The organism is Paraburkholderia dipogonis (assembly GCF_046027395.1).
Classification (GTDB): domain Bacteria; phylum Pseudomonadota; class Gammaproteobacteria; order Burkholderiales; family Burkholderiaceae; genus Paraburkholderia; species Paraburkholderia dipogonis_A.
Window position 1 is genome coordinate 1 of sequence record NZ_JAQQEG010000029.1, and the last position, 57,206, is coordinate 57,206.

Below are 57,206 nucleotides of genomic sequence, written 5' to 3' on the forward strand. Positions count from 1 at the left end.
CGTACAAAAGGAAAAAAAGCCCCCGCGGCGGGGGGGGGCCGGCCCCCCCCGCTTTCCGTGCCGGCCCTGTCGTTCCGACTATCTACAGCGATGAGGGGCACGGATGGACTGGCTATTGGCTTGCAAGGCGCTGATTCTGGGCGTCGTCGAGGGTTTGACGGAATTTTTGCCCGTGTCGAGCACCGGGCATTTGATCGTCGCGGGAAGTCTGTTGAACTTTACCGATGAGCACGCGAAAACCTTCGATGTCGTGATCCAGCTCGGCGCGATTCTCGCCGTGTGCTGGGAATTTCGCCGCCGCATCGGCAGTGTGGTGTCAGGCTTGCCGAGCCGGCCCGATGCGCGCCGTTTTACGCTGAATGTGATCATCGCCACGATTCCGGCGATCGTGCTCGGCCTGCTGTTCGAAAAATCCATCAAGGCGGCGCTGTTCTCGCCGGTGCCGGTCGCGTTCGCGCTGGTGGCGGGCGGCGTCGTGATCCTGTGGGCGGAAGCGCGTCAGCGCGCGCGCGGCGAGCCAGCGGCGCGTGTGCAGAGCGTGGACGACCTGAGTGCGCTTGACGCATTGAAGGTCGGCCTCGCGCAATGTTTCGCGCTGATTCCGGGCATGTCGCGCTCGGGCTCGACGATCATCGGCGGGATGCTGTTCGGTCTCGACCGGCGCGTCGCCACGGAGTTTTCCTTCTTCCTCGCGATTCCGATCATTTTCGGCGCGACCGCTTACGAGCTGTACAAAGACTGGCATGTACTGTCCGTCGACGCGTTCGGCACCTTCGCGGTCGGTTTCGTGGCGGCCTTCGTCAGTGCTTTTGCCTGCGTGCGCTGGCTGTTGCGCTACATCGCCGCGCACGATTTCACCGCGTTTGCGTGGTATCGCATCGGCTTTGGGCTGCTGATCCTGCTGGTTGGTTATAGCGGGGCGTTGAGTTGGACGGAGTGAGCGTTTCGGTTTCGCGCAATCCATGAGAAAAGGTCCGCAGATGCGGACCTTTTTCTTATTGGCGGATAAATCTCTGTGCGCGGTTTTATACAGCGCCGCGTTTGCGGAAGACCAGATCCCACACGCCGTGTCCGAGCCGCAACCCACGGCGCTCGAACTTCGTCACCGGACGGTACTCCGGACGCGGCGCATAGCCGTCGGCGGTATTTTCCAGCGACGGATCGGCGCCCAGCACTTCGAGCATCTGTTCGGCGTAGTTCTGCCAGTCCGTCGCGCAATGCAGGTACGCCCCCGGCTTCAGGCGCGATACCAGCAGCGCGACAAACTTTGGCTGGATCAGCCGGCGCTTGTGGTGGCGCGCCTTGTGCCACGGGTCCGGAAAGAAGATGTGCACGCCGTCGAGGCTGTCCGGCGCAATCATCTGTTCGAGCACTTCGACCGCGTCATGCTGAATGATGCGGATGTTCGCCACGTTCTGTTCGCCCATCAGTTTTAGCAGTGCGCCGACGCCCGGCTCATGCACCTCGACGCCGAGGAAATCGTCGCCGGGACGGTGCGAGGCGATTTCCGCAGTGGTCGCTCCCATGCCGAAGCCGATTTCCAGCACGCGTGGCGCCTCGCGCCCGAATACGCTGTTCCAGTCGGGCTGCTGCGGAGCGAAAGGCACCACGAAGCGCGGACCGAGTTCGTCCATGGCACGGCGCTGGCCCGTCGAGACGCGGCCGGCGCGCGTGACGAAGCTGCGGATGCGGCGCCGATGCGGGGTTTCTTCTTGCGGCGCGTCGTCGCCGGCGGGTGGGTGTTCGGCTTCGCTGGAGGGCGTCGGGAGTTCGTCCGGCAGGCCGGCGTCGTTTGGATCGTGGATCATCTTCGATGCTGCTACAAGGGTGAGGGCTTTCGCGGCAAGCCTCGCGTGCTGCACGGGCCTGTCGGTGCTCGCCCGGCATGGGCGCAAGCACTGACTGGCACGGCTGGTGAGCGCATGGCTTACGGGTCGCTGCGCCGGGCTGCCGCTATGACAAAAAAGCCGCCTTCATGGAGGCGGCTCGTGCTGGATTCTGCTGAAGGCGTCAGCAGGAAAGTGGAGCGGGCGTTGCAAGTGCGCGTAAGGTAGCACACCCGAAAAGGGCGCGTCCAGATGGACTAGGGACGGCGGGAGTATGGATGCGGCCGGATATATTACATTTAAATAACGCAGGTGCCCGCACAATTGATTTAATCGTTTTGTAAGGTATTTTCCTGAGGCGATTATCTGGGCGAGTAACGATCATCAGTGATTATGCGCATCGTTGCCGGAGGCCTTACTGTCGTTTCAACTACCGGTGGCGCGCACTTCGTTATGAGATGCCATTTGCGGCGGCGTCGCTACTCGACATTTTTCTCTACCAGTTTGCGCAAGCGAATCGATTGCCGGATTTGACGATCAGGAAAAGCTTTTTACGGGTAGGGACGAGAAGAGCAGTAGAGTCAGATCCTTTCGCGAATCTGCCCGGTTGCTCACGAGCTGACTAGAAAGTCCTGGAGCGGGCGATGGGAATCGAACCCACGGCTCTAGCTTGGGAAGCTAGGGTATTACCATTATACGACGCCCGCAGAGCACGCTATTCTACGCGGGTTTCACTCGATTTGGCAAACGTGGACGTTTGCGGCCCATCTGGGCGTGTGGTCGCTGCGGGAAGCGTGTGCGGTGTTTCGCGCCACGACGCGCCGACTCTCTGCACCAAGCCAGTCGTATTCAGCGACTCGTTGCGTGCTCTAGCCCGTTCGGTCGGCTCTCTCCCTCGCGAGTTCGACTGAAGTGGCGTCGTCGTTGTCAGGCGCCGCAGCTGAGTAGACCGAGGCATGCACCGCCCGGTGCCGCGCACGGCAAGGAACTAGCCGATTAAGGCTTCGACTGCCAACCAGGTCGCGGAAATTGAATGCAGCTAGACGCCCATATAAATACAAGGCCAATCAAATAGATACGCTCTGCCTGCTTCGATTTTTAATTCGTTATGCATGATATTTCATCGGAATCGACTGAGCAGGCTCTCGAAAAGTTCGAATAAATATTAAAGCTTGTCGGAATGCCGCCATTTACTTCTTTAGCGTCCTTTCCAAATGCCTGTACGTCCGCACGATTTTCTTTATGATCAAGACAGCGGCCAACACGACGGTCGCCTACGGTCAGCTAACCAAGCAATAAGCGGAAGCAACAAGCGACGCATGGAACAAAGCCGCCGCCTTTTTGATGGGCGGCGGCTTCTGAATGCTCGCTATATGTGCCTTCAGATCACGAAGTAAGTCAGTTGGACGGCCGCGCGGGTGACCACCATCAGCAGCACCTGCACGATCACGAACAGCAGGATCGGCGAGAGGTCGATGCCGCCGAGCTGCGGCACCACGCGGCGCAGCGGATTCAGAAACGGCGCCGTCAGCTGGTACAGGATCGGCATGGCAGGCGAGCGTGGATTGAGCCACGACAGCAGCGCCATCAGGATCGTCAACCAGATGATCAGATTCAGCGCCCACTTGATCAGCGTCAGCACCGCGACGATCAACAGCGTCGGCAACAGCGTGAGCGGATCGGCGCCGGTCAGCACCACCATCAGTACCACATACACGATGGCCGCGAGCAGGGCCGCGACAAGGCTCGCCCAGTCGATCTTGCGCGTGCTAGGCAGGATATGCCGCAGCGGCAGCACGATCCAGTTGGTGACTTGCAGCACCGCGTTCGTGACGGGGTTGTAGGGCGGCATGCGCACGACCTGCAGCCATGCGCGCAGCAACAGGGCCGCGCCGAACAGCGTGAAGACGGTATTGAGCAGAAAACGGGCGATATCGCCAAACATCTCGTGTCCTTATCCTTCGGATGACGGCCGCCGACCGGCCGCAGGGTGCCGGCGCTTTCCGAACGGCGCGCCGGCGGTTTCATTTGAATTTCCCGCGCCTTTGCCGCACTGGGGCGCGTTACGCGTCGTTTGAAGCGGCCGCGCGGTGTTGCGATGTCACGGTTTGCGGGTCGCGCTCAACGGCTCACTGTATTAAAGGCCGTGATCCGTCCCGCTTCCGCGGGGCATCACACGGTAATCTTGATCTCGCTGATCAGAATCTTGCCGTTGCCACCGTCCGTGTAGTTGGGGATGTCGGCCATCAATTGCTCGGAGGCCGGCTTGAAGACTTTGTAGAAATCGTCCGCGCTGTCGAACAGGAAGTGGCCTGCGGCGACATACGGCGGCGGCGTTCCAGGCGGGCCGGCATTGATGCCGACGTCGACCGACCAGCCCTTCAGCGACGGCCCGAACAACTTCGCCGCGAGCGGCATATGCGTGACGCAGTAATAGTCCACGTCGAAGTGGCCGTTTTCCCGATACGGATAGAGGATGCTGACCTTGATCATTGTGCGTTCTCGTCTGTTGGTCCCGATGCGCGGCGCTGGCGGATTGCGCGCGGCGCCGGACGTCACATTATCACGCCTTACTTGACGCTTGCACCTGCCGCGGCCTGATTCAGCGACCGGTTGAGCGATTCTTCCACGACCTCGGAGATGGCGTCGATCGCGGCGGGCGGCGTGGCGCGGCGTTCGGCCAGCCCGACCGCGCGCCGCGACATCAGCCCGTACAGCGCGGCGTGGTCGCCGCCGAGGCCTTCCAGCAACGCCAGCTGCTTCTGCACGACGCCCGTGTCGCCGCGCGATACGGGGCCCGCGAGCGCGTTGGGCAAACCCTTGTCGCGAGCGGTTTCGATGGTGCCGGAAAGCATCGGCAGCAGCGCGCGCAACGCGTCGTCTTCGGCAAAACCCAGCGTGCGCCACAGCGCGACGCATTCGGCGAGGCTGCACAGCGCGAAGCTGGCGGCGTAGTGCGCGGCGGCGTGATAGAGCATGCGACCGCCCGCCGGGATCGACAGCGGATGGCAGCGCAGCGCGACGGCGAGCGCCGTCAACGTGTCTTTCAGTGCGCCGTCGGCCTCGATCGTCACCGAGCAACCGGCGATGCGCTCGAGATCGGCGAGCTCGCCGCTAAAGAGGTACAGTGGATGAAAGCCGCCGATCGAGGCGCCCTGGTCGCGTGCCGGAGCGAGCAATTCGACCGGCGAGGCGCCGCTGCAGTGCACGAGCGCCTTGCCGTGCGCGCCATCCGGGCCGAACCGGAGTGTGTGCGCTGACGTACCGATGCTGTCATCGGGAACAGCTAAAAAGACGATATCGGCGGCATCGACCACCTGTTGTGGGTTCTCGAATGCCGCGCAATGCTCGATTTGACTGGCAAGCCGGCCGGCGGAGGCCGCCGAGCGGCTAGCCACCGCCGTGACCGGATAGCCGGCGCGTGAAAAGCTCAGCGCGAGACAACGCGCGAGCCGGCCCGCACCGATAAAGCCGAGGCGCGGCAGAGAGGACTGGGACATGGTTGCCTGCTCCACACGGAACATTGGGAAAGCAGAAGTATCGCGCATCCGCCACGCCCGCGGCGCGGCTTGGCGTCGGCTTTCCCTTGATCAGTGCGCGCGCGATATGGCGCGCCCGGCCGGTCATCCGGCGGCGCGCGCCCCGCGGGTTTGAAAACTGCTCACAATTCTTCAGAGCCGGTTTGGCAGTTGCTGTTCTGGGTATTTCGTCTCGCAGTCAGATTCGGGAGGTTCACGATGAATATTTTTTCTTACCGAAAGCACTTGCGGTTCCTGACGCATGCGCAGCGCCGTCGCTGGTGGGACCAGAAAAAGCGCCTGACGCCGCGCGTGCGCATCAGCGGCGCCTATGTCCCGCCGAGCGTGTGTCGCGAGTTCGCGTATGTGAAGGTCGGCTGACATAGCGGCCTTCGCAGGTAAGAAATGCCCGGTCTGTCGGCCGGGCATTTTTCATTTTGGGGCTCAATTGATGCCGTCAGGATTGAAGCTAATTTGTAATCAAAGATTACCGCGAAGCGAATGCTTCAAGCCGTAAAGCGGGCATTGCGACTGATTGCTGTGTGTTCGCACACGCGCAATCCCTGAGTTTTCAGCGCATTACGAAGCCGATTGGCCATTTACGGCGTCCGGAGGAATTGACGGCTTTTGCCGCCAATTGCAATTTGCAACAAATGCGAACAGATAGGCGCGGTCTTTTTCGATACATTGAATTCATAGCATGCAGGGCATGCGAAGTCGGCGACCTTGGTGGGCCGCGCTAGGAGAATAAAAGTGAAAAAGATCGTTCCGTTTGTCGTTGCCGCTGCACTCGGCTTGGGACTTGCCGGTGCCGCTCAGGCGCACGTTTCCGTCGGTATCGGTATCGGGGTTCCGATTGCGCCGGCTTACCCGGTTTATGCCGCGCCGCCGCCGGTTTACTACGCACCGCAGCCGGTTTATGCGCCGCCGGTCGTCTATGCGCCGCCGCCTGTCGTGGTGGGCGGGTATTACGGTGGCTATGGGCGTCCTTACTATCACCACGGCTATTACCGCGGTTATTACGGTCACGGCTACTATCGTCGCTAATCGCGGTACGTAGATTTGATTGACGGCGTAACGCCGGCTTGATCGCCGGGTTACGCCGTTTGTATTTTTCTGGCGGTTTTTAACCAGCCAATCCGAGCTTATCGCCGGAATGACGGTTGAATTGGCGCCCGGGTTAGGTAGGAGAGTCGCCATAGACGCTCACTTCGCGGTTGACGTTCCAAACCTCGGTCGAAGCTGGGAGAATGGCTATTTCGCCACCGCTCTGGAGAGTTTCGCCGATGCAAGCGCTTCCCGCTCCCACTTTCGACGACGTACTCGACGCCGCTGCGCGTCTCGACGGCGTCGCCCACCGCACCCCCGTTCTAACCTCGAACACGTTCAACGAGCGCACGGGGGCGTCGGTGTTCTTCAAGTGCGAAAATTTTCAGCGCATGGGCGCTTTCAAGTTCCGCGGCGCGTATAACGCGATCTCGCATTTCGACGCGGAGCAGCGCAAAGCAGGCGTGCTGACGTATTCCTCGGGTAACCATGCCCAGGCGATCGCCTTGTCGGCCCGCCTGGCCGGCATCCACGCGACGATCGTCATGCCGCAGGACGCGCCCGCGGCCAAAGTCGCCGCAACCAAGGGCTACGGCGGTGAAGTGATCACCTACGACCGCTACACGGAGAACCGCGAAGAGATCGGCCGGCGGCTCGCCGAAGAGCGCGGCATGACGCTGATTCCGCCGTATGACCATCCGCATGTGATCGCCGGGCAGGGCACGGCGGTAAAAGAGTTGATCGAGGAAACCGGCCCGCTCGACATGCTGTTCGTGTGCCTCGGTGGCGGTGGACTGATTAGCGGCAGCGCGTTGTCCGCGGCGGCTTTGAGCCCGGCGTGCACGGTGATCGGCATCGAGCCGGAGGCGGGCAACGACGGCCAGCAGTCGCTGGCGCGCGGCGAGATCGTGCATATCGACACACCGCGCACGATCGCCGATGGCGCCGCCTCCACGCATCTGGGCGACTACACGTTCGCGATCATCCGGAAGCTGGTCGCGCAGATCGAAACAGTCAGCGACGCGCAGTTGATCGAGACGATGCGCTTTTTCGCGCAGCGCATGAAAATCGTGGTCGAGCCGACGGGCTGCCTCGCCGCGGCTGCGGTGCTCAACGGCATCGTGCCGGTGAAGGGCAAGCGTGTCGGCGTGGTGGTGAGCGGCGGCAACGTCGATCTGGAAAAACTCGCGCAATATCTCGCCTGATCCATCGCGTGGGCAGGCGCTGCTGCGCTTGCCTGATGCTCAATCGAAAACGGCTCGCCAACGCGAGCCGTTTTCACGTCAGCTTGCCACGTGCGCGGTTTGCACGATCAGATCGCGATACCCGTTGACGATCACGCTATACGAGAAGTACGCAAACAGCAGCGCGGAAAGCACGTGACAGGCGCGCAGCAAACCGGTGCCGGCGCGTTTGCGCCCGTGACTGCCGAGTCCGCAGATGAAGATCGTCCAGCACAGACCGCCGAGAAAAAATCCGCCGAGAAATACCGGCGCGGTTGTCACGCTCGTGGCGCCCGCTTTTGCGATCAGCGCGCCGCCGACCGCGGCGAACCACAGAATCGCGGAAGGCGACGACACCGCCAGCAAGACGCCGCGCAAGAAACCGCGCCACGCGGACAGATGCGGCGCATTCGCGTCCGCCTCGCCGGCCACGGCCGGTGCCGTTGCCGGGACCATTGCTTCACGCGCCATCTTCCAGGTCAGGAAGAGCAGGATTGCCGCGCCGCCGATCCACACCACCCAGCGCACCGACTCGAACTGCAGCAAGGCGGCCATGCCCGCGAGCGCGAGCGCCGCGTAAATCAGATCGCCGATGCACGAACCGAGGCCGAGCCAGAAGCCCGGTTTGAAGCCATGCGAGAGCGTCAGCGAAATCATTGCGACGTTCACGAGTCCGATATCCAGACACAGCGACAGCGACAGAAAAAATCCATCCGACATCATTGAGAAAGCATGCATCCGCGCAACGGCTCCGATAGCTTTGTTATTCAGTCTTGTTGTACGGCTTGCCTCAGAGGCCCAACTCGTTCCACAAGGTGTCGATGCGCTGTTTGACCGCGTCGTCCATCACGATGGGGCGGCCCCATTCGCGATCGGTTTCGCCGGGCCACTTGTTGGTCGCGTCGAGGCCCATCTTCGATCCGAGGCCGGCCACGGGCGAGGCGAAATCCAGATAGTCGATCGGCGTGCGATCCACCAGCACCGTGTCGCGCGCCGGATCGATGCGCGTGGTGATCGCCCAGATCACTTCCTTCCAGTCACGGATATTCACGTCCTCATCGACCACGACGATGAACTTCGTATACATGAACTGCCGCAGGAAGCTCCACACGCCGAACATCACGCGTTTGGCGTGGCCGGGGTAGCTCTTCTTCATCTGCACGATGGCCATCCGGTAGCTGCAGCCTTCGGGCGGCAGATAGAAGTCGGTGATCTCGCTGAACTGCTTTTGCAACAAAGGCACGAATACTTCGTTGAGCGCGACGCCGAGCACGGCGGGCTCGTCGGGCGGTTTGCCGGTGTAGGTGGAGTGATAGATCGCGTCGCGCCGCATGGTGATGCGCTCGACCGTGAAGACGGGGAACCACTCCTGCTCGTTGTAGTAGCCGGTGTGGTCGCCGTACGGGCCTTCCAGCGCATGTTCATAGGCCGCCGACGCGCCCTTGGCCGGACGCGGCGGAGCGCCCGCGGGAGCGGGCGAGGGCGCGCCCTCCTGCGGGTAGATGAAGCCTTCGAGGACGATCTCGGCGCGCGCGGGCACCTGCAAGCCGTCGACGCCCGGCGTGATGCACTTCGCCAGTTCGGTGCGGCCGCCGCGCAGCAGGCCGGCGAACTGGTATTCGGACAGCGTGTCGGGCACCGGCGTGACCGCGCCGAGGATCGTGGCTGGGTCGGCGCCCAGCACGACGGCCACCGGATACGGCTTGCCCGGATTCTGCAGCGCGAACTCGCGAAAATCGAGCGCGCCGCCGCGATGCGCGAGCCATCGCATGATCAGTTTGTTACGTCCGATCAATTGCTGGCGATATATGCCTAAGTTTTGTCGGCTTTTGTTCGGGCCTTTTGTGACGGTCAGGCCCCATGTGATCAGCGGACCGGCATCGCCGGGCCAGCAGGTCTGAATCGGCAGCCTGGCGAGGTCGACGTCGTTGCCTTCCCAGACGATTTCCTGGCAGGGCGGCGCGCTCACCGTCTTGGGCGCCATATCCCACACCGCCTTGGCGAGCGAGAGCAGTTTGCCGGCGTCCTTGAGCCCCTTTGGCGGCTCCGGTTCCTTCAACGCGGAGAGCAGCCGGCCCACGTCGCGCAGCGATTCGAGCGCGGCGCCGTCGCCTTCGCCGGCTTGCGCGTCGATACCCATGCCGAGCGCGACCCGCCGAGGCGTGCCGAACAGGTTGCCGAGCACCGGGAACGCATGCTGTGCCTTGCTCTCGAACAGCAAAGCTGGACCGCTGGCGCGCAACACCCGGTCGCACAACTCGGTCATTTCCAGGACAGGCGAGACGTTTTGTGAGATGCGGCGCAGTTCACCGATCGTCTCGAGACGGCCGACGAAATCGCGCAGGTCTTTGTATTTCATCTGGTGCTGTTCAGTGCCGCGCAAGCGGCGAAAAGGGGGAGGCGCAGCAGGGTTTAACGGCGCCAGAACGATTGTCGATTTTACCTGTGTTGGCAAGCGCACGTAGATCAGCCAAACGGCCTAAGTGAGACGGACGAATCGAGATAGCTCAAAAGGCGCGTGCCGCGCGGTTTTGGACGGACTGAACACTGTTCATTATTACAATTAGTTATACATTTGCCTATCTATAGTGTTGACGATCTATAAAACCCTGCATAGAATCCGTCCACATTGGTTGCAGGGCGTGAACCTTTTTACCACTGCCCCCGGTCCCATCAGACGCAACGCGTCACCGCTTACCGACCCCTGCACGGTATCTAACGGCCTTATTGATGTCCTCGCCAGCGCCAACTGTCGCTGGTTTTTCGCGTGGGAGCCACCGCCCGCATGCTTTTTTGACATGCTGCGGTCCTCTTTCAGGATGGCTCCCCACAAACGGTATTTGCCGTTTTCCCGACGTCGCTGCTGCCCTAACCAGACAGAGCACGCGATGTCTTGATCTGCGAACGTGCGTCACCGCCTCTTCATCCGGCGGGGTCCGCGGATCATGCAACATGGGAGATCTGAATGAACGCCTGGTTATCGTGGCGTCCCGATGAGCGTATCGCGCAAGTTGTGCGTGGTGTGCTGCGTCGCGGGACGCGAATGAGTCATCACCTGTTCAGCATCGTCGGCGGTATCGCCGTTGTGCTGACAGTCGCACTGTGGCTGATGCCGGCCCTGCGCGGCACGCTAGCCGCCAAGTTGATGCCGGTCATCTCCGCCGCAGTGCAAGCCGGTCCCGCCCGTCTGCTGCAGGGCAACCCGCTGCCGGCTTTCGGACCGCCCGCGCGCGCGTCCTCCGACGACTCGCTGACCGCCAACTCGAACGGCCCCGATGTCGTGAGCGGCACGAACAACGGTAGCAACGGCAACGCTGGCGTCACCGCGAGCAACACCAGCTTTGACGGCGCATTCGACACCACCGGCTCGACCGGCATGGGCGTCGCGGCGCTGAACGGCCTCGATCCGCGCACGATGCAAAGCGTCACCGCGCTGGCGCGGCTGATCCCGTCGCAACGTGTATCCGCGGACGCGCGCGACGACCGCGTGCTGATCTCGACCCGCGAGCAGGATCTGGTCGCATCCTATCTGGCACGGCGCTATCGCGTCGCTCAGGAGCCCGTCAGCGAACTCGTGAAGGCCGCGTTCGACACCGGCCGCGAAGTCGGTCTTGATCCGCTGCTGCTGCTGTCCGTGATGGCGATTGAATCGGGCTTCAACCCGTACGCCGAGAGCGGCGTGGGCGCGCAAGGCCTGATGCAGGTGATGTCCAAGGTGCACTCGGACAAATTCCAGTATTTCGGCGGCCAGAGCGCGGCGCTCGAACCCGTCGCGAACATCAAGGTGGGCGCGCTGGTGCTGAAAGACTGCATCGCACGCGGCGGCTCGCTGCCGGGCGGCTTGCGTCTGTACGTCGGCTCGACCTCGCCGGACGACGGTGGCTACGGCGCCAAGGTGATGGCAGAGCGTGGCCGTCTGCGCGACGTGGCGCGTGGCCGCAAGGTGCCGATCAACGCACCGCAGGCGCCGGTTCTGACGGCGTCGACCAATACGGCTGCGGCCGCACCGGCCAGCAACGGCAAGCGCGTGCAGGTGACGCTCGAAGGCAGTCACCAGTTGAGCGCGGCGACATCGGTGAAGACGCCGGTTTCCTCCGAGCAGGACGACGCGAGCGCCAACGCAACCAAGCACGTGGCATCGGCTTCGGAGTTGGGCGCTTGAGGTTGGTAGCGTAAAGCTGAGACGGCTGCTCGATGTTGAAGCAAGCGGCAATAAAAAAAGGACACCCATCAGGAGTGTCCTTTTTTTCGTCTGGCGATTGGGAGTTCGCTGCTTCGCTCAACCCTTGCCGAAGAACTTCGCCAGCCGATCGACCGCTTCTTCCAGCTTCGGATAGGCCGTGGCGTACGACAGCCGGATGTACTCCTTCGGCGCGTGCGTGCCGAAATCCATGCCCGGCACCAGCACCACTCCGGCATCGTGCAGCATGGCCTTGGTGAGCGCCGCGCTGTCGCCGGCCGCGGCATGCGCGACCGTGCGGCAATCGGCGTACACGTAGAACGCGCCGTCGGGCATCACCGGCACCGAGAAACCGAGCGATTCCAGCGCCGGCGCGATGAAGTCGCGACGACGCTTGAACTCCAGGCGGCGCGCTTCATAGATTGCGATCGTTTCCGGCTCGAAGCAGGCGAGCGCCGCGTGCTGGGCGAGCGCGGAGGCGCAGATGAACAGATTTTGCGCGAGTTTTTCGAATGCGCTGACCAGCCCGGGCGGCACCACCAGCCAGCCCAGACGCCAGCCCGTCATGTTGAAGTACTTCGAGAAGCTGTTGACAGTGATCACGTCGTCGCCGAACGAGAGCGCCGACACCGGTTTCGCGTCGTAGCTCAGGCCCTGGTAGATCTCGTCGACGATCGTAAAGCCACCACGCGCCCGCACAGCCTTGACGATGCGCTCCAGTTCAGCCGGTTCGATCGATGTGCCGGTCGGATTCGACGGCGAGGCCAGCAGCACGCCACGGGTGTGCTCGTTCCAGAGGCGCTCGACGTCGGCGGCCGTGAGTTGGAAACGTTCGGCTGGGCCGCTAGGCACCATCACCGGCTTGCCTTCGGCGGCGATCACGAAATGACGGTTGCACGGGTAGCAGGGGTCGGGCATCAGCACTTCATCGTCGCGATCGACCAGCGCCGCGCAAGCCAGCAGCAATGCGGCCGATGCGCCGGCGGTGACGACGATCCGCGCCGGATCCACGCTGACGCCGTAGAAGTCGGCGTAATGCGCCGAGATCGCTTCGCGCAGCGCGTGCAGGCCGAGCGCGCTGGTGTATTGCGTGACGCCGCGGCGTAGCGCGCTCGCGGCCGCCTCGATGACCGGCTCGGGCGCGGTGAAATCGGGTTCGCCGATTCCCATGTGAATGATGTCGCGTCCGTCGCGCTCGAGAAGCGCGGCCTCCTTGGCCAGCTCCATCACATAGAAAGGCTGGATGGCGTCCACACGTGCAGCAAGCCGCACCAAGGGTTCGGTCACGGAGTTCATACGATCAAATCCAGTTCAAAAGCAAAAGCGCGACGACGTTTGGCGCGTGTGTTTACGCGAGAAACGGCGTCCTTGCAAACGGTTCGGTTGCGCCGCCGCGTTCAGCGAGAGGCACACGACAGCGGTCATGCATGCCGCTCATGCGCCTTGCACTCAACGCTTGCGAGCCGCCTGCGTTTCATCTGCGCGCAGTTGTGCCGACAGCTTGTCCAGCACGCCGTTCACGTACTTGTAGCCGTCGGCGCCGCCGAACGTCTTGGCGAGTTCGACCGCTTCGTTGATGACCACGCGATACGGGATATCGACGTGATTCTTCAGTTCAAACGCGGCCACCAGCAGCACGGCGCGTTCGACCGGCGAGAGCTGCTCGATCGGACGGTCGAGACACGGGGCGATTGCCGCGGACAGTGCTTCCGAATCGCGGATCACGCCGTGCAGAATGGCGTCCAGATGTTCGTGGTCGGCCTTGTCGAAGCCTTGCGCGCCGCGCAGTTGCGCGTCGATTTCACCGCCGGGCGAGCCCGACAGCAGCCACTGGTAAAGCCCCTGCGTGGCCAGTTCGCGGGAGCGTCGGCGTGCGCTCTTCATGCCTCTTCCTCTTCTTCGTCTTCTTCCTCGTCGTCGCCGCCGAGTTGTTCGAGCGCGACGGCGAGATTCGCCATTTCGACGGCCACGCGCGCTGCGTCACGACCCTTTTCGGTCATGCGCGCGACGGCCTGTTCGTCGTTTTCGGTGGTCAGCACCGCGTTCGCGACCGGAATGCCGAAGTCGAGGCCGATACGCGTGATGCCCGCGCCGCTTTCGTTCGAGACCAGTTCGAAGTGGTACGTTTCGCCGCGAATCACCGCGCCGAGCGCGATCAGCGCGTCGAATTGCGCGCTTTCGGCGAGCTTTTGCAGTGCCAGCGGAATTTCCAGAGCGCCCGGCACGGTGACCAGCAGCACGTCTTCGCCGGTCACGCCGAGGCGTTCGAGTTCTTCGATGCAGGAGTCCGCGAGGCCGTTGCAAACGGGTTCGTTAAAGCGCGCCTGGACGATGCCGATACGCAGTCCGTCGCCGTCGAGATTCGGTTGGTATTGTCCGATTTCCATGTGAATTCCGTAGTGTTTTGAGTGGGCGCTAAGCGCGTGAATTGTCGGATCAGCCTTGTTGCGGAGCTTGCGTCTTGCCGCCCGGCATCGGCACGAAGCCCGTGACTTCGAGACCGTAGCCCGACATGGTGCCCAGCTTGCGCGGGTTCGACAGCACCTGCATCTTGCCGACACCGAGCTCACGCAGAATCTGCGCGCCGATGCCGTACGTCTTGAAGTCGACCGGGCGGCGTTTGAGCGCGTCGGCTTTTTCCTTCGAGTCGAACGCCTTGAAAACGTCGATCAGATGGTCCTTCGAGTCGCCGCAGTTCAGCAGCACGATCACGCCGCAGTCGCGTGCGGCGATCTCTTTCATGGCCGCGTCCAGCGTCCACGAGTGGGTCGATTCGCCGACTTCCAGCAGATCCAGCACCGACAGCGGCTCATGCACGCGCACCAGCGTGTCCTGATCCGTGCAAGGCGTGCCGCGCACCAGCGCGATATGCGGCTGGCCGCTCGGCTGGTCGAGATACATGACCGCGCGGAACGCGCCGTGCGCGGTCTGCATGGTGCGTTCGCAAATCCGCTCGACGATCGACTCAGTGCGGCTGCGATAGTGGATCAGATCCGCGATCGTGCCGATTTTCAGATCGTGTTCTTTGGCGAATTCCATCAGGTCCGGCAGGCGCGCCATCGTGCCGTCGTCCTTGATGACTTCGCAGATCACCGCAGCCGGCGTGAGGCCCGCCAGCGCGGTGAAGTCACAGCCCGCCTCGGTGTGGCCGGCGCGCACCAGCACGCCGCCGGGCTGGGCCATGATCGGGAACACGTGGCCCGGCTGCACGATGTGCTCGGCCTTGGCGTCCGGCGCCACCGCGGTGGCGATCGTGCGGGCGCGGTCGGCTGCCGAAATGCCGGTCGTGACGCCTTCGGCTGCTTCGATACTGACCGTGAACGCCGTTCCGTACTGCGTGCCGTTGCGGTACGTCATGAGCGGCAGGTTCAGCAGCTTGCAGCGTTCCTGCGTGAGCGTCAGGCAGATCAGGCCACGGCCGTAACGGGCCATGAAATTGATCGCTTCCGGCGTGACGAATTCGGCGGCGATCACGAGGTCGCCCTCGTTTTCGCGGTCTTCTTCGTCGACGAGGATCACCATCCGGCCTGCTTTCAGTTCGGCGATGATCTCTAGAGTGGAGGCGAGCGTCATGTTGGCGAGAGTTTCGAAGAAAGCGCGTATTTTACGCCACGCGCGACGGCAAGTCGCCTCCGCCGAACGGCATAGGCCGTTTGGCCGACTGGCGACGAGCCGTCCGCCGTTGCTATGCTCGTCGAAACGATGGACGCATGAACCGGCTGAAAGCGGCGGAGCGCCGCCGCCGGGCCATGCGTGGCCGGGCTTGCGGCCGTTTATTTCGGCGCGTTCAGCATGCGCTCGACGTAGCGCGCGATCAGATCGATCTCCAGATTCACCTGCGTGCCTTCGCGCAGACGCTTGAGCGCCGTCACTTCGACGGTGTGCGGAATCAGGTTGATCGAGAATTCGCAGCCATCGTCGCGATCTTTAACCGAGTTGACGGTCAAGCTCACGCCGTTGACAGTGATAGAGCCTTTGTACGCCAGATAGCGGCCGATCTCACGCGGCGCCAGCACGCGCAGTTCGTGCGATTCGCCGACCGGCGCGAAGTGCGTGACCGTGCCGAGGCCGTCCACATGGCCGGAGACGATATGGCCGCCAAGCCGGTCGTGCGCGCGCAGCGCTTTCTCGAGATTGACTTCGCCGGTCTCGCCGAGGCCTGCCGTGCAGTTCAGGCTTTCGCGCGAGACGTCGACTTCGAACGAGTGGGCGGTCTTCGCGACCACGGTCATGCAGGCGCCCTGGATTGTGATGCTGTCGCCGAGCTGCACGTCGCCGAGATCGAGGCCACCGGCTTCGACGTTCAGGCGTACGCCCGCGTCGCCGTCCGTGCCGAGCGGCTTGACTGATTCAATGCGGCCCACGGCCGCGACGATTCCTGTGAACATCGTACTAATCCTTGATCATTTCGAAACGGGTTGGGACGCGGGATCGCCGCCGGGTCCGGGCGTGGCCTCGGGCGCGTGCTGGGGCACAAAGCGCGCGAGAATGCGTAGATCCTCGCCGATCCGGTCGATCGCGTGGAAGTTCAGTTTGACGCGGCCTTCGAGCGTTTCGGGCGCGCCCAGATTGAACATGCTCATCGAATCCATGCCGAGCAGGCTCGGCGCGAGATACACGAGCAGTTCGTCGACACAACCTTCGCGCAGCAGCGAGCCGTTCAGCTTATAGCCCGCCTCGACATGCAGTTCGTTGACGTTGCGCTCGCCGAGCACTTTCAGCACCCCGGGCAGATCGACCTTGCCGGCCGGATTCGCCAGTTGGACGATCTCGGCGCCGCGATCGCGCAGCGCATTGGCGCGATCGGTATGACGCTGATCGAGATTGCCGCAAAAGATCAGCGTGGGTGCGCCGGCCAGAATCTGCGCTTCCGGTGGCACGTCGAGCTGGCTGTCGATCAGCACGCGTTGCGGCTGGCGCGGCGTGTCGACGGCGCGCACCGTCATGCGCGGATCGTCTTCCCTGACCGTGCCGATGCCGGTCAGGATCGCCGACGCGCGAGCGCGCCAGGCGTGGCCGTCCGCGCGTGCCGCTTCGCCGGTGATCCATTGGCTGACGCCTGATGGCAAGCCGGTGCGGCCATCCAGCGAGGCCGCCACTTTCATGCGGACCCAAGGGCGGCCGCGCGTCATGCGCGAGACGAAGCCGATATTGAGTTCGTGCGCTTCGAGGGCGAGCAGTCCGCAGCGCACTTCGATGCCGGCGTCGCGCAGCATGGCGAGACCGCGTCCGGATACCTGCGGATTGGGGTCTTCCATCGCCGCGACCACGCGTGCGACCTGGGCTTCGATCAAAGCACTCGCGCACGGCGGCGTGCGGCCGAAGTGGCTGCACGGCTCCAGCGTCACGTAGGCCGTAGCGCCGCGCAGGTCATGGCCGCGCGAGCGCGCGTCTTTCAACGCGCGGATCTCGGCATGATCCTGACCGGCCGGTTGCGTGAAGCCTTCGCCGATCACCTCGCCGTTCTTGACGAGCACGCAGCCGACCCGAGGATTCGGGTCGGTGGTGTACATGCCGCGCTTGGCCAACGCGAGCGCGCGTTCCATATGGACGAAATCGGTTTGCGAAAACATCGGTGTCCGGTCGGGTACGGTGGCTAGGCTGTAATGGGTTTCGGTTTTAGCGATATGTTGTCTCGCCGGCTTCAGGCCGCGAGCGAGGCGAACGCGCCACGCGCGGCGTCGATCGTGGCGTCGACGATTGCGTCGTCGTGAACGATCGAAACGAAGCCCGCTTCATACGCCGACGGCGCGAAGTACACGCCGGCGTCGAGCATCTTGTGAAAGAAAGCGTTGAAACGCGGCACGTCGCTCTTCGTGACTTCGGCGAAGCTGGTCGGGATCGAGGCGGTGAAGTAGAGGCCGAACATGCCGCCGAGCGAATCGGCCGCGAACGGCACTTTGGCTTCACGCGCGACATTCGCGAGACCCTGCGCGAGGCGTGTGGTGCGTGCCGTGAGCGTGTCGTAAAAGCCGGGCGCCTGGATCAGCTGCAGCGTTTTCAGGCCGGCCGCGACCGCGATCGGATTGCCCGAGAGCGTGCCCGCCTGGTAGACGCCGCCGAGCGGCGCGAGGTGAGCCATGATGTCGCGCCGGCCGCCGAAAGCCGCCGCCGGCATGCCGCCGCCGATCACCTTGCCAAGGCACGTCAGATCCGGCGTGATGCCGTAGACCTCTTGAGCACCACCCAGCGCGACGCGGAAGCCGCACATCACTTCGTCGAAAATCAGCACCGAGCCGTACTCCGTGCACAGACGCCGCAACGCTTGCAGGAATTCGGGCGTGGCGCGCACGAGGTTCATGTTGCCGGCCACCGGCTCGACGATCACCGAGGCGATTTCGTTGCCGAACGCCTTGAACGCTTCTTCGAGTTCAGCGACGTTGTTGTACTCGAGCACGGTGGTGTGCTTGGCGATATCCGCCGGTACGCCCGCCGAAGTCGGATTGCCGAAGGTCAGCAGGCCCGAGCCGGCCTTGACCAGCAGACTGTCCGCGTGGCCGTGATAGCAGCCTTCGAACTTGACGATACGGCTGCGGTTCGTGAAGCCGCGCGCGAGACGCAGTGCGCTCATGGTCGCCTCGGTGCCGCTCGACACCATGCGGACCTGCTCGATGGAGGGCACCAGCTTGCAGATTTCTTCGGCGATTTCCACTTCCGATTCGGTCGGCGCGCCGAACGAGAAGCCGTTGCCCAGCACGCGCTGCACGGCTTCGAGAACTTCCGGATGGACGTGGCCGAGGATCATCGGGCCCCATGAGCCGATGTAGTCGATATAGCGCTGACCGTCCGCGTCCCAGAAGTAAGGGCCTTGCGCGCGTTCGATGAAGCGCGGCGTGCCGCCGACCGAGCGGAAGGCGCGCACAGGCGAGTTCACGCCGCCGGGAATGGTGCGTTGCGCGCGTTCGAAGAGGGTTTCGTTTTTGGACATGGCGATGGCTGGAATTGGGGTTGCGCAGCGGCGCAGCTTGCCTGTCGGCGAGCCGTGCGGCGCTGGGATAGGTGGGGAAATTGTACCGGAGTCAGCGTGAACAGGTTTTCCGGATGCGCCTGCGCAGCGGGCCGCTCGCTCAGTTTTTGTGCGTGCGTTTCGCGGCGGCGGTCTTTGTTACCGGCCGGGTCGCCTGTTTCGTGATCCTCTTGCTGTCCTGCGTGGCAACTGATTGGGATGGCGCGTTCGCCACCTGCGTAGTGACCGGATTAGCCGCCACCTTTGCCTTCGTGACGGTGCGACCGTCCGCCGCGCGCTTTTTCGCCGTCGCGTGAGCCGTGACCTTGCTCGAGCGCGTAGGGCCCGTCGGCATATCGAACTTCGGCGGCTTGCGTTTGCCGGTCAGTTCCGCCCAGCGCTTTTCCAATGCGCCTTCGGCCATCGGCTTGATCACGGTGCCCGAACTCTGCGCGTCCCACGTCTGCACGGAGAAAGGATGCGTGCGCAACATCTCGCGGGAAATCACCACGCCTTCGTGGGCATCGACGACCCAGTCGTACACGAAGTCGATGCATAAACGGTAGCCGCGCTTCGTCGCCGGATCGGGGACTTCGTACGGCGCGCGCGTCACATAACCGGAGCCGAAGATGCCCTTCGGTTCCTGTGCGACCCGATGCAGGAAGACGCGGTCACCCGGCAGGATGCTGCGCGCAAATCCGCAGCCCCATACGTCGGCCACCGCGACACCCGCCGCCACGCGTTTGGCCACGTCGGGCAACTCAGGCCACGGCCATTTCTTGGGGCTCCAGATCAACAGGAATGCGGTCATCGCATGGTCGGTACAGGATCGTATGGAAGGGCGCTGCGCACAGCTTCGCGCGTCGCCCGAAGCATTCAGGCGGCAGCTTAACCGATTGGCGGCGTGCTTGCCGCGAGTCGTTGATGCATCATTCGCGTCTTCGCGATCATGGCCGTAGCCCGGCTGTCGCGTTAACCGTCGCGTACAATTGAGGCCGTCAAGTTGCTGTTTTCCCCGTTTCACCTGTTCCGTTGCCGATGACGGCGCGGTGCTTCATCTGGATTCCCATGTCTCACGTCACCAGAAGCCGGCCCGATGGCCGGCTGATTCTGTTGCTCGGTGCGCTTGCCGCATGCGGGCCGATTTCCATCGACATGTATCTGCCGAGCCTGCCGACCATCGCGCAGGCGTTCGCCATCAGCACCGGCGCCGCGCAAACGACGCTCACCAGCTTCATGTTCGGTTTTTCGCTCGGCATGCTGCTGTATGGTCCGCTGTCCGATACCTATGGCCGCCGCCCTGTGTTGCTCGGCGGTATCGTCATGTATGCGCTGGCCAGCGTCGCATGTGCGATGTCGTTTTCGATTGGCTCGCTGGTGACGTTCCGTTTCGTGCAGGCGCTGGGCGCGGGCGCGGCTTCGGTGCTGGCGCGCGCCATTGCACGCGATGCCCACGGGCCGACCGATGCCGCTCGCGTGCTGTCGATGCTCGCCATCGTCACGTCGATCGGGCCATTGCTCGCGCCGCTGCTCGGCGGACAGTTGCTGCTGCTCGGCGGCTGGCGTGTCGTCTTTATCGTGCTGACGCTGTTCGGCACGGTGTGCGCGGTGACCGCGTTTCTCAAGGTGCCGGAAACGTGGCCGCGCGAGAAGCGTGCGCATTCAGCGTTGCTCAAATCGTTCGGCGCGTACGGCAAGTTGCTGCGCGATCCGGTTGCGTGGGGGCACATGCTGTGCGGCGGCATGGCGTTCGCGTCGATGTTTGCTTACATCACCGCGACGCCGTTCGTCTACATCGAGTATTTCCATGTGTCGGCGCAGCATTACGGCTTCCTGTTCGCGCTGAATATCATCGGCATCATGTTTGGCAACTTCATGAATACGCGGCTCGTCGGCCGGCTCGGCTCGCTGCCGATCATTTCCTTTGCTGCAACCGTAAGCTGCATTGCCTCGCTGTTTGTTTGTCTCGTGTCGTTGACCGGGTGGGGCGGTCTGTGGTCGATCGTGTTCGGGTTGTTCTTCGTGGTCAGCGTCGTCGGACTTCTGTCCGCCAACTGCACGACCGATCTGATGCATCGCTATCCGCTGAATGCCGGCGCCGCGGCCGCCGTGTTCGGCGCCGTGCAGCTGGCGCTCGGCGCGTTGTCGAGCCTCGCGGTTGGGCTCTGGCAGGACGGTTCGCCCAAGGGAATGGGCGTGACGGTAGGCGTTGCGGGCTTGCTCTGTTATCTCGGCCGGATTCTGGTTGGCAGGTGGCATGGGACCAAAGCGCCCGTCACTGCCGTTTGAGAACTGATGAGGCGCGAGCCGCGCGGCGTCTACGGAAAACACCAGGTGTTGCGTGCGCGCGACCGTATGTCTCAAATTGCATTGCTATGATGGAGCCACTGTTCCTCGGAGCGGCAATCATGGCGATCAGAGATTTGATGAACGGCGAACGGCAACAAGCTGCTTTCGCTGAAGCGCAGAAGCTGGCAGACAGCGGCGCCTATCACGATTACACAGACATCGAATACGTCTTGCGCTTTGATTACGGTTTGTCTGACGTATCGGCACTGCTCGACAGTCAGTTGATGCATCGCGACCTGAACCGCCGTTGTGCGGATGCGCGCGAGAAACTGGAGATGATTAGCGTGTGATGTGTGCGGCTCGTTCGTGGAAGCGTGTTGATTATGTGAGGCGCTGTGCCCGGAGTGGACAGTGCTAGCGCGTTGCATGATTCCTCGCGTGATCGCTTCATCGCTTCTGCGAAACGCGATGCCGTCGTGCGGATGAGTCGTGCGCAGTGGCATGTCCCGGCGTCGCGTTTGGAGTGATATTCATGGCTGGCAGCCACCACGATCCGCATCTGCCGCATACTGACAATCCCGCTACGCTTTCACAGCCGGGCGGCCACTACAGTCACGTCGCGGTCGCCAATGGTTTCGTGTTCGTCTCGGGGCAATTGCCGATCACGGCGCAAGGCGACAAGCTATCCGAGGCCTCGTTCGAGGTTCAGGCCGAACAGGTGTTGGCCAATGTGCAGGCCGCGCTGGAAAGCGCCGGCAGCAGCGTCGCGCAACTGGTGCAGGTGCGCGTCGACATCGTCGATGTCGAGAACTGGATGAGCTTCAATCAGATCTACGCGCGCTGGGCAGGTGAACCACGGCCGGCGCGAGCCGTCGTGCCGGTTCCGCAATTGCATTACGGTTTCAAGATCGAGGTCGAGGCGACCGCGCTGGTTTAGCTGGTGGCGTTGGCGCCTTGAGTTTTAGCACGCGCTCGGCGCAGTGGACTAAAGGCGTTCAACGCGCCGCGTGAATGCTTTGGCTCAATGAACCACGAGTCCATTGAACTGGGCATTGCTCACACTGGCCGCGATATTCCGCCGACATTGCCGCCCGTTGCTGCGCGGCAGCAGATTGACGTGCCGCAGCATGACCATAAACTCCAACTCAATCACGATGTGCGACTCTTCTGTGCGCGACGACGCTGGTTATCGCTTCAGGAAGAACGTCGTCTGGGTCTCGTGATCGAGATAAGTATTGACATAGCCTGTATAGGAGACCGTCACGATGACGATGCCTGTAACAGCAATTGCCGTCAGCCATTTCCGTAGCGCACTCATGGTGCACTTAGTCCCGTCAATTTCCGCAGTTCTTTTACGAGCGTCAAGCCGACGTTGCCTGGGCAGATCTTGCCCTCGCCCAATTGGCCAGGGAACTCGCGGTGGCCGCCAAGTGTATTAATGTAAAAAAACTCCCGCAAAATGGCTATGAAAGTTTCGAGCGATTGCTTCTGCTTTTCGGGCACCGTGGTCGCTCGTTGAAACCGATGACATCGAAAAGCATACGGACGATCGCGACGCCGTCACGACCTTCGTCCGGGCCCGTGAGGTTCTCTAGCAATACAATGCCGATAACCCCCGTGTTGTAGTTGTGAACGTTCTCTCCCTTGAACCGGATATCCCGACCTTCGAAGACGTTGCCGAAACAGTCGAGCGCATAGTGATATCCGATATCATCACTCGCCGTCGTGCTCCGTCCCATCTGCATGTCCTGGATTTCCTGCATCTGAAGCGCGGCCGGACCACATGCGAAGCTACGTCCGGCATGGTGGACGGCGATCCTTGTGTAGTCCCAGTCGTCGCGCATCCGCTCCGAGCGATTCTTGTGCGCGGCCCAGTCCGGTCGTTCCACAAAGTTCATGCCGTTTTGTCTGACATGGTTGATGATCGCTTGCCGTCGCGCCCCGATTGTCTATCTTGATCGAGACAGCATCGTCTTTGCTTCCGCCAACCATCGTACGAGCGGTGGTCCAATGCTCGATTCTGTAATCTGTTGTCATGGCTCGACTCATTGATCGGGCATCAAGACGCGCTTCGGCGACGAAAAGATGACATGGATGTTGAATGGTTCCTCGCCGTTAGCCTCGATCCTCGCGTAGCCCTGTCCGTCCGTCTTTCCGGATTGCCGTACGCCGTCAATATCGGCGACGAAGTCCCTATTGATTACCGGCTCGCCAGTCACACGATCCCACACCCGGCACCAACGCGTAAGCTTTGCCTCGTCCAGCGCATGCGATGGCAACGCTGTGGCGGCCTCACCGCCTGCACACGCCGAACCGTGGTCCGAGTTGAGAAAATATCCGGGATTGTTGCCAACGATTACTCGGTTCTCTCCGCACGGGCAGAGTACTAAATCACCGTCTGTAACGACGTTGCGCCCCGTGTCGGATAATCCGTTGCCCGTTCCGAATATTCGGTGGGTCCCCTTGCAGTTACCACACGTCGCCACGTCGCGGTCCAGCGCGATCTTTTTCCCGTGGTCGGTGATCCTCGTCGAGGAACCAATGACCAGCCCCAGTCGTTGTCGTCGGGTCGCCGTCCCGTACCGCCGCCTTACGCATGAGCATTCCCTGCGTGCGTGGCCGCACTGGTTGGTAACACATAAGCCGAACCCGACAGCGCTGGAAATCGTTTGCCGTCGGTCAGGCAACTGCATAGCCGGAAACACGCTCTGTCACCCGGAAAAGCGGCGATGTTCGCGCTGTCAACTTTGATGGCGTTGCTGCCGTCGTCGTTGGCGACGCCGTCGCTGCGCTCAGTGCGCCAACCAATAACGTCAAAACGGTACATGGTTCCTTTCTTCCGCTGTTCTGGCATGCATAAGTCTCCTCCGTCAATGCATCCCGTGCGCGAAAAGGATGGCTTCGCCAGATGAGCGCCCCTCCTCAGAGGTTTTGTCAAAAACTCGTCATGAGTTGACGGGCTTTAATCGATCGCGCGGATGGTTCGCCTTTTCCAAACAAAAAAACCGACCTTTTTGAGGTCGGTTTTCAGGCCTGTCTTTCCCGGCTGTCGATTTCTTTGACGGCTTGTCGGGACACGTATTCCCGACCGTTGTTGGGACGGACAATTCAAGGCTGCTGCCGCCGCGAGCTTGCGAAACTCGCCGGGCAGGTCATTCTCGTGCGCGAGATGTGCCCCTGCCAATCTGCAAGCCCGCACGTACTGGTGTTGGAATACGGCTTCCGCGCATTCGTACCGTTCCAGCAAGGAATGGTGGTGTGGCCATTTTTGAGGAGGCGTGAACAAGCCGTCCGTTGCCAACGACACAGGGGACGTGTGAGACGTCGCGATCTACGTCTCAATGATGTAGGCAACCAATGGGTCAGAAAAAGCAAAACCTCGTAAGTGCCTGACTTACGAGGTTTTAATCGTTCTGGCGGAGGCGGACTCCGCCTCCGCCCCTTTATTTATCGGGGAAGCGGGGATTTTTATTGTAAAAGTATCCGAAAAAGTACCCGAATATTGAAGGCATTTCGTTAGATAACCCTTTTGGTGAGCTCGATCGAGCCACTCCGCCTTTTTTCCGCCAGACAACGATATATTACGGGCCGCTCAGTCGAATCTTGAAAAACCACCCCATTGGGAGCGGGGCCTCGTCAAGCGTTCTCGGCTTTTCACGGCGATATTAGCCCCGACAGATGCAAAAAAACATGGAGACATGGAGACAAGTGTAGTTTCCTCCTGAAACCATTATTCGGTAAGGCTTTGGCTGCCTCCGAGTGCGTCTCCAAAACACATATTTTCTTGGAGACACTTTGGAGACAGATGCTAGTCAACCACTGTGCGTCGCCAGCACTGAGACTTGCCTGCAAGAACGACCGGTTCCGCTCTTCGCTCAAATGCCGCTGCTCTGGAACGTTGCGCGCAAAAGACTCCCGCGCCCCGTATTCCACTGCTCCCGTCAGCCGAAGTCACAAGATGTCGTTCCACAACTTCAGCACGGGCGGCAGTCACTCGTTCGGCGGCGAGTCCATCGAACTGGTGCCGTTCGAGAGGATTCGCTACACGGACCGCTTCGACGACTCGAACCTGCCCGGCGAAATGCACGTCACCGTTTCTTTTCGGCAGGTGTCCTGCGGGACGGAGCTCAACATCGTGCAGGAGGGCCTGCCCGAGGTCATTCCTGTCGAGATGTGCTATCTCGGCTGGCAGGAGTCGCTGGTTCAACTGGTGCGACTGCTCGAGCCTGAGATTCCCGACTGAGCACGACGGCGTGCATGCATGCTCTGCTGTCACAGACCGAACCTGAGAGGGTGGCTTTCAGAGCATGCACCGCTCCTTCCAGGCTCGTCGATGCTCGAAGCGGCGTGGCGCTGCGCTGCGCGCTTAAGGATTCTGCTAATTCATTTACCTGCTCAAGTCTGTGCGATACCGCGCACTCTTCGTTTGATATAAAGCGGTAAGCAACCTTTCATAATTTTCATGTGCGACTAAACTGAGTTTCAAATGCCTCACGGCAGAAGTAAAAGAAGCGATGGATCGAGGTCAGGCCGAGAAGTCGATCCTGTCAGGATGTGCATTCACGGCACGCGGTGCCATTTCTCGAAAATGGTTTCCAGGCGTGCCTTATTAAGCATGACGAAGGAAGTCGAGAGGGATTCGACGCGCTTAACGAACAACAATGGGACCCACGGGCGGTGGCGCGACGCATGGTATTCACTTCGCCCGGAGAACGGTCCGGCATCGCATTGCCATCGTTCGCGTGAGTCCGGCTTCCACCCAGAGACATGACCGGGACGACGGCGCCGATATTTCTCGACGTCGGAGTGGGTGTGTGCCGCCTTGTTTTCCCGAAGCCATGCATCGGACCGCCGCTCTCGCGTAACCGACCCGCGCACCTATTCATGCGCCGACTCTGTCACCGGCGCGACAAGGAGCTATCATGCCAGCGCAACTCACTTACCCAGGCGTGTATATCGAGGAGCAGTCGAGCGGCGTGCGTACGATCATGGGCGTGGCCACATCCATCGCCGCGTTTGCGGGCGCCGCGGCGCGTGGGCCCGTCAACAAGCCGATCCACCTCTTCAGCTTTTCCGACTACGAGCGCATCTTCGGAGGCCTCGCCATCGATTCGGAAATGAGCTATGCGGTGCGGCAGTTTTTTCTGAATGGCGGCACCGATGCCTATGCGGTGCGCATCGTGAAGGATGCGAGTATCGCTGAGATTACGCTGAGCAGTGTCGCCGCCGCCAACGTACTCAAGGTCATCGCGCTGGATGCAGGCAGTTCAGGCAATGGCATCCAGGTGCGTGTTGACCACCTGACTTCCAACCCGGGCAGTACTTTTAACATCGCCTTTCTCCGCGACGCGGACGGGGCGGCCGAGACGTATCTTAACGTCTCGATGAACTCCGCCGACGCGCGCTACGTATTGGATCTCGTGAACGGAGTCTCGCAGCTCGTCAAGCTCACAAGGCTCGTGGACAAGGCCACGCTCGATGCGCTCGCACCCGGTGCTTCGGGCAGCGCGCCGCAGGTGGACGTGGGCGCGGTGCTGGACGCCAATCACAACGAGTTTCGCGTGTCAGTGAATGGACTGGCGCCGGTCAAGGTGGTGCTGGCATTGCCGGGCGATATCAACGGCGGCACGCCCTCGCAACGGCTGGATTCACTGTGTGCTGCGATCCAGACCAAGGTTCGCGCTCAGTCGAACGGTCTGGCTGCCTATGCGAACCTGACGTGCGCCCGCCCCCCCAACACGCAGCAGATCGTGCTCACCTCAGGCGTGGGTGGCGAAAGCTCGACCGTGCGTGTCATGTCCGGCCAGAAGAACAACGCGACTGGTGTGCTCAAGCTGGGCGCGGAAGCTGGCGGCATCGACGTGGACGCGGTCGCCGTGATCCGGCCGGCGCCGGTGCCCGAGCACGCAACGCTGACGAGCGATGTGTTTGCCAATGCCGATCTCAACTCCCTGCCTGACGCCACACACAGCGTGTTGCGTATCAGCCTGGACGGTTACGGTCCGGATGTGGTGGATATCGGCGCGACTGGCGCCGCCGGAGCCGGCCTTGTTCCCAAGATGAACGACGTGGCCGCGCGCCTGCAGGCCGCCGTCCGCGCGCTCAAACCCGGTAACCCGAGCTACCGGGATTTCACGTCGACTGTCAGCGGCAAAAGCCTGGTGTTGGCCACCGGTTCGCGCGGCGCTGGCTCCTCGATCTCCGTTACCGCTGCACCGGACAAGAGCATCGCTGACGAGTTTCATCTGCTGACTGGCGCCCTGACCACCCAGCCGAACAACGTGCTGCTAACAGGCGGCGGCGAGACGCCTTACGCCGACGCGGACATGTACCCTGCGTTCATAGGCGACCGCTCGGCGCGCGAGGGCCTTTACGCGCTGGAATCGGTCGATCTCTTCAATATCCTTTGTCTGCCGGGCGTGACAGACACCGGCGTGCTGATGGACGCCGCTGCCTACTGCGAGGAACGCCGTGCCTTTTTCGTGATCGACTCGCCGCCATCGGCCGGGACGCCCGCGCAGATGGTGGCTAGCGTCAGCGGCACCGACCTTCCAAAGTCGGATCATGCCGCCGTCTACTACCCGTGGGTGTATATCGCCGACCCACTGAAAAATGGCAAGCTTCGCCTGACTCCGCCGAGCGGAACGGTGGCGGGTCTCTACGCGCGGACGGACGCGGAACGCGGCGTCTGGAAAGCCCCAGCCGGCACTGACGCCACGCTCGTCGGCGTGCAGGGGAGCGCCTACATGCTGACCAATGGCGAGAACGGCGCGCTGAACCCACTGGGCGCCAACTGCCTGCGCACGTTTCCGGTGTTCGGCGCGGTGTCTTGGGGCGCGCGTACCTTGCGGGGCGCAGACGAGATGACGTCCGAGTACAAGTACGTTCCGGTGCGCCGTCTCGCACTGTTTCTCGAGGAGAGTCTGTACCGCGGCACGCAGTGGGTGGTTTTCGAGCCTAACGATGAACCCTTGTGGGCGCAGATCCGGCTCAATCTCGGCGCCTTCATGAACAGCCTGTTCCGGTTGGGCGCCTTCCAGGGCAAGAGTACGCGCGAAGCCTATCTCGTCAAGTGCGATCGCGAGACTACAACACAGGACGACATCAACCGCGGTGTGGTGAACATCCTGGTCGCCTTCGCGCCGCTCAAGCCTGCCGAATTCGTCGTGATACGTATCCAGCAGCTGGCTGGGCAGATTCAGGTCTAAGGAGCTTCGTCATGGCCCAGTTTACCGTCAACGCGCAGCGCTTCGATCCCTACAAGAACTTCAAGTTTCGCGTCAAATGGGATGGCCGCTATGTGGCCGGCGTCAGCAAGGTGTCGGCGCTAAAGCGCACGACGGAAGTTGTCAAGCACCGCGAGGGCGGCGACCAGAGTTCCAGCCACAAATCGCCCGGTCGAACCGAGTTCGACGCGATCACACTCGAGCGCGGCGTGACGCATGACACCGAGTTCGAGAAATGGGCCAACAAGGTATGGAACTACGGCTCCGGGCTCGGCACCGAGGTCTCGCTGAAGGATTTTCGCAAGGACATCACTATCGAGCTCTACAACGAGTCCGGCCAGCTGGTGATCGCCTACAAGATATTCCGATGCTGGGTCAGTGAGTTTCAGGCCTTGCCGGACCTGGACGCGAACGCCAACGCCGTGGCAATCGCGCGTCTGAAGCTGGAGAACGAAGGCTGGGAACGCGACTACGAAGTCGCCGAGCCGGCCGAGATCAGCTTCACAGAGCCGGGCAACTGAGCGCCGAAGTGAACCTTGGGAACGCTATCCGTGTTTGAAGTGACCTCCGCCGAATGGCTTGACATCATCGAGCGCAGTCGCGCAATGCGGCCGGCACTGCGCGCCTGTCATGTGATTGACAGCGTGCTGGGCAAAGAAGAGGGCGCCGCCGAAGCGCTGCCGCTCGGCCAGCGCGATGCGAGACTGCTCGAGTTGCAGCGCGCGCTTTTTGGCCCACGCCTCGATGCCCTGACGCGGTGTCCTGAATGCGACGAGCAGCTGGAGCTGAACCTGAGCGTGGATGATCTGCGCGTAGATGATCCCGGGACGAACGTGGACGCGGCAGGAGCCGAGCGCTCCGTCGCCATCGACATCAACAGCTACCATCTGCGTTGCCGCCTGCCCAACAGCCGGGACCTGGCGCAAGCCGCGCTCGTCGACGATGTCGAGCTCGCACGCCAGACGCTGTTGCAGTGCTGCCTGCTCGATGCGCGTTTCGGCGATACGGCCGTTGATGCGGGCGAATTGCCAGATGCCGTAGTCGATCAGCTGGGACGGGCGCTCGGTGACGCCGATCCGCAAGCCATCAGCGAGCTTGCGTTGCAGTGTCCCGCCTGCGGACATGCATGGAGTGAGCCGTTCGATATTGCGAATTATTTGCTCGATAGCCTGAGCCACTGGGCGGAACGCTGCCTCGATCAGGTCCATACACTCGCGCGCGCTTACGGATGGAGCGAGGCCCAGATCCTTGCACTCAGCCCCGTACGGCGTGCGTGTTACCTTGGGCGGGTACTGCCGTGAGCGGTGACTTCTTTCGCGTGCTCGCGCGCAGGGCCGTGGCGCCGCCCGCAGTGTGGCCACGATCGCCTTCGCGCTTTGAGGAGGGAGGGGCGAGTGCGGCCATAAACACCCGTGATGAGGATAGCGAAGCGCCGCTAATCAGGTCGCCTGCCGAGGTACCGCCAACGCGGCGCGCTCGCCCCCCAAGTGCCACGACTGACCCGTCTCAGAATCGCGAGATGCACGACTCCGCCGAAATACGCGCGGATGCAGCGCCGCGGGCCGTCTTCGAGAAACGCCTCGTCACGCCGGCCGAAACGCCTGCGCCAGTTGCGCGTGTCCGTTTCCCGGACGAGGCGCACGTGGAGACTTCAAAGCGACGCTTGCGCGAGTCGGCACCGGAAGCCGTCGAGAACGATGTTCGCACTGGCGAGGCGCTTCTTCCTCATGTATCGCATCCGGCGTTTACGACGCCGCCGGCTATTGTCCCGGCGGCGCCGCTGGCGACGGATCACCCCAGCGCAGCTGCGGCGGCTCCGGCGCCGGTCGCGCTGCGCAGCCTCATTGAATCGCGGATTGTCGAAAAGCTGACGCCGGAGCTCGTACGGACGACCGGCACGACGACGCCACGCATTGCGGCGACTGCCGTTCGCCAGCAGTCCGAATCTTCGGCGCCGCCGCGCGTGGAGATTCACATCGGCCGCATCGAGATCACGCCGGCGTCTGCTCCCATCGCCGAGACGCGGCACGCCGACACTTCGCTGCAACCAAGGCCACCGCAATCCCTCGACGCCTATCTGGCGCAGCGGCGGCGCACATGAGCACCGCGCTCGGCCTGGCCGCCACATCCGCCACCTTGCAGCAGATCCTTACCAATGGCTTCGTCGCGCTGAAGCTGGACGACGTGCTTGGCACGACTCCCGCGGTAACATGCCTCGCGTCCGAGCGTGCCAACGTTGCGTCGGAGACGCCAACACTCAACATAGCGCTTTACAACCAGACGCGTAACACTGGCTGGTCCAATCTGGACCTGCCTGCCCGCGACGTCCGTGGCGAGCGCACGGCCAATCCCGCGCTGGCCCTCGACCTGCACTATCTGCTGGTGGCCTATGGCGTGAGCGACTTTCAGGCCGAAATCCTGCTCGGCGCGGCAATGCAGATCCTGCACGATACGCCTGCCTTTGGCCGCGAGGCGATCCGCGCGGCACTTACGCCTGCAGCGGGCAAACCCAACCTGCCCAAGCAACTGATACTGGCTGGCCTTGCGGATCAACTGGAGCAATTGCGTGTCACGCCTGTAAACCTGAACGCCGACGAAGTCTCGCGCATCTGGGCCGCGATCCAGTTGCCGGTGCGGCCCGCAGCCGCCTACATGCTGAGCGTGCTGCTCATGCAGACGCAGCGCAGCACGCGCGCGCCACTGCCTGCTACTGAGCGCAACGTCTATGTCATCGGTCTGCGCGCACCGCGCGTGGACCGTATCGAATCGACAGATGGCGCGCACGTCCCCATTTTCCCGACCAGCACCGTGAAGGTCATCGGCGCCGATCTTAAGGCCCGGTCGATGACGTTGCTGATCGACGGCATCGATCAGAGCACGGGCCTCGGCGACTTGTCCAACGATGAACTTCGCTTCACGTTCACTGACGTCTCCGATCTGCGCGCCGGTCTCTGCACGCTGCAGATTCTTCATCCGCAGATGATGGGCACGCCACCGGCGCCGCATGTTGGCGGCGAGTCCAACCCGGGTGTCTTCGTGCTCAATCCGCAGGCAACCTTCAAGGTCGATCCCGGCGCGATCGACGAGACGATCGACGGCGTCACTTATCGCAACGGCAGCATCACCGCCACGGTCACGCCGCCCGTCGGACGACAGCAGCGCGTGCGCCTGTTGCTCAACGAGAAGAATCCGCCGACCGTGCGGCAAGCGCGCGCGTACAGCTTCGATGCGCCGGAGGGCCACGGCATCGCTGCGCCCGCGCAGTCCGCCAGCAGTGTAAGTTTCGCGTTCCGTCGTGTGTTGCCCGGCGCATACCTGGCGAGGCTGAAGGTTGACGCGGGCATGAGTCCGCTGATCGTCGCACCGGATGGACGCTTCGACGGCCCCGAGGTGTCGCCATGAGCGCACGACGCGACCAGGCCCGCAACCGCCGCGCGCTGACGCAGGCGCTGGCGACCTTCGAAGCGCATCTGAGCCGGTCACCAGTCAAACCGATGCCGCTCCTCTCCCGCGACGCGGTTCCACTCGCGCTGCACTCGCTCGCCCAGCCGCTGGGCTTGAGCGCTTTCGAGCGCGATGCGCTTCTCCTGGCAGTGGCATCGCAGCTGGACTCGCGTATCGGTCCGCTGCTGACGCGGGCGCAAGTTGAACTTACCGGGGAGAACGACTCCCGGCCATGGCTTACCGGGCGCCTCGCGCTGGCGCTCTTCAAGGAGTCCAGCTGGGATTCGATCACCCCGGTCGCGCCGTTGCGAAGCTGGCACCTGATCGAACTGGTGGGCGGGCTTGGTCCGCTGGACGCGCGTTGGGCGGTGGACGAAGCCGCTGTACATCACATCGCCGGGGCGCCTTTTCCGGACCCGCGCATTGAACCGTGGATGCCGGCCGTCCGGCTGGTTTCGGCGAAGGCTAGCGATACTGCGCACGACGGCGCGGTCGATGCGCTCGGCGCGGCGTGGGAGGCCTGCGCTTCCCTCGCCGATACACCGGTTGCGCGGGTTAGCGGGCCGGACGGCGAAACGGTGGTGCAGGCTATCGCGCGGCGGCTTGGCTTGTCGCTGCATCGCATGACGGAACTGCCGCCGCACGGAGAGCGCGACACGCTGGCGCGCCTGTGGGCTCGCGAGGCGCTGCTGCGCCGCGGGCTGCTGTGGCTCGACACGCACACACTTGATCAGCGCGATGCGCGCGAGTTCGGAACGTTCATTGATGCCTTGCAGAGTCTCACAGTCATGACCGGCGAGGGCCTTCCGCTGCGACGCGCGCAGCATCGCATGGCCGACGCCGGACTGACTTCCGGACGCCGGCTGGCGCTGTGGCGCGAAGCGCTGGGCGAGCGCGGCGCGGCGGCGTTGACGGGAACGCTGGAACCCATGGCCGAGCAGTTTCAGCTGACGCAGGGCACGGTGCAACGCGTGGCCGAACAGTGGCAGGCAGCCAAAGGCGACGCGAGGCAACTGTGGGAGGCCGCGCGCGACGAGGCGCGCCAGGGTCTCGACGGTCTGGCGCAGCGCATCGACGCGCGCGCGACCTGGGCCGACCTGATCCTGCCCGAGGCGTCGCTGGCGAGCCTGCACACGATGACGTCGCAACTGCGCCAGCGCGTGCGCGTCCATCAGGATTGGGGTTTCGCGGACACGAGCTCGCGCGGGCTCGGCATCAGCGCGCTGTTCAGCGGCGCGAGCGGCACCGGCAAGACGCTCGCGGCCGAGGTGCTGGCGCACGAACTGTCGCTGGATCTCTACCGGATCGATCTCGCCGCGCTCGTTAGCAAGTACATCGGAGAAACCGAGAAGAATCTGGCGCGCGTGTTCGCGGCCGCCGAGGCGAGCGGCGCCATACTCCTCTTCGACGAGGCCGACGCGCTGTTCGGCAAGCGCAGCGAAGTCAAGGACAGCCACGACCGCTACGCGAATATCGAGGTCAGCTATCTGCTGCAGCGTGTCGAAACCTATCGCGGGCTCGCGATTCTGACCACCAATCTGAAGCAGGCCATCGATCCCGCGTTTCAGCGCCGCATCCGGTTTATCGTGCCATTTCCGTTTCCCGACGAGGCGGCGCGCGCGGCGATCTGGCAACGCGCCTTCCCGCCCGCGGCGCCACTCTCCGATATCGACTTCGGCAAGCTGATGCGGCTGTCGCTGTCCGGTGGGCACATCCGCAATCTGGCGCTCAACGCGGCTTTTCTCGCGGCCGACGAAGGCTCAGCCATCACGATGAAACATCTGCGCAGCGCGGCAGAGTCGGAGTTCGCCAAGCTGGAGCGTCCGCTGCCGCCGGCCGAAGTGGGAGACTGGATATGAAACCGCTGCATGTTCCCGCAGTCAGCGTGCGCGTCGGCAGTCTGGCGCTGCACGGTTACTCGAACCGCGACGGCATGCGTCTCGCCGGTGCGTTCGAGAAGGAGCTTGGCCGGCTGCTGGCCTCCGCGCCGCTCGCCGCGCACGGTCTGGAAACCGATGTGTTGCGGCTGCCGCGCTTTCGTCGCAGTGCGAACGAATCCCCGGAGCGCGTCGGACGACGGCTCGCGCGCAGCATCGTGGAGGCGCTCGCACCATGAGCGACGGCGCTGTGCTTACACCCGTCGCGGAGCGCGAGCGCGTGCCGACAAGAGGCGGCGCCTCGCGGCTGTTGCTGCAGCGCAAGTGTGCGTGCGGGGCCGGTGCCGGAGCGGGCGGCGAATGCGAAAGCTGCGCGGCGAAGTCCGTGCTGCAGCGCTCTGCCCATGGGTCTGGAGCGGGAGTGCATGACGCGGATGACACGTGGCCCGCATCGGTCAGTGAAACCCTCGGACGTGCCGGCCGTCCACTCGATCCCGACACACGTTCGTTCATGGAGGAACGCTTCGCCGTCACCAATTTCGGGGGCGTGCGTGTGCATGACGACACCGTCGCCGCGTCGTCCGCGCGTGACATGGACGCGGACGCATATACGGTCGGGCAGCACGTGGTTTTCGGCGAGGGGCAATATCGGCCGCACAGCGACAGCGGGCGTCACCTGCTCGCGCACGAACTGGCTCACACCGTGCAGCAGCAGGGGCTTCAGCGAAGCGGCACACAGAAATTTGTGGACTACGGCCCGGAGTACCACCGGCTCGAAGCTGAAGCCGATCGCGCCGCCGAACGCGTCATGCAAGGCGGCGCGCCGCAATCCGCCGGCTTGCTGAGCGCGAGCGGTCCGCGCCTGTCGCGCAAGTCCTCGTCGAAAGGCGCCCCCGAGCCCAAGGACAAGGACGAGAACGAGAAGCCCACCTTCACGGCCAGCTACGACACGACCAGCTATAACCGCAGCTTCTCGCTGGTCGGCACCTCGGTGCCCGAACGGGCCACCGGCACCGTCGACAAGACCGAAGCCGCCTACAAGATCGATACGCTGGTGCTGCCGCCGCAAAAAGGCGCGAAGGCGGTGGCGCACTGCATGGCCAATCTGGGCTCGCTGGGTGCGGCGTTCGACTGGTCCAGCGGGCCGAAGCCTACCGCGAATAAGGCCGGCCGGAACGAGGCGCGCGATCCGACTGAAACATTGCAACGATCGTGGCTTGCCACGGTGGGCTACAAGTTGGGCAAGGACGCCCACGCGCGCTGGAGCGATGTGGGTGGAGACAAGGTGTTTCCGAGACCACCTGTCGGACCGACCTGCGAACTGGATCACATCCAGGAACTGCAGGTAGGCGGCACCAACGCGGGCGAGAACCTGCAGGTTCTCGACAAGGTGGACAACGCATCCAGCGGGGGGCTGATTCAGCAGCAATTGCGTCAACTGGCCGAACAGGCATTCGACGATGCCAGCAACGCGTTGGGCGGCAAGCGTCCGAAGCGGGTATCGCTGAACTTCGGCGGTGTGGTGATGCAGGGCGCGCCGGTGTGCGGCGTTTGCTGCAAGCTTGCCGGGCGCTTCGTCGATCAGGCTGTCACGGCGGCGAGCGAGAAGGCGACGGTGGACGTGGAAGTGAGCATCGTGGGCAAGAAGTACGTGCTCAAGCTGCCGGCCGACAAGAGCAGGACCATTCCGCTCGACGGCGCGAATGCGGGCGTCGTCAAGGCGATCAAGGGAATGACGCTCGCAAACTACGAGCGCGATCCAAAGGGCAAGGGCCACGACAAGATCCGGGGAACACTCGACGAGAACGCGATCAACGCCAAACCCGGCACCAAAAGCACTATGCTGACGATGGCCATCGGCCCCGACGGCACACTGCAGCCACCCAAGGGCAAGCTGCCCGCGCCCGTCAAGGCGGAGTTCAGCAAGCTCAGTCCGATCACCTTCACCACGCTCTCGGTCGATGCCGACGGCGTGTCGGCCACGGGCACCATCACACCCAGGCTGCCGTTGCTGCCCGAACTGGATGTCGCGCTGGACCCGCAGGGTTTCCGGGTAGGCAAGGCGCTCGATCCCGACAGGATCAAGCCGCCGTTCCCCGGCATGAAGGTCACCGAGGTCAGCATCATGATGGAGCTGGCTCCGGCCTTTAAACCTGTCGGCACGCTGGCCATCGAGTTCGGCACCGCGAAGAAGCTCGCCGATCTGAAACTCAAGGCGAGCGCGGACGACGCGGGACTCGTGCTCAAAGGCGATCTCTTCATCTACATTCCCGGCGTGGATCAGGCCAAAGGCAACGTCACCTACCAGGCGGGACAGTGGAGCGGCGGGGCGCACATCGAGGCTACGAAACTCAAGTTGCCTTTCGTGAAAGGCGGCGCCGTCGACGTGAGCCTGAAAGGCGGCAAGCTTGACGCCGGCGGCAAGGTGAATCTGGAACTGCCGGGTAAGAACGAAGCGGCGCTCGATGTCCAGTACAGCGACAGCCAGTGGGTCTTCAAGGGACGCGGCCGCATCGTCACGAAGAGCAAGTATCTCCAGCCGATCGATGCCGCCATTCTCGTGCGGGACGATCTGTTTCGCGCGACAGGCTCGACGGGCATCGCGTTCGCGGGGCTGGAGGGCGACATCCACGCGACCTACGAGCAAAAGGCAGGCGTGGAGAAGGTATACGGCAAGGGCAGCGTCAAGATCCAGAAGGGCCGGGCGAAAGGGGCGATCGACGTGGAGCTGCACGCCGACGAAACGCTGACCGGCAAGGGCAAGCTCAGCTACGAGATCAAGAAGGACATGGTCGCGTCCGCGGGCATTGTCATCGACGACAAGCAGAAGATCACCTTCGACGGCGAGCTGAGCTTTCCCGACATCACGCTCTTTCCACGTTTTCCGAAGGACGAGACGCCACGGGAAATTTTCAGCGCCTCCGGCAAGATTCCGATTCCGGGCGCGTCGATCGGGCCGATCGGGCTCAAGGTCGAGCTCTACGGCGGACTCGGCTACTACTACTACGTCGGTCCCGGTGTGCTGACCGGCATCCGCGCGACCGCGAAATTCAGCCCGTTCGAGCCGGACCCGGACTTCGCCTTCTCGCTCAAGGCCAAGGCCAGCATTCCAGCGGGCGGCGGCATCACCGGCACGGTGGGCGCGAACGTGGTGATCGATGCCATGGTCGCGGAAGTCGGCGGTGGCTTGAGTGTCGATGCGCGCGCGGGGCTCAAGGGCAAGGCCGAACTCGGCGGCGAGATCAACTACGCGAAGGACCGCTTCAGCGTGGACGCCAGCGCGTACATCGGCGGCAGCATCGAGCTTGGCGCGGCGCTTCGGGCGAAGGTCTTCGCCGAGGCCGGCGTGTGGAAGGCCAAGGTCAGGACCGAAAAAATCTGGACGCTGAAGGAAACGAAGTTCGACACGGGCCTGACCCTGGGCCTGCGCATGCCGCTGCACTACGACAGCGTGGAAGGCTTGCGCCCGCCCGCGCTCGCCGACATCAAACCCGAGCCGCCCGAGCTCAAGGTCGATCCCGGCAAGCTGCTGGGGCACCTGTTCGGCGCGGCCAAGAGCGAGGAAAAAGAATCGTGAGCGGACTCAGCGACGCGCCCAGGCTGCTGAAGGGCGGCATCATCCTGATCGACCCGACGAGCGGCGCGGTGCAGCGCGTGATCGCGCTGCAGTACAACCCGGACCTGCTGACGCGCTCGCTGACCCCGCAGGGTTCGGGCAGCACGGCGGCGGTGAGCCAGCCGCTGCGACTCAAGGGGCCGCCCATCGAAACGATCAAGCTCGACGCCGAAATCGATGCCACCGATCAGCTCGCCTCCGCCGGACAGAACGATGCGATCGTGGAGGTAGGCCTGCATCCGCAGCTCGCGGCGCTCGAAGTGATGGTCTATCCCGACAGCGGGGTGCTGATCCGCAACAACGCGCTCGCCAGCGTGGGCACGCTCGAGATCGCGCCGGTCGAGGCGCCGCTGCCGCTCTTCGTCTGGAGCAAGGAGCGCGTGGTGCCCGTGCGCATCACCGATTTCTCCATTGTCGAGGAAGCCTTCGACGTCAACCTCAATCCGATCCGCGCGCGCGTCACGCTCAACATGCGCGTGCTCAACATCAACGATCTGGGATTCGACAGCAAGGCCGGTCATCTCTACATGGTTTATCACCAGGGCCGCGAACGGCTCGCGGGCATGGCGTCGAGCAGTTCGCTGGCAAGCCTCGGCCTGAGTTCATTGTTCTGAGGCCCGCCATGAGCACCGACAACCGCTATGCGCCCAACAGCCGTTACTACACGACCGAGACGACGGAGTTTGTCCAGCCCGACTTCACGCGTGTGGTCTATCTGCGCCGACGTTTCGTGCCCGATCCGTCGCGCTTCGTCACGATGCAGGAATACCGCGTGATGGAAGGCGATCACATCGACCGGATGGCCGCCGCCGTGCTCGGCGATCCGCAGCAGTTCTGGCGGCTGCCGGACGCCAACGGCGATCTCGACGCACGCGATCTCGAAGAGGTCGGCCGCCGTATCCGTCTGACGCTGCCCGACGGTATGGGAGGGACGGGCGGTGCTTAAAGGCATGCACGTCACGCTGCTCGTCGGCCCGGCGGTTCCCGTGCCGATGCCGCAACCGGTGATGGAAGCGTTGCAAAGCTTCCAGGTCACGTCGTCGGCCGGCTCGCGCAGCGGCTTTCAAGTGACCTTCGCGGTCGAGAACCGCTCGCCGCTGCACACGCTGCTGGTGCTCGCGGGCGGGCAGGTGCCGTGGTTGCGCGTACTGATCGTGCTGACGATCAACAGCCTGCCGAGCGTGCTGATGGACGGCCTCATCACGAAGCAGGAGATCAGCGGCTCGAACGACCCCGGCGTGAGCACACTGACCGTCACGGGCGAAGACCTTTCGGTGGCGATGGACCAGCAACAGTTCAACGGGCTGCCTTATCCGGCCATGCCGCCGCCAGCGCGCGTGGCGCTGATCGTCGCGAAGTACGCGATGTTCGGCATGGTGCCGCTCGTCATTCCGCAGATATTCACCGACGTGCCGGTACCGGTCGAAAAGATTCCTACCCAGCAGGGCACCGATCTCGCCTACGTCGAGAAGCTTGCCGCGGACGCAGGCCACGTGTTCTATGTGGCGCCCGGTCCCGCGCCCGGCATGAACGTGGCGTATTGGGGACCGGAGATCAAGCTCGGCCTGCCGCAGCCGGCGCTGAACCTCGGCATGGACGCGCACAGCAATGTCGAGACGCTGTCCTTCAGCATCGAGCATGCGAAAAAGGCCATGCCGATCGTGTTCATCCAGAACGCGTTGACCAAGACTCCTATCCCGCTGCCGATCCCCGACATCAGCCTGCTCAATCCGCCGCTTGGCCTGCTCCAGCCGCTGCCGAAGTCAATCAATCTGATGAGCGACACGGCTAAGCTCTCGCCCATGGAAGCGCTCTCGAAGGGCATGGCGGTCGCGGCCGGATCGGCCGATGTCGTGACGGCGACCGGTTCGCTCGATGTGCTGCGCTACGGGACCGTGCTCAAGGCCCGCGAGCTGGTGGGCGTGCGCGGCGCCGGCATGGCCTTCGACGGGCTGTACTACGTCAAGACCGTCAGCAGCACCTTCAAGCCAGGCGAGTTCAAGCAGAACTTCACCCTGACCCGCAACGGCCTGATCTCAACCTTACCGGTGGTGCCGACATGAGCAGCGAAGGCAAATATTTCGGCAAGTATCGCGGCGTGGTGCTGAACAACATCGACCCCATGCAGATGGGGCGCGTGCAGGTCGAGGTGCCCGACGTGCTGGGCGTGGGCCTGTCGAACTGGGCGATGGCCTGCGTCCCGTTCACCGGCAAGCAGGCGGGCGTGTTCTGCGTGCCCCAGATCGGCGCGGGCGTGTGGGTGGAGTTCGAACAAGGCGACGTGGACCATCCCGTGTGGGTCGGCTGCTTCTGGGGCAGCGCAGCGGATGTGCCGGCGTTGGCGCTGGCGGGTGTGCCGGCATCGCCGAGCATCGTGATGCAGACGGGCATGCAGAACGCGCTCATGATCTCGGACCTGCCGGGGCCCGCCGGTGGCATCCTGCTCAAGACGGCGACGGGCGCGTTCATCTCGATCAGCGAGGTGGGTATCACGATCAGCAACGGGCAGGGCGCGACCATCATGCTGACGGGACCGACGGTCAACATCAACGCCGGCGCGTTGACGGTGATGTAGGAGCAATGCGATGCCCGGTTTCATCGTTCATCTCGGCGCCACGGTGATGTGCTCGCACGGCGGGCAGGCAACGCCGACCGCGCCGTTTGCGCGCGTGTTGGTGTCGGGGTATCCGGTGGTCACGCTTGCCGCGCCCTGTGTCATTGCCGGCTGTTCCATGCCGCCGCCCGCCGCCGGCAACGGCCCCTGCGTGAGCGGGCAGTGGCTCACGGGCAGCACCCGGGTGCTGGCGGGCGGGCAGCCGCTCATCGTGCAGTCCAGCAGTTCGGTGTGCGCACCCACCGGCACGCCGATGATGGTCACCGTGACGCAGACGCGTGCGTCCGCGATGTGAGGACGTGACGCCATGGCACTCGACTTCCCGTTCCGCATCGATCCCCGTGGACGCAGCGCCGAAGTCCTGTCGGACGCGCACATCCGCGAAATGATCGAGCAGGTGCTGTTCACGCTGCCCGGCGAGCGGGTCAACCGGCCCGACTTCGGGTGCGGGCTGTTGCAGCTCGTCTTCGCACCCAACAGCGACGCGCTCGCGGCGGCCGTGCAGTCGACGGTCCAGAGTTCGCTGCAGCAATGGCTGGGCGAGCTGATCGAGGTCGATGCCGTGCAGATCGATCATCCCGAGGCGATGCTGGCCGTCACCGTGCACTACATCGTGCGGCGCGATCGAGAGCCGCGGCTCTCCACCTTCACTAGGGCCGTGCCATGAACACCGCGCGGCAACCCCGCACCGACAACCCGCGCCGCATCCAGCTGCTGCGCGACCAGCCGCTGCCGCCGGCGCTCAACGGCATCGACTATCTGGAAGTGGCTTCGAAGGACCAGCGCAGCCTCAAGGTCGTGTTTGTTCATGACATGACGGGGATCACGCGGGCGAACTGCCGTATCGACGGGGGCGTGCGCATTCGCGGCATACAGGTGCTGAGCGCCGTCGCGAACGGCAACGAACTGACGATCACCGTGGATCGGCCGGGAGACTTCTCCTGGTACGACTTCGTCCTGCTTGACCCGGCTGCGCCGGATTTCGCGCCTGCCGGTATCGACCCGGTGCTGGCTAGCGTTCGCTTCAGCTTCAAGGCGCAGTGTCCGTCCGAGTTCGACTGCGAGACTGTCCACGATTGCCCGCCCGCCGCACTGCCCGAGCCGCTCCTCGACTATCTCGCCAAGGACTACGCGAGCTTTCGCCGCCTGATGCTCGACCGGATGGGCCAGCTGATTCCGGGCGGCGCCGAGAGCCATCCCGCCGACTTTTCGGTTGCGCTGGTAGAGATGCTTGCGCACGTGGGCGATCTGCTCAGCTACCGGCAGGACGCCGTCGCGACCGAGGCGTATCTCGGCACTGCGCGGCGTCGTGTGTCGTTGCGCCGGCATGCGCGCCTGCTTGACTACGCCGTGCACGAGGGTTGCAACAGCCGCGCCTTCGTGTGCATCGAGGTCGATCCAAAGGCCGATGGCAAGACGCTGCTGCCCCGAACCAGGCTCGTCACGCGCGGCGGCGATCCCGAACAGATTGTGGTCGGCACGGACGATTTCGCGAAGCAGCCCGAGGACGAAACCGTGGTCTTCGAGACGATGCACCCGCTCACGCTGCTGTCGACGCACAACCGCATCGCGATCCACGCCTGGGGCGATCCGCAGTACTGCCTACCGCGCGGGGCGACGCAGGCGGCTCTCGTCGACGACCCCAAGCTGGCGCTCGCCGCCGGTCAGGTGTTGATCGCCGAAGAGGTGCTCGGCGCGACCACGGGCACGCCCGCCGACGCCGACCCGCGCCATCGCTACGCACTGCGGCTCGTCGGCGTCGATCCGGGTCGCGACGAGCTAACAGGCACCGACCTTCAACTGGTGCGCTGGCATGTCGACGATGCGCTGCCGTTCCCGCTGTGCGTCAGCGCGGAATCCGACGAGGGCGAACTGCGCCAGATCGCGGTGATGCGCGGCAATGCCGTGCTGGCCGATCAGGGCGCGACGCACGCCGCCGAATCCATGCTGCCGCCGCTCGCGCCGGACGGGCGGCCGTACCGCCCGCGCCTGCGCGAGCCCGGCATCGCCTATGCCGAGCCCTACGACCACGCAACCGCGCTGAACGAGGACTGGTCAGCCACGCGCGCGTTGCAGCAGGACCCGCGCGGCGCCGTGCCGGCCGACATGCATCTCGAGACCGACGATCCCGCTCAATCCGGCGATCAGATCCTGGCGGGCGCGACGGCCTGGACACCGCAGCGCGACCTGCTGGCGAGCGATCGCTTCGCACAGGAGTTCGTGGTCGAGACGGAGAGCGATGGCAGCGCCTTCCTGCGTTTCGGCGACAACCACTTCGGCTTGCGGCCGGAGCCGGGTGCGCATCTGCTCGCGAGTTATCGGCAGGGCGGCGGCACGGCGGGCAACGTGGGCGCCGACAGCATCGTGCGTCTGATCTGCGATGACGGCGACATCGCGCCGTACGTGAATGCCGTGCGCAACCCGCTGCCCGCGCAGGGCGGCGCGGACCCGGAGGCCGTGGATGCCGTCAGGTTGTATGCGCCCGAGGCTTTTCGCACGCAGGAGCGCGCGGTGACGGAGGCGGACTACGCCCGCATCGCCGAGCGTCATCCGCAGGTGCAGCGCGCGGCGGCGCGGCTGCGCTGGACAGGCAGCTGGTACACGATGTTCATCAGCATCGATCGCAAGGGCGGCGCGCCGTTGGACAATGCGTTCCGCGCCGTGATGTTGACTCACCTGGAGCGCTATCGCCTCGCCGGCTACGATCTCGCCCTCGACGATCCGGTCTTCGTGCCGCTCGATATCGAACTAGGCATCTGCGTGCTGCCGGGTTACATCGCGGCGGCGGTCAAACAGAGCCTGCTGCAGCGGCTGTCCGACGGCCTCGACGCGCAGGCGCAGCCGGCCTTCTTTCATCCCGATCGCTTTACCTTTGGCACCAGCCTGGCGTTGTCGGGGCTGGTGGAGGCGGCGCAGTCCACTGACGGCGTCGCGTCCGTCGATGTGATCCGCTTCCTGCGCTGGGGCCACACGGATCTGGGCGAGCGCGAAGCAGGCGTGATTCGCGCCGCGCCGCTGGAAGTGCTGCGTCTGGACAACGATCCTAACTTCCCTGAAAACGGCCGGCTGACGCTGACCATGCGAGGTGGCCTGTGACCGACACCACCAACTCCGCCACTTGCGGCTGTTGCGCAGGCGTTACCGTGCTCACGCCGGTGGACGCGCTGAATCCGCCGGGCCAGACCGTGCTGCATTTTCGCGTCGGCACGCAGGCGCGCTTCATGGAAAGCCAGCTCGCGCGGCTGGCCGCTCCGGTGGAGTTGCAGGCGCTGACCACGCGCGATCGCGGCGATCCCGCGTTGGCCTTGCTGGATGCGTGGTCGAGCGTGCTGGATGTGTTGAGCTTCTATGAGGAACGCATCGTCAACGAGGGCTTTTTGCGCACCGCCACCGAGCGGCGCTCGGTGCTGGAGCTGGCGCGCGGCATCGGCTATGAACTGCGGCCAGGCGTGGCGGCTTCCACATTCCTCGCCATCACGCTGGAAACCGCGCCCGGCGCGCCGCCAGAGGCACGCGTGGACGCCGGCACCAAGGCGCAGAGCGTGCCCGCGCAGGGCGAACAGCCGCAGGTCTTCGAAACAGTCGAGGACTTGCAGGCGCGCGCAGCGTGGAATGCGCTCGAAGTCGTGCACGACGAGGCCGCGCCGCCGCACTGGGGCGGCGCGACGCTTTATCTGCAAGGCCAGTCCACGCGCCTGTCCCCCGGTGACCCCTTGCTGGTGATCGGCGATGAGCGTCGTCTGCAACCGGGCAGCGAGCAATGGGATTTCCGCCGCGTCGGGCGCGTGCAGGTCGTGCCGCCCGCGCAACCCAGCGGCGATCCACAGGCGGGTACGACCGTGGTGACGCTGGACCGGCCGCTCGGCTCCGTCGCGCCGCACGTGGACCCGGCGCTCAGCGCGCCACGCTGTTATGCGTTACGCACGAAGGCCGCGCTGTTTGGCCAGGCCGCGGCCGCCTGGCGGGCGATGCCGCGTAGCCTGCGCGCGGCGTTTCTCAGTATCGACAACGTGGACGATCATGCCGTCGATATCGCCAAGGTGAACGAGTGGCCCGATTTCACGGTGGAAGGCGTCTCCGGCGCGAAGGACACGGTTCTTCTGGACGCGAGCTATCCGAAGATCGTCCGTGGCGGCTGGGTGGTGCTGTCGACCCCCGCGTACGACGAAGTGTTCAAGGTGACGCAGGTGCGGGAGGACGGGTGCACGGCGTTCGGATTGAGTGGCAAGAGTACGCGTCTGACGCTGAGCGGAGAGGGCCTCTCCGAGCATTTCAACAACCAGCTGCGAAGCACGTCGGTGTATGGCGAATCAGTCGAACTCGCGTGGGCGACGCGGCCGCGCTCCGGGTTCATCGACGGACACGTGCTGACGCTGGCGGGCAGCGAGCCGGACCTGACGGCAGGGCGCTGGCTGGCCCTCAGCGGTCACATCCTGGCCGATGTGCTGGACAACGGCGACGTGCGCCGCCGCCTACGCGCGGCCGATCATCTGGCCGCGGTGGAACTGGCGCGCGACGAGGCGAGCGCGGCCATCACCTTCACCGATGGCGAGCGGATGACCGCGACGCTGCAGCGGGCGAGCGAAGTCGTACAACTCACCCGCAATGATGTGATCGGCGGCCGTTCGCAACTCACTTTGTCGGCCGATCTGCTACACGCCTATTTGCCGGTGACGCTGCGCATCAATGCGAACGTGGTCGCGGCCACGCACGGCGACAGCAAGCAGATGAAGATCCGGCCCGAGGTGCTCGGCAGCGGCAACGGCAGCGCCGCGTTCCAGCGGTTCCAACTGCAGCAGAAGCCGCTGACTTACGTATCGGCGCCGACGCCGTCCGGCACGCAGGCCGCGCTCGACGTGCGCGTGGACGGCGTGCTCTGGCACGAGGCTGCGCGCATCACGGAGCTGGGGCCGAACGACAGCGAGTATCTGCTGCGCCGGGCCGATGACGGCACCGTGACGCTGACCTTCGGCGATGGCATGCGCGGCCGGCGGCTGCCGAGCGGCCAGATGAACGTGCAGGCGCGATATCGCGTTGGCATCGGCGCGGCGGGCAATCTGAAGGCGGGCCAAATCAGCATGCTGCTCGAACGCGCGCTGGGCGTGAAGGACGTCGTCAATCCGGTTCCGGCTACGGGCGGGGCCGATCCCGAGGTGCTCGCCGACGCGCGCCGCAATGCACCGCTTACGATGCTGGCGCTGGATCGCATCGTGTCGCTGCGCGACTTCGAAGATTACGCCGCGGCATTCGCCGGGGTCGGCAAGGCGCAGGCCGTGTGGCTGTGGGACGGCGAGCAGCGTCTCGTGCACCTGACCGTGGTGGGACTGGACGGCGCGGACATCGAAGCGGGTTCGGATCTCTTTCGCAATCTGTTGGCCTCGATCGACAACGTCCGGCCCGCGCATCAGGCGCTGCGCATGGAATCCGGCGAAGTGCTTCGCTTCGGTCTTACCGCGCGGCTCCGGATCCTGCCGGACTACGCGGGAGACAAGGTGCTGCCCGCCGTGCGCGCGGCGCTGTCCGATGCGTTTGGTTTTCTGCAGCGCGGCTACGGCCAGTCGCTCTCGGGCAGCGAGGCGCTGAGCGTGATCCAGCGCGTGCCAGGCATCGAGCGCGTGGACCTAGATGTCCTGCGTTCACATCCCGGCGGTTCAGTCGCGGGACCGGATGGGCGCCTGCGTGCTCGCGGTGGGCGCTGGCAGGGCGCGCAGATCCGCCCAGCGCAATTGCTGTTGATCGATCCCGCCGATGTCGTGCTGACGGAGCTCAGTTCATGAACACGCTCGACGCCGAGTTCCTTTTCAGCCGCCTGCCGGCGTTCTACCAGCAGCGCGACGCCGAAGCGGGCGGCCCGCTGCGCGCCTTGCTGACGGTGATCGCGGAACAGGGCGCGGTGCTCGACGACGACATCTCGCGTCTTTACGATAACTGGTTCATCGAAACCTGCGAAGACTGGATCGTCGCCTATATCGGCGATTTGCTGGGCGTGCGCGGCCTGTATTCGGTCGCCGGCACGTCCGCGTCCGGCCAGCGCGCGCACGTCGCCAACACGCTGGCGTTGCGCCGCCGCAAGGGCACGCTGCCGGTGCTCGAACAACTGGCGATGGATACAACCGGCTGGCGCGCGCACGCAGTCGAATTCTTCCAGTTGCTCAGTACCACGCAATATCTGAATCATCCGCGCCTCGCGAATGTGCGCACGCCGGATTTGCGTCACGCGGCGTCGCTCGAACGCACCGACGGCCCGTTCGACCTCAGCGCGCATACCGCCGACACGCGGGCGCTGCCGGCTGGACGCTACAACATCCCCAACATCGGCATCTACGTCTGGCGACTGCAAGCCTATGCCGTGCAGCGCGGCACGGCGCGAGCGGTCACCACGCGGCCCGGTTTCTTCACGTTCGATCCGATCGACCGGAGTTTCGGCGACGACCTGCCGCCCGCCGAAGGACGGCTCTACAACCGTCCCCGCACCGGACGCCAGATCACCGACCTGTCCCAGCCCGTCAACGTGCCGGAACCACTGTCGCGCCGCGTGCTGCATGACGAGCTGACGGCGCTGCAGGCCGCGCTCGCCGAAGGAAAAAAGCCGCAATCCAGCTACTTCGCGACGGAAAGCGGCGGCCCGGTGCTGAGGCTCTGGCTGGATGGCGCGGAAGTGCCGGACGACAAACTGGTCGTGTGCAACCTGCGTGCGTTGGCCGGCGCGGCGCCGGAGGAGTGGCGCAGGCCGCCGGCCGGCTTGGTGGGCTTCGATCCGGTGCTGGGGCGCATCGCGCTGCCGGCGGGACAGGCGGTGGCGACAGTCGAAGCCGCCTATGCGTATGGGTTTCCCGGCGACGTGGGCGGCGGCCCGTACGACCGGCGTCCCGCACGGCGCGAGGACGAGGCGGATTTCGGCATGTTCGATCCCACGCACTTTTCCACCTTGCGCGTGCCGGACGATCACGCAACGCTCGCCGATGCGCTGGCGGCGCTCGTCGTCGGCGAGCGCACGCTGATCCGGCTAAACAGCGACGCGACCGAGGCGATCGCGCCCGATCTGCATCTGCCCGACACGGAAGTCGTCATCGAGGCATCCAATCTGCGCCGGCCCGTGCTGATCGGAGACTGGAAGATTCGCGGCAATGCCAACACGCGCGTCGGGCTTTCGGGGCTATGGGTCGACGGTCAGGTACGTCTGCAAGGCGCGCTGCGCTCGCTAGACGTGCGTCATTGCAGCCTCTCGCCGGGCCGGGGCGGCATCCGCCACACCGGAAACGGCGCGACGCTGTCGATCATGTTGAGCAACAGCATTTGCGGACCGGTGCGCGCGACGAAACCGATCGCGGGCGTGGCGGCCAGTGCCTGCATCTTCGATGGCAGTGATAGCGGCGTCGCCTTCGATTTTCCCGACGCGGCGCTGGGACTCGACCGTTGCACGATCTTCGGCACCACCGCGGCCGGCGAGCTCGATGCGGGCAACAGCATTTTCAACGCAACAGTGACGATCGAGCGTTGCCAGCAGGGCTGCGTGCGTTTCTCATATGTGCCCGTCGATTCCGTCACGCCACGCCGCTACCGATGCCAGCCCGAGCTCGCGATGCATGGCACGCTCAAGCTGTCGCTGCAAAAGCAGAAGGCGGAGCGTCTGCGGGTAACGCCCACCTATACCTCGGTCGTCTACGGAAGCGCGGCCTACGCGCAACTGCGCCTGACGAGCGGGCCGGAAATCCTGCGCGGCGCGGAGGACGGTGGCGAAATGGGCGTGTGGAATCTGCTGCAGCAAACCCAGCGCGAGGCCAACCTGCGCCAGGCGCTCGACGAGTATCTGCGCTTCGGCCTGGACGCCGGGGTCATTTTCGTGAACTGATCCGGGAACAACGACATGAAAGCAGACCTGACCCGATCGACCGATCGCCCCGACCAGCACTATCGAGCCGTGCGCATGCAGCAGGGGCGGGTGCAGCTCGACGCGGAGTGGAACGAGCAGCAGGACATCCTGAACCGCCGCATCGAGACTGAGACCCACGACACGCTCGGCGAGGGCGCGGCTGCGCCGATCACCGGCGGCGGCTTCTTGCTGACCGGCGCGGGAGACAACGTGACCATCGGCTCGGGCCGCTGCTACGTGCAGGGCCTGCTGTGCGAAGCGGGCGCAGAACTCACCGTGATCGCTCAGCCGGGCGTCCCGTTCAACGTGTCGCCGGTCGTGCCCGAAGGCCAGAGCCTGCTGGCGCTGCCGCCCGCGAACGCGGCCGCGCTCACAGCAATCAAGGTCTATGACGGCAAGGGTGTGGCCGTCGCGCCCGCCGATGGCTCGTATATTGGCTATGTGGAGGCCTGGTTGCGGCATGTTACTGCGCTCGAGGACGCGCTGATCCGCGAGGTGGCGCTGGGCGTGCCGGACACGACCACACGCGACCAGCTCGTCTGGCAGGTGAAGGTGCTGCGCGCGGGCGACCTGGCCACGCCCCTCACCTGCCTGACCGACGAACCTTGGCTCGGCTTTACGGCCGCGCCCGACGGCACGTTCGCGGCGCGCGCCGAGCCTGCCGTGCCGCCGAAGGACCCCTGCCTGCTCACGCCCGAGGCGGGCTACCGGCGGCTGGAGAACCAGCTCTATCGCGTGGAGATCCACGACGATGGCAGCGTATCCGGCGACGTGCGCTACAAGTGGTCTCGCGATAACGGCAGCATCGTTACGCGCGTGACGCGCTGGCTGGGCGAACCCACCGCCGATGAATTTGAAGTCGCGAGCATTGGGCGGGATGCGACGCTGGCCATCACGGCGGATTGCTGGGTCGAGTTCTTCGACGACACGCACGACCTGCTTGGCCAGCCCGGCGTGCTCGTGCAGGTGTTGAAGACGGCCGGCAATGTCGTCACTGTCGATCTGGCGACCAGGACCGGCGCGCTGGACAAGGCGCGCTTCGGCGCGAATCCGCGCGTGCGGCGCTGGGAGAACTGGGCGCAGATGGCGCCGGCCGCGTCCGCCACGGCCGGCGGCTGGGACAAGCTGGAAGACGGCATCGAAATCAAGTTCACGCCGGGTCGCTATCGTATCGGCGACTACTGGACGGTGCCCGCGCGCACCGCGACGGCGGACATCGAATGGCCGCAGGACGATGCTGACAAGCCGCGTTTTCTCGCGCCGCAGGGCATCATGCGTGCCTTCGCGCGTCTCGCTGTTCTCAAGTGTCAGGGCGGCGTGTGGACCACAATATCGGACTGCCGACGTCTGTTTCCGGCTTCGAGCGAACTGACGAACCTCTATTACGTCGGCGGCGACGGCCAGCGCGTGATGCCCGACCTGATCGCGCCCGTTGCTGCGGCGCTGCCGCAGCCGCTGGAAGTGGCGGTGTTCAACGGGCAGTTTCCGGTGGCGGGCGCGCAGGTGCGCTTTACGGCGAGCGACGGCGCGCTGCCGAATATGACACTGGAACAGATTGTGAACACCGGCGCCGACGGCGTGGCGGCCATCCACTGGAGCATTGCACCTACAGCGACTTCGCAGACCTGCGTCGCGCAACTGCTGGAGGCGGGCAGCCCTGCGGCAGGCAAGTTCAACCGGATCGATTTTTCCGCTGGCACCCTGACCGCTGCGCAGGTCGCCTACGATCCCGCGAAGTGCGCCGATGCATCGGCGGCTGGAATCGGCAACGTGCAGGAGGCGCTCGACGCGTTGTGTCAAATGGAACACGCAGGCGGCGGAGGTTGCTGCCGGACAGTGGGCGAAAACGGCGATTTCCCGACGCTCGATGTCGCCCTCCGCAAACTGCTCCAGAAGGAATCGGACATCTGCTTGTGCCTGCTGCCGGGCGAGCACCACTTCTCGGACGAACTGGTCCTCAATGCGCCGCCCGGCGTGCATTTGCACGTGCACGGCGCGGGTCAGGCGAGCCGACTGATCGTCGACAAGCAGGAGTTTGATCTGTTCGACTTCGCATCGGTCACGTTCGAGGACTTCGAGATTCAATGGACGCGCAGCTGGGCCGTGCTGCGGATGGAAGGCTGCGCCGCCGTGCGTTTTACGCATATGGGTCTGTCGGGCTTCACATCCAAGGGCGGCGGTCTCCTGAAGATCGGCGACGCGATGACGCTCGAAATCACCGGCTGCCGGATCAGTGGCTACGCGGGCGAAACCTTGCCTGACCATCAGACGCAACTGTTCACCAGAATGCCGTCGCTCAAGCTCATGGAAGCGGCGTTCACTGTGGACGATGGCCGCGTCTTCGCGCCCATCGATCCGGAAATCGCGAAGACCGTGGCGTCGCTCGGCGACGGGCCGCGCAAGCGGATGAGCGAGCAGATCGCGACCGTGCTGCGCGCGGGCGAAACCGGCGAGTTCCCACTCGGTGCCGAAGAGACCGCTGGCCTCATGCAACTGGCGGCCGATCTGCAGTCAAAAACGCTTGCGCGCGGCATGCTGGGGACGCTCGATCAATGGCGCACCGGCGTGCTGCTGAGCCACGGCGGCGAGGCGGTGACCTTGCTGGATGCGCGCGCGCAGACGCTTATCGCCGATAACGTCCTGAACGGCAGCTTGTCGCTCTACGGCGAATTCACCGAGATGCGGTTGCCCAATCTCGACACTCTTCACTCGTTGAGCGAGAGGATCAAGAAAGGCGACGTCACCCTGTCTGCCGGGCGCGGCCGCCTGCACTTGCGCAGCAACGTTCTGCGCGGCGTGCGCCTCGGCGACGAGCGCGTGACGCAACTGCTGGAGCGGCTGCATGGCGACGGCGCGATCACCGATTGCTACCGCAGCCTCGTCGCAGACGCGAACGTGTTTACCGCGGACACGGCAGATCTGCTGGCCATCGACGCCGCGCTCACCAACAACTCGTTCGAGACGAGTGGCGACGTCGGCAATGTCATTGCCAGCAAGGGCAAGTACATGGGCAACTTCGCAACCGACGGCCTCAGGCTGATCGCGATCGGGCATGCGCCGGATCAGTTCGGCAACGCGCCGTTGTATATCATGGCGGTGTAATGCCGGCGCGGGAGCGTTGGTCGCAGTCTCCGCTTGTCGGATGACGCTCGACTAGCGTACTGAGCTGCGGCTCGAAAATGGGTTGTGTCGTGATAACAATTACAGTAGGAGCAAAGTTCTAAGGCGAAGAACTGCTCAACTCCGCGAGGAGACTTAGGGAACACCGACTGTCGAAGGCTGACAAGGGAACGACCGACGGCGAGGACAGGGGCGTCCGCCGACGCTGCCCGGTCTTGGTCAGGCGATCGCTTCCAAGCGGCCGCTGGCATCGCGTCAGTTCAGCGGCCGCGAAGCGGGAGGCTGTGTGAAAACGCCCTGATCGCTTAGACTGAATCGACATATTCAGCTGAGGTGGGCGGATGAAGCGATTCATAGAAGGCGAAGACCGCAAGCAGGTCATTCTGCTTTTTTGCTCAGGCGAGCGTGGCCATAGACGGCAGCAAATTCAAGGCAGTCAACGCGCACGATCGCAACTTCACCCGCGTCAAGCTCGACAAGCGCATTCAGCAGATTGATCAGTGTATCGAGCGTTATCTGACCGCGATGGAGACGGCCGACCGTCAGCCATCCGAAGTTGCCGAAGCGAGAGCAATCCGTTTCCTGGCTTTGCGGGACTTTATGGAAACTTCTGAATGGTAATCCTGGCGGAGGCGGTGAGATTCGAACTCACGGAAAGATTGCTCCTTCGCCGGTTTTCAAGACCGGTGCCTTAAACCACTCGGCCACACCTCCAAGCCTTAAATTGTAACCTGAAAAACCCTCTCTGCGGCGCCCGGTCGAACTGCAATCACTGCGGATCTTTCAGAAACAGCTCTTGCAAATCGTTCAGGAACGCCTGGCCGAGCGGCGTCGGCGCAATCTTTTCGTGATCGCGCGTGATCAGCTTGCGTCGTTCGGCTTCCTGCAAAGCCGGTTCGATCGACGTCATCGACATCCCCGTGCGCTCGATGAACCGATGCACCGGAAACCCTTCCACCAGTCGCAGCGCGTTCAGCATGAACTCGAACGGCAGATCGCGCGGGCCGACTTCATGCTCTTCCTGCACTGCCGTGCCGGCCGTCGCCTGCTCGATGAAGGTAGTCGGATGCTTATAGCGCGCCTGACGCAGCACGCGGTTCGGAAACGATAGCTTCGTATGCGCGCCCGCACCGATGCCGAGATAGTCGCCGAAGCGCCAATAGTTCAGATTGTGCTTGCTCTGCCGATGCGGCTGCGCATACGCCGACACCTCATAGCGCTCGTAACCGGCAGCGGAAGTGCGCTCATGAATCCAGTCCTGCATATCGGCGGATGCATCGTCGTCGGGCAGGGCGGGCGGGAACTTCGCAAACAATGTGTTCGGTTCGAGCGTCAGGTGATACAGCGACAAATGCGGCGGCGCGAACGACAACGCCGTCTCGACATCGGCCTGGCATTCGGCGAGCGTCTGCCCCGGCAGCGCGAACATCAGGTCGAGATTGAAGTTGTCGAAGGTGGTCGCAGCCACTTCGACGGCATGGCGCGCCTGCGCCGAGTCGTGAATGCGGCCGAGCGCCTTCAGATGCGCTTCGTTGAAACTCTGGATGCCCACCGAAAGCCGGTTCACGCCGCTCGCGCGAAACTGCGCGAATTTGGCGGCTTCGAACGTCCCGGGGTTGGCTTCGAGCGTGATTTCCGCGTCGGCGTCGAGCGGCAGCAGCGCGCGCACGTCGGACAGCATGCGATCGAGTCCGGCCGCCGAAAGCAGGCTGGGCGTGCCACCGCCGATAAACACCGTGTGCACCTGCCGCCCCCAGACCAGCGGCAGCGCCATCTCGAGATCGGCGCGCAAGGCGTCGAGATACTCGTTCTCCGGGAACGCGTCGCCTTTCCATTCGTGCGAGTTGAAATCGCAATACGGACACTTGCGCACGCACCACGGAAAATGCACGTACAACGCCAGCGGCGGCAGCGACGTCAGCCGGATGCTGCCCGGTGACGTGAAGGCCTTGATGACGCCGTTACCGATATCGGCGGGCGCCGGTTTGATCGGAATCACGCTTCCTCCGTCAGACGCGCGAGCAGTTGCCGCAACGCAATCGCGCGATGGCTGCTGGCGTTCTTCACCGCCGGTTCGAGTTCGGCGGCACTCGCATTCAGCGACGGCAAGAAGAAGTACGGGTCGTAGCCGAATCCATGCGCGCCACGCGGCGCGTCCAGCATTTCGCCATGCCAACGGCCTTCGGCGATCAGCGGCTCGGGATCGTCGGCGTAACGCACCAACGCCAGCACACAAAAGTAGTATGCGCGTCGATCGGTTTCGTTTTGCAACGCCGAAACGAGGCGTGCGTTATTCGCCGCATCGCTCTTTTCGCCACCGGCGAGTTGCGCGTAGCGCGCCGAATACACACCCGGTGCGCCGCGCAGCGCGCGCACACAAAGGCCCGAGTCGTCAGCGAGCGCGGGCAGGCCGGTCAGCTTCGACGCGTGGCGCGCCTTGGTCAGCGCGTTTTCGACGAAGGTCGGATGCGGCTCCTCGGCTTCCGGCACATTCAGCTCGCCTTGCGGAATCAGTTCGATGCCGGCCGCGCCGAGCAACGCCGCGAACTCGCGCAGCTTGCCCGCGTTGTTCGACGCCAGCACGACTTTCTTCAACGGCGAAGCGGATACGGCCGCGCCATTGTTTTGACTCACTTCATTCACCCTTTTGCTCCAGCGCTGCTTTCTGCTTCGCGATCAGCGTATCGATACCGTCGCTGGCCAGATCCAGCAGCGCGTTCATTTCGTCGCGCGAGAACGCCACACCTTCAGCGGTGCCCTGAATTTCGACAAAGCCGCCCGCGCCCGTCATCACGACGTTCATGTCGGTGTCGCATTGCGAGTCTTCGTCGTAGTCGAGATCCAGCACCGGCAGGCCGTCGTACACGCCCACCGAAATCGCCGCGACATAATCGGTGATCGGCGAGCTTTCGATGCGGCCCGTGGCCAGCAGTTTGGCCACTGCGTCATGCGCGGCCACGAACGCGCCGGTGATGCTGGCCGTACGCGTGCCGCCGTCGGCCTGGATCACGTCGCAATCGATATGCAGCGTGCGTGCGCCGAGCTTCTCCAGATCGAACACCGAGCGCAGCGCGCGGCCGATCAGTCGCTGGATTTCCTGGGTGCGGCCGGTCTGTTTGCCGCGTGCGGCCTCGCGGTCGCTGCGCGTATGTGTGGCGCGCGGTAGCATGCCGTATTCGGCGGTGAGCCAGCCTTGGCCGCGATCACGCAGAAACGACGGCACGCTTTCGGCGATGCTCGCGGTGCAGATCACTTTCGTATCGCCGAATTCGACCAGCACCGAGCCCTCCGCGTGCTTCGTGTAGTGGCGCGTGATGCGCACGTCGCGCAGCTGATTGGCCTTGCGGCCGCTGGGGCGTTGGGTGTTGTTGGTCATGTTGGGATCGGTCAGGAAGAAAAGCAGGAGGGAAAGCGCGATTTTACAGCCGATCGGGCGAGGCGGCTGTCCGCATCCACCTTGCCTCTCCAAGGGGTCTCATCGCCAAAGATGGGATAATGCCGTTTCCCCGCCCCGCGTCTCGTACACGCCGGGCGATTCGACTCTCCGGCCATCGTTGAATGCATGGCCACAATCGCGAGAAATACGATGATCTACAGCATGACTGGCTATGCGAGCGCCACGCGCGAACTCGTCGCGGCCTCGGGCACAGGTGGCGTGAGCGTATCGGTCGAATTGCGCACCGTGAACTCGCGCTTTCTCGATCTGAACTTCCGCATGCCGGAAGACGTGCGCGTGTGCGAACCCACGCTGCGCGAAATGCTGATGAACAAGCTGTCGCGCGGCAAGGTCGATATCCGCATCAACCTGCAACGCAGCGAACAGTCCGCCAACGCGGGTTCGATCAGTCATGACGCGCTCACGCAACTCGCACTGCTCGAACGCTCGGTGCTCGCGACGTTTCCGGAAGCGGAACGCCTGCGCACAGGCGAAATTCTGCGCTGGCCTGGCATACTGGCCGAAAGCGGCGTGGCGCCTGAAGTGTTGCGCGACGCCGTGCTCGCCTGCGGCAAGCAGGCCATCACGGACCTGATCGACGTGCGCGCCCGCGAAGGCGCGCAACTGGCGACGATGCTGATCGCCAACGTTACCGAAATGGAAGCGATCGTCACGAAGATCACGCCGCTCGTGCCGGAACTGATCGCCAAGCATCAGCAGAAAATTGTCGAACGCTTGCAGGAAGCGCTCGGCATCGCCGCGCCGGATACGGCCGCGACGATCGTCTCGCGTGAAGAGATCAACGAGCGGATTCGCCAGGAAGTGACGATGTACGGCATCCGTATCGACATCGCCGAAGAACTGTCGCGCCTCACGGCTCACCTGAACGAAACGCGTCACGTGATCCAGAAGGGTGGCAAGGTCGGCAAGCGCCTCGACTTCATGATGCAGGAACTCAACCGCGAAGCGAACACGCTCGGTTCGAAGGCGGCCGCGAAGGAACTGGCGGATTCGTCGATGACCCTGAAGCTGCTCATCGAACAGATGCGCGAGCAAGTACAGAATCTGGAATAAGGCTGGAGCCACGCCAACATGACCGACCATCACCACACGCGCGAAACGCCGCGCAATCCGTACGCCGGTGCTTACCCCGGCAACCTGTTCATGGTCGTCGCGCCGTCGGGCGCGGGCAAGTCGACGCTCGTGAACGCGCTGCTCGCGGGCGACGACGCGATCCGTCTGTCGATCTCGTACACGACGCGTCCGCCGCGTCCGAAGGAGCAGGACGGCGAGCACTACCACTTCACGACCGTCGACGATTTCATGAAGCGTCATGATGCCGGCGAGTTTCTGGAAAGCGCGGAAGTGCACGGCAACTACTACGGCACCTCGCGTGTGTGGATCGAGGACCAGATGAAAAGCGGCCATGACGTGCTGCTCGAAATCGACTGGCAGGGCGCGCAGCAGGTGAAAAAGCAGTTTCACAACGCGGTCGAAATCTTCATCTTGCCGCCGTCGCTCGAAGCGCTCGAAGAGCGTCTGAAGAAGCGCGGCCAGGACGAGCCGAACGTGATCACACGCCGGCTGCTGGCGGCCGGCAGCGAGATGGCGCACGCGGCGGAAGCGGAGTATGTGGTGATCAACGAGAAGTTCGAACGCGCGCTCAGCGAACTGCAGTGCCTCGTGGCCGCGACGCGTTCGCGCTTCGCCTCGCAATACGCGCGCCACACGCAGCTTTTCGTGCAGCTCGGGATTCACCTGCCACACGCGTAAGCGCGGCGGTGTACCGAGCACATAAGGTAGAATAAGCAACATACTGAGAAGGAAACCAACATGGCCCGCATTACCGTCGAAGACTGCCTCAAACAGATTCCGAACCGTTTCGAACTCGCGCTTGCCGCAACCTATCGCGCGCGTCAGCTCGCTCAAGGCCACACGCCGAAGATCGAAAGTCGCGACAAGCCCACGGTCGTCGCACTGCGCGAAATCGCAGCCGGCCAGGTTGGCGTCGAAATGCTGAAGAAGGTGCCTGTTTAAGGCGCACTGTTCCGTTTTCGATTACGCGTTTGCCAAACCTGTTTGCCACACGCTTTTGCTGCACCTATTTGCCGCACGTAATCGCATCAACGTGCAGACCGGCGTCCAACCCTAACCGCTACGGAGGCGATCATGAGTGCTACCCCGCCCACCGCCACGGAAGTGGAACACGACGCTGACTCGCCCTCGTCTGCACGGAAGTACATCGACGCGGTCCTTGAACAGTCGTTTCGCCATCTGTTCGGGCCGACCGCCACGCCGGAGCAACCGCGCCGGCATGACGTCGTTTCCATCGCCAAACTGACGTCCGCCTTGTCCGGCTATCTGCAGCCGGAAGAGATCAAGGACATCAAGTCGGCCTTCCATTTCAGCGACGAAGCCCATCTCGGCCAGTACCGCCAGAGCGGCGAGCCGTACATCACGCATCCAGTCGCCGTCGCGGAAATCTGCGCCGGCTGGAATCTCGACGCCCAGGCGCTCATGGCGGCGCTGCTGCACGACGTGATGGAAGACCAGGGCGTGACCAAGGCCGAACTCGCCGAGCGTTTCGGCGCGAAGGTCGCGGAACTGGTCGACGGCTTGTCGAAGTTGGACAAGATGGAGTTTCGCAATCGCGAGGAAGCGCAGGCGGAAAACTTCCGCAAGATGCTGCTCGCGATGGCGCGCGACGTCCGCGTGATTCTGGTCAAGCTCGCCGACCGGCTGCACAACATGCGCACGCTGGGCGCGGTGCCGCCCGAAAAGCGCCGCCGCGTGGCGCGCGAGACGCTGGATATCTATGCGCCGATCGCCCACCGGCTCGGCCTGAACAATACTTATCGCGAGCTGCAGGACCTGAGTTTCGCGAACTTCAACCCGCACCGGTACGCCACGCTCGAAAAAGCCGTCAAGGCGGCACGCGGCAACCGGCGCGAAGTGGTCGGCAAGATTCTCG

Annotated in this window: 49 protein-coding genes, 2 tRNA genes and 2 pseudogenes (1 of these 53 running past the window's edge); 32 read left to right on the forward strand and 21 right to left on the reverse strand. The window is 63.8% G+C overall.

The features are described from left to right. Positions 1-103 precede the first annotated feature (103 nt). On the forward strand, positions 104-940 hold the full coding sequence (locus tag PQR32_RS27115) for an undecaprenyl-diphosphate phosphatase (RefSeq protein ID WP_408234131.1): 837 nt from the start codon (positions 104-106) through the stop codon (positions 938-940). 85 nt (positions 941-1,025) lie between these two features. Here the strand turns inward: PQR32_RS27115 and trmB are convergent, their stop codons facing one another. The 5 genes from trmB to PQR32_RS27140 form a co-directional block, all read right to left on the reverse strand. Beyond that, positions 1,026-1,808: a tRNA (guanosine(46)-N7)-methyltransferase TrmB gene (gene trmB / locus PQR32_RS27120; protein WP_408234134.1), complete on the reverse strand. Its 783-nt coding sequence runs from the start codon at positions 1,806-1,808 to the stop codon at positions 1,026-1,028. Positions 1,809-2,459: 651 nt separating this feature from the next. Continuing rightward, a tRNA-Gly gene (locus tag PQR32_RS27125) sits at positions 2,460-2,533 on the reverse strand. 674 nt (positions 2,534-3,207) lie between these two features. After that, positions 3,208-3,771 (reverse strand): YggT family protein, encoded by a 564-nt coding sequence (locus PQR32_RS27130; protein ID WP_106313896.1) that lies wholly within the window; start codon positions 3,769-3,771, stop codon positions 3,208-3,210. Between the two features lie 227 nt (positions 3,772-3,998). Next, entirely contained in the window at positions 3,999-4,319 is a 321-nt protein-coding gene (locus PQR32_RS27135) for an EthD family reductase (protein WP_408234138.1), read from the reverse strand. Between the two features lie 77 nt (positions 4,320-4,396). Further along, positions 4,397-5,326 carry a Rossmann-like and DUF2520 domain-containing protein gene (locus tag PQR32_RS27140; RefSeq protein WP_408234140.1) on the reverse strand — a complete coding sequence of 310 codons (930 nt, stop codon included), beginning with the start codon at positions 5,324-5,326 and terminating at the stop codon, positions 4,397-4,399. Between the two features lie 237 nt (positions 5,327-5,563). Between PQR32_RS27140 and PQR32_RS27145 the strand changes: the two genes are divergently transcribed. From PQR32_RS27145 to PQR32_RS27155, 3 genes are all read left to right on the forward strand, one after another. Further along, a complete protein-coding gene (locus tag PQR32_RS27145; RefSeq protein WP_408234143.1) occupies positions 5,564-5,725 on the forward strand; it encodes a hypothetical protein in 162 nt (53 codons plus the stop codon). A 372-nt stretch (positions 5,726-6,097) separates the two neighbouring features. Then, positions 6,098-6,391, forward strand: a complete 294-nt coding sequence (locus PQR32_RS27150; protein WP_106283375.1) for a hypothetical protein — start codon at positions 6,098-6,100, stop codon at positions 6,389-6,391. Positions 6,392-6,630: 239 nt separating this feature from the next. Continuing rightward, positions 6,631-7,596 (forward strand): threo-3-hydroxy-L-aspartate ammonia-lyase, encoded by a 966-nt coding sequence (locus tag PQR32_RS27155; protein ID WP_408234146.1) that lies wholly within the window; start codon positions 6,631-6,633, stop codon positions 7,594-7,596. 78 nt (positions 7,597-7,674) lie between these two features. On the opposite strand, the gene PQR32_RS27160 is transcribed toward PQR32_RS27155, so the two are convergent. Together PQR32_RS27160 and PQR32_RS27165 are read right to left on the reverse strand one after the other, a co-directional pair. After that, on the reverse strand, positions 7,675-8,352 hold the full coding sequence (locus tag PQR32_RS27160; protein ID WP_408234149.1) for a LysE family translocator: 678 nt from the start codon (positions 8,350-8,352) through the stop codon (positions 7,675-7,677). Positions 8,353-8,404: 52 nt separating this feature from the next. Further along, entirely contained in the window at positions 8,405-9,973 is a 1,569-nt protein-coding gene (locus PQR32_RS27165; protein ID WP_408234152.1) for a UbiD family decarboxylase, read from the reverse strand. A gap of 606 nt (positions 9,974-10,579) precedes the next feature. Between PQR32_RS27165 and PQR32_RS27170 the strand changes: the two genes are divergently transcribed. Then, positions 10,580-11,776 carry a transglycosylase SLT domain-containing protein gene (locus PQR32_RS27170; protein ID WP_408234154.1) on the forward strand — a complete coding sequence of 399 codons (1,197 nt, stop codon included), beginning with the start codon at positions 10,580-10,582 and terminating at the stop codon, positions 11,774-11,776. Between the two features lie 117 nt (positions 11,777-11,893). On the opposite strand, the gene PQR32_RS27175 is transcribed toward PQR32_RS27170, so the two are convergent. From PQR32_RS27175 to PQR32_RS27210, 8 genes are all read right to left on the reverse strand, one after another. Beyond that, positions 11,894-13,090 (reverse strand): pyridoxal phosphate-dependent aminotransferase, encoded by a 1,197-nt coding sequence (locus tag PQR32_RS27175; RefSeq protein WP_408234157.1) that lies wholly within the window; start codon positions 13,088-13,090, stop codon positions 11,894-11,896. A gap of 153 nt (positions 13,091-13,243) precedes the next feature. Then, entirely contained in the window at positions 13,244-13,678 is a 435-nt protein-coding gene (gene nusB / locus PQR32_RS27180) for a transcription antitermination factor NusB (RefSeq protein WP_408234160.1), read from the reverse strand. Continuing rightward, positions 13,675-14,181 (reverse strand): 6,7-dimethyl-8-ribityllumazine synthase, encoded by a 507-nt coding sequence (gene ribH / locus PQR32_RS27185; RefSeq protein WP_006050161.1) that lies wholly within the window; start codon positions 14,179-14,181, stop codon positions 13,675-13,677. The genes nusB and ribH overlap by 4 nt, the downstream gene beginning before the upstream one ends. A gap of 49 nt (positions 14,182-14,230) precedes the next feature. Continuing rightward, positions 14,231-15,367 carry a bifunctional 3,4-dihydroxy-2-butanone-4-phosphate synthase/GTP cyclohydrolase II gene (gene ribBA / locus PQR32_RS27190; RefSeq protein ID WP_408234163.1) on the reverse strand — a complete coding sequence of 379 codons (1,137 nt, stop codon included), beginning with the start codon at positions 15,365-15,367 and terminating at the stop codon, positions 14,231-14,233. A 200-nt stretch (positions 15,368-15,567) separates the two neighbouring features. Next, positions 15,568-16,182 carry a riboflavin synthase gene (locus PQR32_RS27195; protein ID WP_106283367.1) on the reverse strand — a complete coding sequence of 205 codons (615 nt, stop codon included), beginning with the start codon at positions 16,180-16,182 and terminating at the stop codon, positions 15,568-15,570. Between the two features lie 15 nt (positions 16,183-16,197). Further along, positions 16,198-17,367 (reverse strand): bifunctional diaminohydroxyphosphoribosylaminopyrimidine deaminase/5-amino-6-(5-phosphoribosylamino)uracil reductase RibD, encoded by a 1,170-nt coding sequence (ribD, locus tag PQR32_RS27200; RefSeq protein WP_408234166.1) that lies wholly within the window; start codon positions 17,365-17,367, stop codon positions 16,198-16,200. A 71-nt stretch (positions 17,368-17,438) separates the two neighbouring features. Next, a complete protein-coding gene (hemL, locus tag PQR32_RS27205; protein ID WP_408234169.1) occupies positions 17,439-18,722 on the reverse strand; it encodes a glutamate-1-semialdehyde 2,1-aminomutase in 1,284 nt (427 codons plus the stop codon). Between the two features lie 139 nt (positions 18,723-18,861). After that, entirely contained in the window at positions 18,862-19,551 is a 690-nt protein-coding gene (locus PQR32_RS27210) for a hypothetical protein (RefSeq protein WP_408234172.1), read from the reverse strand. A 257-nt stretch (positions 19,552-19,808) separates the two neighbouring features. On the opposite strand from PQR32_RS27210, the gene PQR32_RS27215 reads away from it, so the two are divergent. From PQR32_RS27215 to PQR32_RS27225, 3 genes are all read left to right on the forward strand, one after another. After that, positions 19,809-21,029 (forward strand): Bcr/CflA family multidrug efflux MFS transporter, encoded by a 1,221-nt coding sequence (locus tag PQR32_RS27215; RefSeq protein ID WP_408234175.1) that lies wholly within the window; start codon positions 19,809-19,811, stop codon positions 21,027-21,029. Positions 21,030-21,148: 119 nt separating this feature from the next. Further along, complete coding sequence (locus PQR32_RS27220) at positions 21,149-21,379, forward strand: hypothetical protein (RefSeq protein WP_408234379.1); 231 nt, start codon at positions 21,149-21,151, stop codon at positions 21,377-21,379. Positions 21,380-21,561: 182 nt separating this feature from the next. Continuing rightward, entirely contained in the window at positions 21,562-21,966 is a 405-nt protein-coding gene (locus PQR32_RS27225; protein ID WP_408234178.1) for a RidA family protein, read from the forward strand. 526 nt (positions 21,967-22,492) lie between these two features. On the opposite strand, the gene PQR32_RS27230 is transcribed toward PQR32_RS27225, so the two are convergent. Next, complete coding sequence (locus PQR32_RS27230; protein ID WP_408234180.1) at positions 22,493-22,927, reverse strand: peptidoglycan recognition protein family protein; 435 nt, start codon at positions 22,925-22,927, stop codon at positions 22,493-22,495. Between the two features lie 692 nt (positions 22,928-23,619). Further along, a complete protein-coding gene (locus tag PQR32_RS27235; protein WP_408234183.1) occupies positions 23,620-23,883 on the reverse strand; it encodes a hypothetical protein in 264 nt (87 codons plus the stop codon). A gap of 1,095 nt (positions 23,884-24,978) precedes the next feature. Here PQR32_RS27235 and PQR32_RS27240 point away from each other — a divergent pair. From PQR32_RS27240 to PQR32_RS27335, 20 genes and pseudogenes are all read left to right on the forward strand, one after another. Further along, a pseudogene (locus tag PQR32_RS27240) lies at positions 24,979-25,272 on the forward strand (SRPBCC domain-containing protein); the annotation flags it as partial. A 733-nt stretch (positions 25,273-26,005) separates the two neighbouring features. Then, the gene (locus PQR32_RS27245; RefSeq protein ID WP_408234186.1) at positions 26,006-28,237 is read left to right on the forward strand and encodes a phage tail sheath family protein; all 2,232 of its coding nucleotides are present in this window, start codon (positions 26,006-26,008) and stop codon (positions 28,235-28,237) included. A gap of 11 nt (positions 28,238-28,248) precedes the next feature. Next, a complete protein-coding gene (locus tag PQR32_RS27250) occupies positions 28,249-28,776 on the forward strand; it encodes a phage tail protein (protein ID WP_408234189.1) in 528 nt (175 codons plus the stop codon). 84 nt (positions 28,777-28,860) lie between these two features. After that, on the forward strand, positions 28,861-29,556 hold the full coding sequence (locus tag PQR32_RS42275) for a T4 family baseplate hub assembly chaperone (protein WP_459252007.1): 696 nt from the start codon (positions 28,861-28,863) through the stop codon (positions 29,554-29,556). Between the two features lie 218 nt (positions 29,557-29,774). Beyond that, the gene (locus PQR32_RS27260; RefSeq protein ID WP_408234195.1) at positions 29,775-30,356 is read left to right on the forward strand and encodes a hypothetical protein; all 582 of its coding nucleotides are present in this window, start codon (positions 29,775-29,777) and stop codon (positions 30,354-30,356) included. Further along, positions 30,353-31,657 (forward strand): Pvc16 family protein, encoded by a 1,305-nt coding sequence (locus PQR32_RS27265; RefSeq protein ID WP_408234198.1) that lies wholly within the window; start codon positions 30,353-30,355, stop codon positions 31,655-31,657. Before PQR32_RS27260 ends, PQR32_RS27265 begins: the two co-directional genes overlap by 4 nt. Further along, the gene (locus PQR32_RS27270; RefSeq protein WP_408234201.1) at positions 31,654-33,558 is read left to right on the forward strand and encodes an ATP-binding protein; all 1,905 of its coding nucleotides are present in this window, start codon (positions 31,654-31,656) and stop codon (positions 33,556-33,558) included. Before PQR32_RS27265 ends, PQR32_RS27270 begins: the two co-directional genes overlap by 4 nt. Beyond that, the gene (locus PQR32_RS27275) at positions 33,555-33,815 is read left to right on the forward strand and encodes a hypothetical protein (protein ID WP_408234203.1); all 261 of its coding nucleotides are present in this window, start codon (positions 33,555-33,557) and stop codon (positions 33,813-33,815) included. The genes PQR32_RS27270 and PQR32_RS27275 overlap by 4 nt, the downstream gene beginning before the upstream one ends. After that, complete coding sequence (locus tag PQR32_RS27280) at positions 33,812-37,153, forward strand: eCIS core domain-containing protein (RefSeq protein WP_408234206.1); 3,342 nt, start codon at positions 33,812-33,814, stop codon at positions 37,151-37,153. Before PQR32_RS27275 ends, PQR32_RS27280 begins: the two co-directional genes overlap by 4 nt. Beyond that, positions 37,150-37,806 carry a hypothetical protein gene (locus PQR32_RS27285; RefSeq protein ID WP_408234209.1) on the forward strand — a complete coding sequence of 219 codons (657 nt, stop codon included), beginning with the start codon at positions 37,150-37,152 and terminating at the stop codon, positions 37,804-37,806. Before PQR32_RS27280 ends, PQR32_RS27285 begins: the two co-directional genes overlap by 4 nt. Positions 37,807-37,814: 8 nt before the next feature. Beyond that, positions 37,815-38,138, forward strand: coding sequence for a LysM domain-containing protein (locus PQR32_RS27290; RefSeq protein ID WP_408234212.1), 324 nt, complete (start codon positions 37,815-37,817; stop codon positions 38,136-38,138). 4 nt (positions 38,139-38,142) lie between these two features. Beyond that, a complete protein-coding gene (locus PQR32_RS27295) occupies positions 38,143-39,255 on the forward strand; it encodes a hypothetical protein (protein ID WP_408234215.1) in 1,113 nt (370 codons plus the stop codon). Then, positions 39,252-39,767: a phage baseplate assembly protein V gene (locus PQR32_RS27300; protein ID WP_408234218.1), complete on the forward strand. Its 516-nt coding sequence runs from the start codon at positions 39,252-39,254 to the stop codon at positions 39,765-39,767. The genes PQR32_RS27295 and PQR32_RS27300 overlap by 4 nt, the downstream gene beginning before the upstream one ends. Before the next feature lie 10 nt (positions 39,768-39,777). Beyond that, the gene (locus tag PQR32_RS27305) at positions 39,778-40,101 is read left to right on the forward strand and encodes a hypothetical protein (protein WP_408234221.1); all 324 of its coding nucleotides are present in this window, start codon (positions 39,778-39,780) and stop codon (positions 40,099-40,101) included. Positions 40,102-40,113: 12 nt separating this feature from the next. After that, positions 40,114-40,473 carry a GPW/gp25 family protein gene (locus PQR32_RS27310; protein ID WP_408234224.1) on the forward strand — a complete coding sequence of 120 codons (360 nt, stop codon included), beginning with the start codon at positions 40,114-40,116 and terminating at the stop codon, positions 40,471-40,473. After that, positions 40,470-42,902 carry a putative baseplate assembly protein gene (locus PQR32_RS27315; protein WP_408234227.1) on the forward strand — a complete coding sequence of 811 codons (2,433 nt, stop codon included), beginning with the start codon at positions 40,470-40,472 and terminating at the stop codon, positions 42,900-42,902. Before PQR32_RS27310 ends, PQR32_RS27315 begins: the two co-directional genes overlap by 4 nt. Then, positions 42,899-45,583, forward strand: a complete 2,685-nt coding sequence (locus PQR32_RS27320; RefSeq protein ID WP_408234230.1) for a putative baseplate assembly protein — start codon at positions 42,899-42,901, stop codon at positions 45,581-45,583. The genes PQR32_RS27315 and PQR32_RS27320 overlap by 4 nt, the downstream gene beginning before the upstream one ends. Then, positions 45,580-47,658, forward strand: a complete 2,079-nt coding sequence (locus tag PQR32_RS27325) for a hypothetical protein (RefSeq protein ID WP_408234233.1) — start codon at positions 45,580-45,582, stop codon at positions 47,656-47,658. The genes PQR32_RS27320 and PQR32_RS27325 overlap by 4 nt, the downstream gene beginning before the upstream one ends. 15 nt (positions 47,659-47,673) lie before the next feature. Then, the gene (locus PQR32_RS27330; protein WP_408234236.1) at positions 47,674-50,781 is read left to right on the forward strand and encodes a DUF6519 domain-containing protein; all 3,108 of its coding nucleotides are present in this window, start codon (positions 47,674-47,676) and stop codon (positions 50,779-50,781) included. A 408-nt stretch (positions 50,782-51,189) separates the two neighbouring features. Then, positions 51,190-51,378: pseudogene (locus PQR32_RS27335) on the forward strand (IS5/IS1182 family transposase); the annotation flags it as partial. 45 nt (positions 51,379-51,423) lie between these two features. On the opposite strand, the gene PQR32_RS27340 reads toward PQR32_RS27335, so the two are convergent. The 4 genes from PQR32_RS27340 to rph form a co-directional block, all read right to left on the reverse strand. Continuing rightward, positions 51,424-51,513: transfer RNA gene (locus PQR32_RS27340), tRNA-Ser, on the reverse strand. 55 nt (positions 51,514-51,568) lie between these two features. Next, complete coding sequence (gene hemW / locus PQR32_RS27345) at positions 51,569-52,798, reverse strand: radical SAM family heme chaperone HemW (RefSeq protein ID WP_408234239.1); 1,230 nt, start codon at positions 52,796-52,798, stop codon at positions 51,569-51,571. Next, entirely contained in the window at positions 52,795-53,442 is a 648-nt protein-coding gene (gene rdgB / locus PQR32_RS27350; RefSeq protein WP_408234242.1) for an RdgB/HAM1 family non-canonical purine NTP pyrophosphatase, read from the reverse strand. The genes hemW and rdgB overlap by 4 nt, the downstream gene beginning before the upstream one ends. Then, positions 53,435-54,175: a ribonuclease PH gene (rph, locus tag PQR32_RS27355; protein WP_408234245.1), complete on the reverse strand. Its 741-nt coding sequence runs from the start codon at positions 54,173-54,175 to the stop codon at positions 53,435-53,437. The genes rdgB and rph overlap by 8 nt, the downstream gene beginning before the upstream one ends. A gap of 210 nt (positions 54,176-54,385) precedes the next feature. Between rph and PQR32_RS27360 the strand changes: the two genes are divergently transcribed. From PQR32_RS27360 to PQR32_RS27375, 4 genes are all read left to right on the forward strand, one after another. Further along, positions 54,386-55,309, forward strand: a complete 924-nt coding sequence (locus PQR32_RS27360) for a YicC/YloC family endoribonuclease (RefSeq protein ID WP_408234248.1) — start codon at positions 54,386-54,388, stop codon at positions 55,307-55,309. Positions 55,310-55,327: 18 nt separating this feature from the next. Then, positions 55,328-56,008 (forward strand): guanylate kinase, encoded by a 681-nt coding sequence (gene gmk, locus PQR32_RS27365; RefSeq protein ID WP_408182429.1) that lies wholly within the window; start codon positions 55,328-55,330, stop codon positions 56,006-56,008. Positions 56,009-56,068: 60 nt separating this feature from the next. Further along, positions 56,069-56,272 carry a DNA-directed RNA polymerase subunit omega gene (gene rpoZ, locus PQR32_RS27370; protein WP_006025620.1) on the forward strand — a complete coding sequence of 68 codons (204 nt, stop codon included), beginning with the start codon at positions 56,069-56,071 and terminating at the stop codon, positions 56,270-56,272. A gap of 132 nt (positions 56,273-56,404) precedes the next feature. Continuing rightward, a protein-coding gene (locus tag PQR32_RS27375; RefSeq protein WP_408234251.1) for a RelA/SpoT family protein crosses the window boundary here: on the forward strand, positions 56,405-57,206 show its start. It continues 1,556 nt past the right edge of the window; 802 of the gene's 2,358 nt are visible here — the first part of the coding sequence; it begins with the start codon at positions 56,405-56,407; the stop codon falls past the right edge of the window.

What these genes read in the sequence shown, in the direction of transcription:
- PQR32_RS27115 (WP_408234131.1), top strand. Translation starts at nt 104, where the DNA reads ATGGACTGGCTATTGGCTTGCAAGGCGCTGATTCTGGGCGTCGTCGAG.
- trmB (WP_408234134.1), bottom strand. Translation starts at nt 1,808, where the DNA reads ATGATCCACGATCCAAACGACGCCGGCCTGCCGGACGAACTCCCGACG.
- PQR32_RS27130 (WP_106313896.1), bottom strand. Translation starts at nt 3,771, where the DNA reads ATGTTTGGCGATATCGCCCGTTTTCTGCTCAATACCGTCTTCACGCTG.
- PQR32_RS27135 (WP_408234138.1), bottom strand. Translation starts at nt 4,319, where the DNA reads ATGATCAAGGTCAGCATCCTCTATCCGTATCGGGAAAACGGCCACTTC.
- PQR32_RS27140 (WP_408234140.1), bottom strand. Translation starts at nt 5,326, where the DNA reads ATGTCCCAGTCCTCTCTGCCGCGCCTCGGCTTTATCGGTGCGGGCCGG.
- PQR32_RS27145 (WP_408234143.1), top strand. Translation starts at nt 5,564, where the DNA reads ATGAATATTTTTTCTTACCGAAAGCACTTGCGGTTCCTGACGCATGCG.
- PQR32_RS27155 (WP_408234146.1), top strand. Translation starts at nt 6,631, where the DNA reads ATGCAAGCGCTTCCCGCTCCCACTTTCGACGACGTACTCGACGCCGCT.
- PQR32_RS27160 (WP_408234149.1), bottom strand. Translation starts at nt 8,352, where the DNA reads ATGCATGCTTTCTCAATGATGTCGGATGGATTTTTTCTGTCGCTGTCG.
- PQR32_RS27165 (WP_408234152.1), bottom strand. Translation starts at nt 9,973, where the DNA reads ATGAAATACAAAGACCTGCGCGATTTCGTCGGCCGTCTCGAGACGATC.
- PQR32_RS27170 (WP_408234154.1), top strand. Translation starts at nt 10,580, where the DNA reads ATGAACGCCTGGTTATCGTGGCGTCCCGATGAGCGTATCGCGCAAGTT.
- PQR32_RS27175 (WP_408234157.1), bottom strand. Translation starts at nt 13,090, where the DNA reads ATGAACTCCGTGACCGAACCCTTGGTGCGGCTTGCTGCACGTGTGGAC.
- nusB (WP_408234160.1), bottom strand. Translation starts at nt 13,678, where the DNA reads ATGAAGAGCGCACGCCGACGCTCCCGCGAACTGGCCACGCAGGGGCTT.
- ribH (WP_006050161.1), bottom strand. Translation starts at nt 14,181, where the DNA reads ATGGAAATCGGACAATACCAACCGAATCTCGACGGCGACGGACTGCGT.
- ribBA (WP_408234163.1), bottom strand. Translation starts at nt 15,367, where the DNA reads ATGACGCTCGCCTCCACTCTAGAGATCATCGCCGAACTGAAAGCAGGC.
- PQR32_RS27195 (WP_106283367.1), bottom strand. Translation starts at nt 16,182, where the DNA reads ATGTTCACAGGAATCGTCGCGGCCGTGGGCCGCATTGAATCAGTCAAG.
- ribD (WP_408234166.1), bottom strand. Translation starts at nt 17,367, where the DNA reads ATGTTTTCGCAAACCGATTTCGTCCATATGGAACGCGCGCTCGCGTTG.
- hemL (WP_408234169.1), bottom strand. Translation starts at nt 18,722, where the DNA reads ATGTCCAAAAACGAAACCCTCTTCGAACGCGCGCAACGCACCATTCCC.
- PQR32_RS27210 (WP_408234172.1), bottom strand. Translation starts at nt 19,551, where the DNA reads ATGACCGCATTCCTGTTGATCTGGAGCCCCAAGAAATGGCCGTGGCCT.
- PQR32_RS27215 (WP_408234175.1), top strand. Translation starts at nt 19,809, where the DNA reads ATGTCTCACGTCACCAGAAGCCGGCCCGATGGCCGGCTGATTCTGTTG.
- PQR32_RS27220 (WP_408234379.1), top strand. Translation starts at nt 21,149, where the DNA reads ATGGCGATCAGAGATTTGATGAACGGCGAACGGCAACAAGCTGCTTTC.
- PQR32_RS27225 (WP_408234178.1), top strand. Translation starts at nt 21,562, where the DNA reads ATGGCTGGCAGCCACCACGATCCGCATCTGCCGCATACTGACAATCCC.
- PQR32_RS27230 (WP_408234180.1), bottom strand. Translation starts at nt 22,927, where the DNA reads ATGAACTTTGTGGAACGACCGGACTGGGCCGCGCACAAGAATCGCTCG.
- PQR32_RS27235 (WP_408234183.1), bottom strand. Translation starts at nt 23,883, where the DNA reads ATGCCAGAACAGCGGAAGAAAGGAACCATGTACCGTTTTGACGTTATT.
- PQR32_RS27250 (WP_408234189.1), top strand. Translation starts at nt 28,249, where the DNA reads ATGGCCCAGTTTACCGTCAACGCGCAGCGCTTCGATCCCTACAAGAAC.
- PQR32_RS42275 (WP_459252007.1), top strand. Translation starts at nt 28,861, where the DNA reads ATGCGGCCGGCACTGCGCGCCTGTCATGTGATTGACAGCGTGCTGGGC.
- PQR32_RS27260 (WP_408234195.1), top strand. Translation starts at nt 29,775, where the DNA reads ATGCACGACTCCGCCGAAATACGCGCGGATGCAGCGCCGCGGGCCGTC.
- PQR32_RS27265 (WP_408234198.1), top strand. Translation starts at nt 30,353, where the DNA reads ATGAGCACCGCGCTCGGCCTGGCCGCCACATCCGCCACCTTGCAGCAG.
- PQR32_RS27270 (WP_408234201.1), top strand. Translation starts at nt 31,654, where the DNA reads ATGAGCGCACGACGCGACCAGGCCCGCAACCGCCGCGCGCTGACGCAG.
- PQR32_RS27275 (WP_408234203.1), top strand. Translation starts at nt 33,555, where the DNA reads ATGAAACCGCTGCATGTTCCCGCAGTCAGCGTGCGCGTCGGCAGTCTG.
- PQR32_RS27280 (WP_408234206.1), top strand. Translation starts at nt 33,812, where the DNA reads ATGAGCGACGGCGCTGTGCTTACACCCGTCGCGGAGCGCGAGCGCGTG.
- PQR32_RS27290 (WP_408234212.1), top strand. Translation starts at nt 37,815, where the DNA reads ATGAGCACCGACAACCGCTATGCGCCCAACAGCCGTTACTACACGACC.
- PQR32_RS27295 (WP_408234215.1), top strand. Translation starts at nt 38,143, where the DNA reads ATGCACGTCACGCTGCTCGTCGGCCCGGCGGTTCCCGTGCCGATGCCG.
- PQR32_RS27300 (WP_408234218.1), top strand. Translation starts at nt 39,252, where the DNA reads ATGAGCAGCGAAGGCAAATATTTCGGCAAGTATCGCGGCGTGGTGCTG.
- PQR32_RS27305 (WP_408234221.1), top strand. Translation starts at nt 39,778, where the DNA reads ATGCCCGGTTTCATCGTTCATCTCGGCGCCACGGTGATGTGCTCGCAC.
- PQR32_RS27310 (WP_408234224.1), top strand. Translation starts at nt 40,114, where the DNA reads ATGGCACTCGACTTCCCGTTCCGCATCGATCCCCGTGGACGCAGCGCC.
- PQR32_RS27315 (WP_408234227.1), top strand. Translation starts at nt 40,470, where the DNA reads ATGAACACCGCGCGGCAACCCCGCACCGACAACCCGCGCCGCATCCAG.
- PQR32_RS27325 (WP_408234233.1), top strand. Translation starts at nt 45,580, where the DNA reads ATGAACACGCTCGACGCCGAGTTCCTTTTCAGCCGCCTGCCGGCGTTC.
- PQR32_RS27330 (WP_408234236.1), top strand. Translation starts at nt 47,674, where the DNA reads ATGAAAGCAGACCTGACCCGATCGACCGATCGCCCCGACCAGCACTAT.
- rph (WP_408234245.1), bottom strand. Translation starts at nt 54,175, where the DNA reads ATGACCAACAACACCCAACGCCCCAGCGGCCGCAAGGCCAATCAGCTG.
- PQR32_RS27360 (WP_408234248.1), top strand. Translation starts at nt 54,386, where the DNA reads ATGATCTACAGCATGACTGGCTATGCGAGCGCCACGCGCGAACTCGTC.
- gmk (WP_408182429.1), top strand. Translation starts at nt 55,328, where the DNA reads ATGACCGACCATCACCACACGCGCGAAACGCCGCGCAATCCGTACGCC.
- rpoZ (WP_006025620.1), top strand. Translation starts at nt 56,069, where the DNA reads ATGGCCCGCATTACCGTCGAAGACTGCCTCAAACAGATTCCGAACCGT.